Origin of the sequence: Peribacillus saganii, assembly GCF_003429095.1 — a bacterium.
Taxonomy (GTDB): Bacteria; Bacillota; Bacilli; order Bacillales; family DSM-1321; genus Peribacillus; species Peribacillus saganii.
This window is the reverse complement of the sequence record NZ_QVTE01000043.1, coordinates 1-57,671: the sequence shown is the minus strand read 5'-3', so window position 1 is coordinate 57,671 and position 57,671 is coordinate 1. Positions and strand designations below refer to the sequence as shown.

The 57,671-nt window shown below is 34.3% G+C and carries 44 protein-coding genes and 1 pseudogene (1 of these 45 running past the window's edge); 26 read left to right on the top strand and 19 right to left on the bottom strand.

What is annotated here, in order from left to right; translation table 11 throughout:
• Window positions 1-734, top strand: partial view of an AAA family ATPase gene (locus D0469_RS14610; RefSeq protein WP_158553502.1) — the 3' portion only. It extends 964 nt beyond the left edge of the window; only the last 734 of its 1,698 coding nucleotides appear in the window; the start codon falls outside the window, past its left edge; it ends in the stop codon at window positions 732-734.
• Window positions 735-1,263: 529 nt separating this feature from the next.
• Here the strand turns inward: D0469_RS14610 and D0469_RS14605 are convergent.
• The gene (locus D0469_RS14605) at window positions 1,264-1,926 is read right to left on the bottom strand and encodes a tyrosine-type recombinase/integrase (protein ID WP_233523070.1); all 663 of its coding nucleotides are present in this window, start codon (window positions 1,924-1,926) and stop codon (window positions 1,264-1,266) included.
• Window positions 1,923-2,117: a site-specific integrase gene (locus D0469_RS21720; protein ID WP_233523069.1), complete on the bottom strand. Its 195-nt coding sequence runs from the start codon at window positions 2,115-2,117 to the stop codon at window positions 1,923-1,925. The genes D0469_RS14605 and D0469_RS21720 overlap by 4 nt, the downstream gene beginning before the upstream one ends.
• Before the next feature lie 707 nt (window positions 2,118-2,824).
• On the opposite strand from D0469_RS21720, the gene D0469_RS14600 reads away from it, so the two are divergent.
• The 3 genes from D0469_RS14600 (at window position 2,825) to D0469_RS14590 (ending at window position 4,314) form a co-directional block, all read left to right on the top strand.
• A complete protein-coding gene (locus tag D0469_RS14600; protein ID WP_117327476.1) occupies window positions 2,825-3,310 on the top strand; it encodes a hypothetical protein in 486 nt (161 codons plus the stop codon).
• Between the two features lie 38 nt (window positions 3,311-3,348).
• Window positions 3,349-3,732: an LAGLIDADG family homing endonuclease gene (locus D0469_RS22165; protein ID WP_117327475.1), complete on the top strand. Its 384-nt coding sequence runs from the start codon at window positions 3,349-3,351 to the stop codon at window positions 3,730-3,732.
• A 369-nt stretch (window positions 3,733-4,101) separates the two neighbouring features.
• Entirely contained in the window at window positions 4,102-4,314 is a 213-nt protein-coding gene (locus D0469_RS14590; protein WP_233523068.1) for a hypothetical protein, read from the top strand.
• Window positions 4,315-4,668: 354 nt separating this feature from the next.
• On the opposite strand, the gene D0469_RS14585 is transcribed toward D0469_RS14590, so the two are convergent.
• Window positions 4,669-5,571 carry a hypothetical protein gene (locus tag D0469_RS14585; RefSeq protein ID WP_117327473.1) on the bottom strand — a complete coding sequence of 301 codons (903 nt, stop codon included), beginning with the start codon at window positions 5,569-5,571 and terminating at the stop codon, window positions 4,669-4,671.
• Window positions 5,549-7,429: an AAA family ATPase gene (locus D0469_RS14580; RefSeq protein ID WP_117327472.1), complete on the bottom strand. Its 1,881-nt coding sequence runs from the start codon at window positions 7,427-7,429 to the stop codon at window positions 5,549-5,551. The genes D0469_RS14585 and D0469_RS14580 overlap by 23 nt, the downstream gene beginning before the upstream one ends.
• 631 nt (window positions 7,430-8,060) lie before the next feature.
• Between D0469_RS14580 and D0469_RS21400 the strand changes: the two genes are divergently transcribed.
• The 14 genes from D0469_RS21400 (at window position 8,061) to D0469_RS14505 (ending at window position 32,796) form a co-directional block, all read left to right on the top strand.
• Window positions 8,061-9,227 (top strand): hypothetical protein, encoded by a 1,167-nt coding sequence (locus tag D0469_RS21400; RefSeq protein ID WP_199478534.1) that lies wholly within the window; start codon window positions 8,061-8,063, stop codon window positions 9,225-9,227.
• Complete coding sequence (locus D0469_RS14570) at window positions 9,208-9,645, top strand: hypothetical protein (protein ID WP_117327471.1); 438 nt, start codon at window positions 9,208-9,210, stop codon at window positions 9,643-9,645. Before D0469_RS21400 ends, D0469_RS14570 begins: the two co-directional genes overlap by 20 nt.
• Window positions 9,638-11,413, top strand: a complete 1,776-nt coding sequence (locus D0469_RS21395; RefSeq protein WP_199478532.1) for an AAA family ATPase — start codon at window positions 9,638-9,640, stop codon at window positions 11,411-11,413. Before D0469_RS14570 ends, D0469_RS21395 begins: the two co-directional genes overlap by 8 nt.
• A 562-nt stretch (window positions 11,414-11,975) precedes the next feature.
• Complete coding sequence (locus tag D0469_RS14555; protein ID WP_117327470.1) at window positions 11,976-12,803, top strand: nuclease-related domain-containing protein; 828 nt, start codon at window positions 11,976-11,978, stop codon at window positions 12,801-12,803.
• A gap of 240 nt (window positions 12,804-13,043) precedes the next feature.
• Window positions 13,044-14,540, top strand: a complete 1,497-nt coding sequence (locus D0469_RS14550; RefSeq protein ID WP_117327469.1) for a tyrosine-type recombinase/integrase — start codon at window positions 13,044-13,046, stop codon at window positions 14,538-14,540.
• Entirely contained in the window at window positions 14,537-15,676 is a 1,140-nt protein-coding gene (locus tag D0469_RS14545) for a tyrosine-type recombinase/integrase (protein WP_117327468.1), read from the top strand. Before D0469_RS14550 ends, D0469_RS14545 begins: the two co-directional genes overlap by 4 nt.
• Window positions 15,673-16,611 carry a tyrosine-type recombinase/integrase gene (locus D0469_RS14540; RefSeq protein WP_117327467.1) on the top strand — a complete coding sequence of 313 codons (939 nt, stop codon included), beginning with the start codon at window positions 15,673-15,675 and terminating at the stop codon, window positions 16,609-16,611. Before D0469_RS14545 ends, D0469_RS14540 begins: the two co-directional genes overlap by 4 nt.
• Before the next feature lie 1,216 nt (window positions 16,612-17,827).
• Window positions 17,828-18,409 (top strand): recombinase family protein, encoded by a 582-nt coding sequence (locus tag D0469_RS14535; protein ID WP_117327466.1) that lies wholly within the window; start codon window positions 17,828-17,830, stop codon window positions 18,407-18,409.
• Window positions 18,410-18,563: 154 nt separating this feature from the next.
• The gene (locus tag D0469_RS14530; protein WP_117327465.1) at window positions 18,564-19,160 is read left to right on the top strand and encodes a BrxA family protein; all 597 of its coding nucleotides are present in this window, start codon (window positions 18,564-18,566) and stop codon (window positions 19,158-19,160) included.
• A 2-nt stretch (window positions 19,161-19,162) separates the two neighbouring features.
• Complete coding sequence (locus D0469_RS14525; RefSeq protein WP_117327464.1) at window positions 19,163-19,705, top strand: BREX protein BrxB domain-containing protein; 543 nt, start codon at window positions 19,163-19,165, stop codon at window positions 19,703-19,705.
• 12 nt (window positions 19,706-19,717) lie between these two features.
• On the top strand, window positions 19,718-23,305 hold the full coding sequence (gene brxC, locus D0469_RS14520) for a BREX system P-loop protein BrxC (RefSeq protein WP_117327463.1): 3,588 nt from the start codon (window positions 19,718-19,720) through the stop codon (window positions 23,303-23,305).
• A gap of 46 nt (window positions 23,306-23,351) precedes the next feature.
• Window positions 23,352-26,891 (top strand): BREX-1 system adenine-specific DNA-methyltransferase PglX, encoded by a 3,540-nt coding sequence (gene pglX / locus D0469_RS14515; RefSeq protein WP_117327462.1) that lies wholly within the window; start codon window positions 23,352-23,354, stop codon window positions 26,889-26,891.
• A gap of 91 nt (window positions 26,892-26,982) precedes the next feature.
• Complete coding sequence (gene pglZ, locus D0469_RS14510) at window positions 26,983-29,493, top strand: BREX-1 system phosphatase PglZ type A (protein ID WP_117327461.1); 2,511 nt, start codon at window positions 26,983-26,985, stop codon at window positions 29,491-29,493.
• Between the two features lie 129 nt (window positions 29,494-29,622).
• Window positions 29,623-32,796, top strand: coding sequence for a helicase-related protein (locus D0469_RS14505; protein WP_117327460.1), 3,174 nt, complete (start codon window positions 29,623-29,625; stop codon window positions 32,794-32,796).
• A 991-nt stretch (window positions 32,797-33,787) separates the two neighbouring features.
• Here D0469_RS14505 and D0469_RS21165 read toward each other — a convergent pair.
• Window positions 33,788-33,949, bottom strand: a complete 162-nt coding sequence (locus D0469_RS21165) for a hypothetical protein (protein ID WP_158553498.1) — start codon at window positions 33,947-33,949, stop codon at window positions 33,788-33,790.
• A 1,072-nt stretch (window positions 33,950-35,021) separates the two neighbouring features.
• Between D0469_RS21165 and D0469_RS22015 the strand changes: the two genes are divergently transcribed.
• Together D0469_RS22015 and D0469_RS14495 are read left to right on the top strand one after the other, a co-directional pair.
• Window positions 35,022-35,282, top strand: coding sequence for a cyclic-phosphate processing receiver domain-containing protein (locus D0469_RS22015; protein WP_325048962.1), 261 nt, complete (start codon window positions 35,022-35,024; stop codon window positions 35,280-35,282).
• A 605-nt stretch (window positions 35,283-35,887) separates the two neighbouring features.
• The gene (locus D0469_RS14495) at window positions 35,888-37,351 is read left to right on the top strand and encodes a tyrosine-type recombinase/integrase (protein WP_117327459.1); all 1,464 of its coding nucleotides are present in this window, start codon (window positions 35,888-35,890) and stop codon (window positions 37,349-37,351) included.
• 27 nt (window positions 37,352-37,378) lie between these two features.
• Here D0469_RS14495 and D0469_RS14490 read toward each other — a convergent pair whose 3' ends face one another.
• Complete coding sequence (locus D0469_RS14490; RefSeq protein ID WP_117327458.1) at window positions 37,379-38,284, bottom strand: tyrosine-type recombinase/integrase; 906 nt, start codon at window positions 38,282-38,284, stop codon at window positions 37,379-37,381.
• A gap of 1,288 nt (window positions 38,285-39,572) precedes the next feature.
• Here D0469_RS14490 and D0469_RS14485 point away from each other — a divergent pair.
• Window positions 39,573-40,304, top strand: coding sequence for a hypothetical protein (locus tag D0469_RS14485; protein ID WP_117327457.1), 732 nt, complete (start codon window positions 39,573-39,575; stop codon window positions 40,302-40,304).
• 10 nt (window positions 40,305-40,314) lie between these two features.
• Here the strand turns inward: D0469_RS14485 and D0469_RS14480 are convergent, their stop codons facing one another.
• Window positions 40,315-41,112, bottom strand: coding sequence for an ABC transporter ATP-binding protein (locus D0469_RS14480; RefSeq protein ID WP_117327456.1), 798 nt, complete (start codon window positions 41,110-41,112; stop codon window positions 40,315-40,317).
• Window positions 41,113-41,364: 252 nt separating this feature from the next.
• On the opposite strand from D0469_RS14480, the gene D0469_RS14475 reads away from it, so the two are divergent.
• Complete coding sequence (locus D0469_RS14475) at window positions 41,365-42,036, top strand: lysozyme family protein (RefSeq protein ID WP_233523067.1); 672 nt, start codon at window positions 41,365-41,367, stop codon at window positions 42,034-42,036.
• Between the two features lie 42 nt (window positions 42,037-42,078).
• On the opposite strand, the gene D0469_RS14470 is transcribed toward D0469_RS14475, so the two are convergent.
• The 8 genes from D0469_RS14470 to D0469_RS14435 form a co-directional block, all read right to left on the bottom strand.
• On the bottom strand, window positions 42,079-43,221 hold the full coding sequence (locus D0469_RS14470) for an acyl-CoA dehydrogenase family protein (RefSeq protein ID WP_117327455.1): 1,143 nt from the start codon (window positions 43,219-43,221) through the stop codon (window positions 42,079-42,081).
• A gap of 239 nt (window positions 43,222-43,460) precedes the next feature.
• Entirely contained in the window at window positions 43,461-44,066 is a 606-nt protein-coding gene (locus tag D0469_RS14465) for an alpha/beta hydrolase (protein ID WP_117327454.1), read from the bottom strand.
• Window positions 44,067-44,363: 297 nt separating this feature from the next.
• On the bottom strand, window positions 44,364-45,128 hold the full coding sequence (locus tag D0469_RS14460; protein WP_117327453.1) for a helix-turn-helix transcriptional regulator: 765 nt from the start codon (window positions 45,126-45,128) through the stop codon (window positions 44,364-44,366).
• Window positions 45,129-45,985: 857 nt separating this feature from the next.
• Window positions 45,986-46,396, bottom strand: a complete 411-nt coding sequence (locus tag D0469_RS14455; RefSeq protein ID WP_117327452.1) for a DUF4395 domain-containing protein — start codon at window positions 46,394-46,396, stop codon at window positions 45,986-45,988.
• 529 nt (window positions 46,397-46,925) lie between these two features.
• Window positions 46,926-47,672, bottom strand: coding sequence for a type I methionyl aminopeptidase (gene map, locus D0469_RS14450; RefSeq protein WP_117327451.1), 747 nt, complete (start codon window positions 47,670-47,672; stop codon window positions 46,926-46,928).
• Window positions 47,673-47,969: 297 nt separating this feature from the next.
• Window positions 47,970-48,791, bottom strand: coding sequence for a methyl-accepting chemotaxis protein (locus tag D0469_RS14445; RefSeq protein ID WP_117327450.1), 822 nt, complete (start codon window positions 48,789-48,791; stop codon window positions 47,970-47,972).
• A gap of 385 nt (window positions 48,792-49,176) precedes the next feature.
• On the bottom strand, window positions 49,177-49,395 hold the full coding sequence (locus D0469_RS14440; protein WP_142919194.1) for a hypothetical protein: 219 nt from the start codon (window positions 49,393-49,395) through the stop codon (window positions 49,177-49,179).
• 286 nt (window positions 49,396-49,681) lie between these two features.
• Window positions 49,682-50,488 (bottom strand): STAS domain-containing protein, encoded by an 807-nt coding sequence (locus D0469_RS14435; protein WP_233523076.1) that lies wholly within the window; start codon window positions 50,486-50,488, stop codon window positions 49,682-49,684.
• 403 nt (window positions 50,489-50,891) lie between these two features.
• Between D0469_RS14435 and D0469_RS14430 the strand changes: the two genes are divergently transcribed.
• Window positions 50,892-52,931: a molybdopterin oxidoreductase family protein gene (locus D0469_RS14430; RefSeq protein WP_117327447.1), complete on the top strand. Its 2,040-nt coding sequence runs from the start codon at window positions 50,892-50,894 to the stop codon at window positions 52,929-52,931.
• A gap of 105 nt (window positions 52,932-53,036) precedes the next feature.
• Here the strand turns inward: D0469_RS14430 and D0469_RS14425 are convergent, their stop codons facing one another.
• From D0469_RS14425 to D0469_RS14415, 3 genes are all read right to left on the bottom strand, one after another.
• Window positions 53,037-53,462 (bottom strand): general stress protein, encoded by a 426-nt coding sequence (locus tag D0469_RS14425; RefSeq protein ID WP_117327446.1) that lies wholly within the window; start codon window positions 53,460-53,462, stop codon window positions 53,037-53,039.
• 203 nt (window positions 53,463-53,665) lie between these two features.
• Window positions 53,666-53,920, bottom strand: coding sequence for a response regulator (locus D0469_RS14420; RefSeq protein WP_117327445.1), 255 nt, complete (start codon window positions 53,918-53,920; stop codon window positions 53,666-53,668).
• Window positions 53,921-54,331: 411 nt separating this feature from the next.
• On the bottom strand, window positions 54,332-54,586 hold the full coding sequence (locus D0469_RS14415) for a DUF2188 domain-containing protein (RefSeq protein WP_117327444.1): 255 nt from the start codon (window positions 54,584-54,586) through the stop codon (window positions 54,332-54,334).
• Between the two features lie 283 nt (window positions 54,587-54,869).
• Here D0469_RS14415 and D0469_RS14410 point away from each other — a divergent pair, with 283 nt between their 5' ends.
• Entirely contained in the window at window positions 54,870-55,412 is a 543-nt protein-coding gene (locus tag D0469_RS14410) for a peroxiredoxin (protein ID WP_117327443.1), read from the top strand.
• Between the two features lie 171 nt (window positions 55,413-55,583).
• Here D0469_RS14410 and D0469_RS22160 read toward each other — a convergent pair whose 3' ends face one another.
• Window positions 55,584-55,943 (bottom strand): HPP family protein, encoded by a 360-nt coding sequence (locus D0469_RS22160; protein ID WP_158553496.1) that lies wholly within the window; start codon window positions 55,941-55,943, stop codon window positions 55,584-55,586.
• A 329-nt stretch (window positions 55,944-56,272) separates the two neighbouring features.
• Between D0469_RS22160 and D0469_RS14400 the strand changes: the two genes are divergently transcribed.
• Together D0469_RS14400 and D0469_RS14395 are read left to right on the top strand one after the other, a co-directional pair.
• Window positions 56,273-57,223 (top strand): GntR family transcriptional regulator, encoded by a 951-nt coding sequence (locus tag D0469_RS14400; RefSeq protein ID WP_117327442.1) that lies wholly within the window; start codon window positions 56,273-56,275, stop codon window positions 57,221-57,223.
• A gap of 198 nt (window positions 57,224-57,421) precedes the next feature.
• Window positions 57,422-57,671: pseudogene (locus D0469_RS14395) on the top strand (IS21 family transposase); the annotation flags it as partial.

Here is a 57,671-nt window from a genome sequence, read left to right as displayed (position 1 = left end):
ATAGAGTTAAAGTTGTCTATATAGATGAAAACGGTCATACCGTATCGTCGGGTAACCTCCGAGCAGCTGACTCAACTTCAAATAAAAATACTTCTGTTTACGCAGTCCATGCAGCATTAGGATTAAGCATATCTGATGTCTTATTACAAGGATGTAAAACAGTTATTGTAGAGGGACCTTCCGATCAATTCTATTTAAATGGAATTAAGAATTATTTGATAAATCGTGGGTTAATTAATCCTAAAGAAGAAATTTTATTTGTACCTTCAGGTGGTGTTAAAGGAATACGAGCTTTATCAAGTCTCCTATCAGGTAAAGACAAAGAGCTTCCTGTAATTCTTTTAGACTCTGATAAATCAGGGAATGGTGCTAAAGAAAGCCTGCTAAAAGATTTATACAAAGATTCTCGCGAAAAAATAATATCAGTTTCTGATTTAGTCAGCATTGAAAATGCTGAAGTAGAAGATTTAATTCCATTCGATTTAATTGAACGTTATATATACCGCCTTTCAAAAGGAACGGATGAAGATTTCGCAGATATTTATGATGAATCCAAACCTATTCTAACTCAAATTGAAAAGTTCTTCCTTGAAAACGGAATTGATTTAGAAAAAGGTTGGAAAGTAGATTTAGCACGTCAAACTAAAATGATTATGCTTAACGAAAAGAAAGCCAAATTAATCGATGAACAGTACCAACAAATATGGAAAAAAATGTTTGATATGTTCATTTAACGTATCTCGCCAAATCTGTCGATTACTAATAAAACACAAAAATACAGTTATAAAAGTTTTAAAGCTGTCACCATGTAGCTATCTTCTATCCTTCCTTTCATCGTTTTGTCCTAGCCATGCCAATGGTGCTCGTAAAGGCTCATCAAAGGTTACCTTTTCGCTTTGATAAGCGCCTTTCTGACGCGCTGTTCTTTCATCGTCGACGAAAGAAAGGTGACACGATCTGATCTTTCAGGCAATCACAATGACTACCTGCTGCATTAGCGCGGTTTACGCGCAACTTTAACCGGACGCACAACAAGCCGAAGAGCAAGCATCTCAAGTAGAGGAACACGAGATGGAGGGTAAAACCTTCATCTGGGCTTCTTGTACGTTTTCTCAAACAATGATATTGGTAAGTTACAGAATAGTTGTTACGCTTGAATTTCTTAGTATATTTTAATTTCACTTTAAGAATTGAGGAGATTGGGTGAAAAATAAAAGACAACCATTAAGTACTTATGTAATTAAGAATCTTATGCTTACGGCTTTAGCCCACACAGGAAGCAAGGTTGATCCAGAAGGTCACTTCCGTTGAAGTGATGCTTTCATGGCCTAATAATTCTTGAAGTGTTCGCAAATTCACATTTTCTTTGTTCTCTTGCAGCATAAGCGTCGCAAATGTATGGCGCAAATGGTGTAACGAAAAGCGGGAGGGAGGCAGACCGGCTTTTCGTAAGGTCTTTTTAAATATGGAGTGTAATCCACGTGGATTCAATGGTTTACCATCTTTATTCAAAATCACAGGCTCCGTAGCATAACTCTGATACGAATCCAGAGAATCCTTATAAGTACTAAGAAGAGGAATAAGGAGGGGATGAAGGGGCAACAATCGTTCCTTTTTACCTTTTCCATATATCCGGATTGTTTGATTGGAAAAATCCAATTGCGACCATGTAAGCGAGACAAGTTCGGATCGTCTCATACCGGTTACCGCCAATAACTTGAACATGATTTCATTTCGTTTTGATAAAGTCGAATCATCCTGTTCAAGCGAGCGGAATAATTGCTGAAGATCACTTAACGTCATATATACTGGCAATTTGTCATCGGTTTTGGGTGTTTCAATGCCACTCATAAAGTCATGGATAAGGTATTTTTCCTGTATGCAGTTTTTAGTGAATGACTTAAAACTGGAAATCTTCCGGTTCATGGAACGCGGTTTTTGCTTGTGGGTTCCCGGGTCTTGCTGATTGAAGCCAAATCAGTTGAACAGTCATAATCGAGTAAAAAAGTTAAAAATTGAAGTAAATCGTATTCATAACTGACAACTGTATGTGTGGAGTAATTTTTTTCAACTTGAATGTACAGTATGAATTCGTCAATTGCAGCTTTTAATTGCAAACCAAAAACCTCCAATAAAAGTTGTTTAGACGATAACTCATTATCCATACAAATACACAACATTATCGTTCAAAAGGAGAATTATCGTTCACATGAAAAACGTGAAAAATTATAAGGAATGTGCGTATGGAAGGTTCCAAAGTATAGATATTATAGGAACTTCAGGGGATAACCTCAATCATGGCGAAGAATTATCCTAGTTTACATAATATATATACCTTGGTTGCACTTTTTCAATTATCGAATGTTCTCATAAATTATAGTAGAAAAGTTGATTATTCGTACAAAATAGGTGTATTATCGTCTAATATATCTTTTACAGTAATCAAAAAAATATTCAGTTAGAATTTTGTTATTAACGAAATATTGTTACTAGGATTGTACAGATATGGGAACCGGAGGAAACACATGCCACTGACCTCTACGCTGCCAGCTTTATCAGTTTAGTTAAATACGTAAATAGCGTTCGGAAATGTTGATTTAACACGGTTTTAAGGAATCGGTTTTCAAATAAAAAAATGCTGTTTGTGAACTTTTGTGAATCAGTGTGAATTACGTGAACGATTTGGTGAGCATGTGGTCAACTCATTAAACGTTCAGAGGTGAATTAATTCATGATCCAAAAAGGTCAATTAGTTTATGTGAAAGATAAGGGAATCATCCCTGTTGAAGATGTACTTGTAGGAGACCAAGTATAAACAGTTGAAATGGACTTTTATCCGATTGAAAGTATAAAGAAAAAGGAACATCGTAGAGTAACCGTCCAATTAGAATATCATCGTTATAACATTCCATTAATCTATGGTGCTGAACAAGAGATTTCAGCTTACCGATATAACGAATCTGCATCAAAATGGATACCGATAAAATCGTTGCTTCCTCGTGACATGATTTTAATGCCTATCCCTAAATTTTATACCGACACTAAGATGTTGACTATACATAAACATAACAGTCCCAATCCTCGCTATAAAGATGTCCCTGAACAAAATCAGTTAAGTACTAAGTTACTTGAATTATTCGGAAGGTATTTGGCTGAAGGGTGCTATTCTTTAAAAACTGGAAAAGGAAGGTTTATTAGCCTTGCTGGTAATATAAATGAGTGGGATGTTTTCGAGTATTTCGGTTCATATATTAAAGAAGAGAATTTGGTGTTAATACATCTATCTTTGAATCAGCTGGTTGTGAATTAGGAATCGAATTTCGAGCTTACTCAATTGATTTAGCACTTATGTTTGCCTCACTATTTGGAACTGGGGCCTCGAATAAGCATATACCAGATGAAATAATGAATCTGTCTGAAAATAAACTTGAATCTGTTTTAGATCAATACTTGAGTGGAGACGGGTATAAGAGAAACAAACAGACCGAATACACTACAGCAAGTAGTAACATTGCATACCAAGTATTACTACTGCTTTTAAAATGCGGGAAGATTCCAAGTTTAAGAAAAAACAAAAAGTGTAATCCTAACCATTGGGTGGGTGGCTATACGGAGAATGGTAAACCGGACAATAAGAGGTTAATTCTTAGGGATGATAACTATGTTCATCATCCAGTTAGGCGAGTAACCATCTATCTTGATAAAAAAGTATCTTATAATTTTGCCGTTTAGGATAGTGAAGGTTACGTAGTAGGTCAAACTGTATTAAAGTCGAATTAGTAAATAAGGAATGCTGCGATTAATATTAAAAAGTCAATATGACTTATATAAAACGATTAAAATTTGAATAAACATATAAACTATCATTTTGACATTTTAATCATCAAAGGATGACACCATTGGTAAACTTAGCTGAGAAACTAAAGAGGCTTCAAGATCTGTTGAATCATCTTTCGAAATCGAAAGAATGCTGAAAAGTTTATTTGCACCATCTATCATCTATGTTAAATTGAAAACTTTTTTAACTTCCTAACGGAGCGACTACCAGAAGAAATATGACTGCCTTTGAAGAGTAATTTTTCAAGTGAAAAAGGGGTTAAAATGATGAAGTTTGTTTATTATAACGATACAAATAGGGATGTTAAAATCCATCCGGCCACAAAAGTGCATGGTACTGAATGTGATATGTCAGTCATAATGCCACAAGAAGAGAGAACTTTTTATCTTCCTGCTGATACTTATGCTTGGGTGAAAATGTGGGATTACGGTGAAAAAGTCGGATTGAAAATACTTGTTTCGCCTCAAAGAGACTAATTACTACAGGCCTCTTTTAGTCTACGAGATGTGTTCCCTCACTTCACTCATACACATAATTTTGGAGTGTAAAAGAAAACAGAGAGTATATATGCTCTCTGTTTTTCTATACCAACTTTTTAGTATCTATAACTGTCCCCGACAGAATTGTGTCAAAAAATTGTTACTGCTATTCGATTTTTAACATTTTACCTTTTTTTGTATGTATTCTTTAATAAGATAAAAATTAAAATCAACTTGCATTCCAAGGGTAGTTGCCGCAAAAAAGATCAGCTTTTCTCTCTCTTGATAAAAATCGAATCTGTCTTCCATTTCTTTATGATTTATCGCAATCTAATTATTTATCACCTCTTACTAATCTATTGTGTTGTAAATATCACTTATTAGTTTAGAAAGTGGTCGTTTGTGTAAATCATTTTCACTTAAATAATTTCCAAAAAGGGTTCTTTTCATGTCTTCTTCATTAGTAAAAAGTCCATTAAAGTCTCTATGTATCTCCTTTAACTTTGTCTCCGTATAAATAATCTTATTTTTAAAAAGTTCTTGAACTATATCTTTGTGTATTTTATATTGTGAATTGAGCCTTAAAGTGTTGATATTACTGTTTATTCTTTTGTTCAAGGCTGTTAATGTAATTTCTAACTGGCTAGCATCATGAATAAAATCAATTGATTTTATTTTAAAATTAAAATGTAGCAATTCCCTTGATTTAAAGCGTGTATCATAAGGAGAAAAATAAATACGTTTGTTACTTTTAATATGATTACAGCTAGGACAAGATGGGACAAGGTTATAAAAAGACATTGCTAAGAAAGGGTACTTCTCTTTACTATAATAATGATCCATCTGACTTGTTCTTTTAAGTCCACGATTTGAATAAGTAACATTATTTATATAATTCCTATTGCAATAAGGGCAGACCATTATTCCAAGTTTTTGTACTAATTTAGCAGCATTATACTCCGTATCAATTAAGTATTTTGAAGAATTTGCAAAATAATCACTATAAAGGTTATCCCTAATATATTTAATTTCGTCACTAATAGGAATACCATGATAGGCATTTTTAATGCGAGGCAGTTCCTTCATATCTGCTAAAATAACTTCCTTAAAGGATAAATTTGGACCATTTGCTCTAAACCAGTTATTAATATCATTATAAGTATATTTTGTGCGTAAGTTTTTTAAATGAATTTTTATTGCTTCAAAATGTTCATTAGCAAGAACAGGTAAATTACTGTTTGTTATTGGTATCATCGTTTTCTAACTCCATAATTCGGTCCTTTAGTTTCTGGATTGTTTCTTCTTTATGAAATACATTTTCAGACATTAACTTTAATTTGTGTTTTATAAGAGGTTCTCCAATAATGCTAATGATATAGTCTATTTCTTCTTTTTCATTTAACGAGAGATCATTAGGATTCTTTAGTAAACTAATAGTTCTATTAATTTTATATTTCGCAAACTCACCAATAGTACTTTTCATAAAAAAATCTTCAGCAAGTAGGGTATGTATATTAGCTGCAAAAGACTCTACAATAGGTACTTGAATACATTTACCGGTAGAAAGATCCTTTTCAAGTGCTATTACATTCTCTTTGGGTAAATCAGATATAATAAATGGGGAGTGTGTAGTTACAATTACTTGATAAGTTTGGTATCCATTATCTAATCTGTTTAAAAATGAACATAATTCATTTATTAATAATCTACTCCATTCTGGATGCATAAAGTTGTCTGGTTCGTCTAATAGGATAATGGCTTTATCCTTTGTTTCATTGTATTCCAGACTTAAAGCATAATGTAGAGCGGAAAAAAGAGATAAAAGGGCTTCTTCTCCCGCACTGAATGGATGAAATTTTAGAGAAAATATTTTTATCAGTGATTGTATTTCTTCATCGATAAAGTTTAGACTGTCAAATAGTTTAAGGAAATTATTAAGGGATACATTGTGGCTAACATTATTTAGAGGAATAGTTATATTCTCCTTGTGAAACCACGCAGGATCAAACCCTGAAAGATCTTGAATAAATCCTTCTAAAATATCAATAATTTGGTGATGCCTGTTTTTAAAATACTTGTCGTTTTGTTCATGATATCTTAACAATGTAGTTATAATTTTTATGTAATAATCATAAAAGTTATCTTCGTGTACTTTGAAATCTTTAATGGTACTAATTATGTTTGATAATTCATTTTTCATCTTGGGTAACAAAAAGAATTGTGATGCTAAGGAATGACAAAATTCGTATAAAAAATGATTTATAGAATCTTGTTTTTGATTAAATTTAAAACGACGCTTATTTGGGTTACGAACTAAAAAATTAAATTTTTCTTCAAATCCTTTTTCTATTTCTAAATCTATATCGTCATTTATGTGCATACTTGGTGTTATTGTTAGATACATATTATTTTTAAAATCGAACATAAAATTGTTTTGATTTTCAGTACTGGCATCTTTATTTAGGTCAATGATCATCTGATATATAGCTAAGTAACCAGTGTTTTGTTGACTTAAATTTATTCTGTTAAACAAATGTGAAGGTTCATTCTCAATTGTCATGCTTTGTTGATGGCGGTATGCATTTCCAGAATAATGGTGTCGAAAACTGAAATAATTTATATTATCCTTATAGTCCATCCCTTGAGCAAATTGTAAAAATCCTCTATATATAAACTTTTGGTCCACTTGTTCAACAATAATGCTATATGGTTCGGAGATATGATTCCGGTTTCCACTAGTTGAATACTCTTCAATGTTGTCTTTAATAAAATCAAAATTGCTCCCTTCAATAGCAAATATATTAGCTTCTAAGTGATAAATAAGAAAATACTTTAGATTTTTATAGTTACCAAGATTTGAACGATCATAGCGTTTTGCTCCAAGAATGTCTAATATGTTAGTCTTTCCGCTTCCGTTCTTCCCAATGATTGCAGTGATGTTATCTATTTTTTGTTCAAATAACTGAGGTTTTCTAACAGTTTTTTCAATTGTCAGTATTGGCTGAGCAGATATTAATTGTTTATTAAAATCCACATTAAATCTTGGTGATAAATTAAAACCCATATTATGAATATTACGGTATTCATCAACCCATACATAAATAAGCTCCATACATGCCTCCAATAATTTCTTTAAGTACAATTATTTATTATATTTGATTTCTTGCGATCAGGGCTAATTATTCTCTGAAAGATCTCAACAGGTAGATATTTTTCCAAAGTTATAAATAATAAATAAATTAATTTCTAGTACTAAAAACATAATCTGTACTTGATTATAATCGGAAAATCCCCATAAAACGTTTTTTAATAAGGTTTTGTACATAGTGAATGTATTTTAAGTTAGAAATTGTAACTTTAATTGAATATACGGAAAATTATATCTATAATAGAAACAACAGGAAATCATATTTTATAATAACCCATATATTATAACAATCCAGAGGTTTGTAGGAAATAATTCCCCTGTACAGATTGGACTTTCAAGAGGCGACTAAAACCCATTGTCCGTAATAGTTTTTTCTAAGGCTCTTGCGTAGAATTTCTACGGAGAGCTTTAACTGTTTATTGGAATTTTTTGAAAAAACTGCTTGGCTGTGTATAAAAGTGTACTTTTTGCAGGATATCGGTGGAACATTATGAAAAGAAATTAGTTAGAAATACATTAGTGTGTGAGTATCAACTTATTGTGCTAGAGATATAGCAATCCTAATAATGTTTCATAAGAGAGATGAGGTGTGAAAATGGGGACATATATACAAGATAGTAGCGGAATCCATAGTTTAAATGGTTTTTCTTATCAAATAAAAGTATTCGTATACTATATGCTAACCCTTAAAGAAGGTATGCAAATTGAGTTTGAGACCATTGATGATGTGAATATAAAAAAAATTAATGCAAATGAAATTGATAATTATGAAGATAATTTTGTTAACAAAATAGTAGTGGAAAATGTAAATACTGCAATCCAAGTGAAAAGAACTAGCATCACAGAAGAGGTCGCTTCTAAGGTTCTTTTGAATTGGATTTTGCTAGAATCATCAAACAATATAGTATCCAAGTATATCCTTTTTACTGATGCTGATTATGGCAATGAAGATCTCATGTTCAGCAAAACGGCAATCGAACAATTTACTAGAATAAATGAATCAACTAAGAATACTAGGGCTACTATCTCAAAGGTTAAAAGCATATACAAGGATAAATATGAAGAGTTCGAAAAGATATACCTGTCTATAAAAAATAAATATGAATTTGTTTCATTGAAAGATATAGATCAAAGAATAGTTGATAGATGTTCTCTGCTTTTTAGAAAAGCTGGAGTAAATGAAGTAGTTTATTATTTACGTATAAAGGAATTATTGCAACATGTTACTGTACAAGTGATGGAAAGTATCAATGATAAAAAGCCAAATATATGTTGCTATGATGAATTCATTACGTTGGTAGAGGACATTTCTATTAGAATAACAGAAACAATTACTCAGCCGCTATACGCGGATTTCAAAAAGCTGCATACCGTAGATTTTAATGATTTAGAGGTTGCTAATTCTAGAGAGTATAAGCAATTACTTGCTTGTAAGCTTCCGCCAGTTTTGGTAAAGCAACATCTTGGTTTTGGAGCATATTATGAAAGTCTGCGATTTATGTTCTTGGAATCTAATAAATTAGGAAAGATACAAAATATCGAAGAAACTACATATGAAAATTTTGAGAGTGCCAAATTTAGTTTAAAAGTAAAAGGTATAGATCAACCATATAATCGCTTAGTAGAAACTAAAAAACTAAGTAATGGGTATGCGGAAAACGAGCAAATTCGTTATGGGTCTGGAATATATCTAACGAAGGATGGGGTTGAAGATATTCAAATTTCATGGGAGGACGAAGAAAATGAAAAATCTGAAACTTGAAGCAGAAACAATTCAAATTAGTATATATTGCGAAATTATCTTGCGAATTTTAAGTAACCATAAACATTTGAGTGTAAATAAGATGCTTGTTTTCGCGTATCTTATTAAAAAAGATCGCTTTATCCCTAGAAAGATTTACAACGGAAATAATACCCAAGATATAATTTATAAGTGTATTTCCATGCTTTCTGGGGATTATAGGGAATATTGTAATAATATAGAGTTTATTCTTAAAGCTATTCACCTCTTGAATAAAAACAAATTAGTGCTTATAGAAAATAATATTTTACAAAGTTGTACAGAATCGATTATTGATTTACCTATATATGAGGAAAGTATGTTTCTGGAAAAAGCTATTAAGGCAAGTCAAAAAATGACTGAAAAGCAATTTATGAAGGAGGTAACTCATATTGTTTAAAATATGTAAGTTGATTCTATTTGGAACCGACGAATCTCAATATACATATAAATTTGAGCATGGATTAAATTATTTTAAAGGTAAGAATAGCTCAGGTAAAACGGAATTTTATAGATTTATAGATTTTATGTTTGGCTCCTCAGAGGATATAAGAAAAAAGCCTTGGTATGCTGATTCATTAGAAAAGGCTACTATGATGTTTCAACTTGATGGTATCCAATATAGCATAACTAGAACAAGGAATCCCAACCACAATTATTTGCATTATTCAGATGAGAAAAAATCGGATAGTATTGATTTAAGAGAATATAAGGATAAACTAAATTCAATTTTTGCGCGAGACATAGAACTTTTGAGAAATATAAGAAATTTTACTGATGAAGATCTAACTTATCGAACTTTTACAATGTTTAATTTTCTTGGTGAGAAAAGACAAGGTGCAATACAAGACTTTTTTGACAAATGTAGTGATATAAAATATTCAACAAAACTATCACCTATTTTAAATTTTATATTTAATAAAAATCTTGAAAGAATCTATGAACTACAAAATGAATTGAAGATACTATTAGAGGATGTCAAAAGCTTAGAAGTCGAATCCGCGAAATTTGATTTTATATGCCATCAGGTAAATAGTAATCTGCAGAAACTTGGTAGTAATTCTTGGTACACGGGTAATAATTCAAAAGAGGTGCGGCAACAGCTTAATCAGATAAAAGATATGCAAGTAGTTGTGAGAAAGAAAAATGATAAGAATATAGCTGAATTGGAAGTAATGTATAATAACATTGTTGAGCAAATAAAAGTATATGAAAATAGTATTGCAGATTCTAAGCAACTTGAACAATCCAATAAAAATAGAAGGCTACTATTAGAAAAATTAAACACATTACTTGAAAAAAATGAGGATTTTGATTATTTGGTTTCTCCATTAAAACAAATAATTTCAGGTCTTGATACAACTATTTCTTTCAATAAATATATGATAAGTGACAACACCATAAAGGAGCTAAAAAAACAGAGAGATCTTTTAAAAACTGACATAAGAAGAAACAATTCAAGATTTACGTTGTATACATTAGAAGATAAAGCTAAAGCAATTGCGTTAATTGAAGAATATTTATCGGAAGATATAAAGTCTAGTGATTATGAGCTAAAAGAAAAGAGAAAAAGAATTAAAGAGGTAAGATCTGAATTGAAAATATTACAAAATTCAGATGATTATAAAAAAATAAAAGAACTATCTCAGTTTATTACAGAGCTTTATGAATCAGCGAGTGAAATTTCTTCTGTTGTAAATGATGACATCAAGCAAGAGGGATTCCAAATTCAGTATTTGAAAAAAGGAAATATTCTTCAGCCAATGATAATTAAAAATGTCCTAGATGAAAATGAGTTAGAAAAAAAGGAAAGAGCAAATTATTACATAGGAAGCATGGCAAGACATACTCTTATACAATTATGTGGATACTTAGGATTTTTAATAATGCTTTTAAAAGAAGATAAGTATCCATTAATTCCTATGCTGGTTATTGACCACATATCTAAGCCGTTTGATCATAATAATTCTAAAGCAATAGGAAAAGTACTAACTAGCGCATTCAACACAATTGGTAAAGAAAACTTTCAAGTGTTTATGTTTGATGATGAAACATACGAAACACTTGATTTAAAACCTGACTACTCTGAAAACTTGGTAACTGAAAGTAAAACTGGTTTTAATCCCTTTTATTTCTCTTCAGAAAAGCAAGTAGACATAAAAGAATAGCTAGGACGGAAAACGAAGTCCGAGAATATGTGGAACATGGACTACTGTTATGTATTCCCTCCCCAAGAGGAAATGGAAGTTGCATTAAAACATGTACTTGAAGAAATGTCAGATAATTTAGCCTCGTAGTTTTTGGCTAGTTAGTCTCTTATAACCTTATAAATAGATAATACGAGATAATTGAAAGAAAGAGTGCGAAAAATTCCCATTATCGCACTCTAAAGCATTTAATGAGTGGATGTCTTATGTTTCCTAAATAGTTAAGAAAAAGAAGAGATTATTTATGACAAGGTACAGTGGGGTTTATTGTATTGTAAGAAACGATATATCTGAAATATACTAAATCGCCCATTTTTTCGAATAATTTTAACCGTTTAATCGTTTTCTTGTTATAAGAATATGTAGTCCCTAAAGTTAAGGTTAAATTGTAAAAGGTTTAGTTAACTGATGGGGTTTCGTAGCTTAACTGATGAGTTACATGGTTAATGGTTAATGGTTAACTTTCTGTCTTTTAGTTAGGTTAAGCAGCTGCTGTTTCATATGGGAGAAGGAGATAAAGGTCATGTTCTTTGAATTATTCAAAAAGAAAAAGACATCAACTAATGAAGGCACTAAAGATGTGATAACACCAGTTTCAAATAAACGTCAAAATGACCGGGTTGCGGTAAGAAAAGGGGAATTAGGAGAATATAAGATACATATTCAATTGAATCAATTGCCAAAAGAGTTCAGGCACTTATCGGATATAATGGTGCCTAACCGGAAATCCATATCAGGATATTCTCAGATTGATCATATCGTTATCACTCCATATGGCATATTTGTTATTGAAACTAAAAATTATCAGGGTACTATCTACGGATCAAAGAATCGGAAAGAGTGGTCAGTGAACGGTAAGTTTAAAATGATGAATCCATTTATGCAAAATCATGGCCATATCAAAGCGTTGTTGAGTTTGGTGGATGGTAAATTTAGCGACCATTTCATATCAATCGTATCCTTTACGAAAAGATGTACCTTTAAAGTGGATTTAGAAATGAGAAAGATTTCTTCCAAAGAGTTGATTGTTTACGATGTGGAGTTATCCGATTTCCTTCACAGAAAGGTTTCTGTTCTTAAATTACAAAATAATACTCCACTCATTACTGAACAAGAAATTGAAAGTATCTTTGCGATAATCCAAAAGGCTAACATAACAGATGCTGAACTAAGAGAAACACATAATGTAGCCATTCAAAACAATAAAGAACAGAAGCAAAACAGTAACCAAAGCAGCCACAAGTGTACTACCTGTAATGAACCTGTGTCTGAGAAGGTTGCTGCTTTTTGTCTTTCTAATAAGAAGTTTCAAGGAAAGGTCTATTGCTTTAATCACCAAAAGGCAATTTAGTTGACGTGAAGTGATCGGACAGGTCAGATATTTTGGTAATACATACTTATATACAGAAATTCAGGAGTCTGAAAAAGCATAAACAAAATTAATATACAAAAATTATAATTAAACCTTTAAATATCTCTTAAAATATATGAAATTAGAATATACAATATTATAAATACAAAGGGAAAACCCCAAGGTCAAATTGTTCTCAATAACAATTTGCCTTGGGGTTTTTTTTGGAGGTTAGGAACAATGAAAGATGATGAAGTATTCAGTAACATTAGTGACTTATGGAGTGAATCAGATAAGGAACGTTTCGGAAAAGAACGGAAGAGTTCTTCTCAGTATGGTATTTATGAGAAACACTCTTCCTATTTTGGAATAAATGTTAAAAACTTGGAAATGATTAATATTAATTATGCTGATACAAGGAAGATGATGGATATGTTAGCTAGTAAATACCCTTTAAGCAAAGAGGAAAACCATATAAATTACGGAAGTACACAAATTAATCCGTGGATAATGAATAACCTTATACGAGAAGAATTTCAATTGCGTTCTATTATTGTGTATTTTGAAAGTAAAATGCATCTTGATCCAACAACGTATTTATTTATATTTAATGTATTTAAAAAGCTGATAAAAATTACGATGAAAATAGCGAATAAAAATGAAAAGGAAATTACTGAAAATGATTTGATAAATGAAACCGTCATTGAACGAATTTCAAGCGAGCTAGGATCTGAAAATGAAGAGTTATATATTAATCAATATTTAATGAAGATAGCTCCATTCAAAAATCTAAAGGTAAGGTATTTTGAGGCAAGCAAAGCAGAAGATTTCAACCATCCATTAGTACAATTTTGTGCTAGGGAATTAAGGTTGAAAGGGACAAAGGATGAAAGTGTATATGCAAATTTAATACAACAAGTTCGAGGGCTGTTTAGATGGTTAACTCAAAATATAGAAAGTTACAAGCATAAAAATATCAATAACATTATAGTGAATGAGATAAAAGCGGAACACGTAAATGATTATAGATCATTCTTATTGAGGATGGTTAATGAAGGGGAAATGTCTGAACGATCCGCGAAGAAATGGATTGATTGTATATATACATTTTTTTCAATACTTTACCAAAAGAAAAGAATTTCAAAAGATATTGCAAGCGATATAACAAAAATAAAAATAGATGACTACAAATATAGACCTATTCCTAAAGAATCTGAAGTCAGGGAGTTTTTAGATGTAATTTTTTTGTACTCTGATGAGCCTGAAAAAGAACTATTAGCTTTTTTATTAATGCTATTTATGGGGTTCAGAGGAATAGAGGTTGCTAATTTAAAATGGGATGATATTAACTTAGGGACTAAAACTGTAGTTATCAATGAATCGAAAAGAAACTCATCAATCCTGCCAATTCCCGATTTGATTTATAATCATTTATTAAAAATTAACAATAAGGAATCAGGTTATGTATTTGAGAAAAACCCCAAAAGTTTCAAAAGGAAGTTGTATCGTAATTATAAAATATATACCTTAATTGCAGGCTGGGATTATGATGGCGGATTACATTTATTAAGACATACCTTTATCACTAATGTAACAAAATATAGTTCACTTCCTCTAATTAAGGAATTAGCCCGTCATAAATCAGGACATATGCCTTCAAGGTACATTCACTTAGAACGTCAATACGTTAAAGATGAGCTAGCAAAGCTAGATTTGATAGAAGGTGATTTAAAGTGAGCATTATTAAAAAAAAATCAAAACAATCTGAGGTGGAGAGTCAGCTACAAGAACTCTTAAAAGTAAATGACTTAGAAACTATTTTGAAAGCAGCAAGGTCTGTATTTAACCTAACAACGAATCCAGAGGGTGTGAAGGAAACAAGGGTTAACAATCTAACTTTAGAAGATGCGGTTAATAAATTCTACTCCAGTGCCAAATTTATGAATTATACCGTGTCTACTCAAGAATCGTATAAATATGAAATTAAACAACTGCTCTCTTTTCTCAGTAGTAAAGGCCTAAATAGAAGCTTGCTGTTTGAAAATATAATATATCCAACACAAACACTAGTGGAATATATTAATTCCTATTGTAAAAAAAGTACTAGAAATAAAAAGGCAGCTTTTTTACGTGCCTTCATAAAAACAACTACAAGTGAGTTTTATGACAATAACAAAGAGGATTTCCAAACTTCTTTGAAAATTGATTGGGACAGTAATGATTTGCCTAAATTTTATACTAAAGAACAAATAAAAGAGCTGCTAGTCCTAAGTAAATATACGAGTAATGGTTTAAGAAATTATACAATTCTATGCGTATTCATTGGGACAGCCCTAAGAATTAGTGAACTTGTTGGAATACAAATAGCAGATATAGATATCGAAAATGAAATGGTTATGGTAAGAAGGAAACGCAATAAAGGTGTTAAGAAACCAGCCTACATCCAAAGAGATTCATTTGAAATTTTATTAAGATATATCAACTTTATATACGGTCACTTAGATGAAGACTGGAAAAGATTAAAAGAAAAACATGGGGACTTATTTGTTTTTAGTGGGTTAAACCAAGGTACCCATATTACTGAAAGAGCAGTAAGGGATATGATTAAAAGTCTTGTTAAACAAGCGTCATCTATTTCAGAAGAGGAGGCTGAGAGGCTAAGTGTTCATAATTTTCGTCATTCATTCGCAGTTCATGGTATTAGATCCGGAATTAACATCTTTGCAATGATGGATTTAATGGGACATAAAACTATAAATGCTTTACAACAGTACACAAAACAAACAAACGACCAACTAAAAGAAGATATTGAAAGGCACCCTTTAAGTAAAGTTGTAATTGATATAAAACAAAAAGGGGAATATAAAAAATGAATGTTTTATTAGATTCAAATTATTTCAAGTTTTGGAGTGAAAACGCTAATTTAGCAAAAAGTACAAAAATAGGTTATAAATCTAAATTAAAGTGTTTCGGTATCTTTTTAATGAACAAAGGTGCTGTTCATAAAATTGACTTTGATAACTTCTATTATATAGAAGAAGATGGATCATATGATCCAATCGATGAAGACTTTATGGATGAATATGTTGAAAGCCTAATCGAAGAAGGACTTTCAGATCAGTTGCTTTACCAAAATATCTCAATCATAAAAAGTTTTCTCCACTATTTGAAATCAGTGGGCATGATCAAGACAAATCCACTGAAATATTATAAAAACCCATATTATCGGTTAGTCCATAGAGATAGAACAATGAGTAAACAAGAGTGTGTAGCTGTATTAAATGCAGCATATAAATTGGACCCTTTTACTAAAAAGTATTATGTTTTAGTGCTTTTACTCCTTACCTGCGGGCTTCGGAAACAAGAATTACTGAAAATGAAAAAGTCTCAAATTTCTTTTGAATTTAGCCAAATCGAGATAACACGAGGGCAAAAAACCACAGCAGGTGTGGTAAGGATGACTGAATTGTTGAAAAAAGAATTAAAATCATATATTGAACATCCTGCTTGGATTGAGTGGAGTGAGGGTCATGATAAAGAGGTTTTCTTTGAAATTGGCAAACCTTTAAGTGAAAAGAAAATATATAGGGTAATGAAAAAAATATATAAAATAGCTGGAATAACACGTAGAATAAGACTTCATGATTACCGTCATACATGTGCTTTTCTAATGTATTCTGAGGGAATTAATGTTATGACGATTAAAGAACAACTAAGACACGCAAAACTTGCCACGACTCTTCATTACTTACCACCAGGTAATGATTTGGCAAAGATTTTAGAATTGAATTCAACTAATAGGGTTTAATAAAAGGTGAATTACATACTAGGTATTTCTAAAGCTAGTGTGTTTTTCACCTTTTTTGTGGAAAATTTGTTAATTAACTTTAGAAAAAAAGATACATATTGGCCCTTCTTATACAGACAAATCGCGGTTAATGTCTTTTTAACTGAATGTTGTTACTACTAAGTTCTTTTGTCCAAATGATGACGATACTAGGTGTCCTCTTTTTGACGGTATTCATGTCCAAAAGCTGTTTTTATATCATTTTGGATAATATTTTTGACGTATTAGAACGTCCAATTTTTCAGCATTTTAATCCCAAAAATAGCATTGACATTTAAGTTGTCAAAATTGAGGCGTTTCAACACACGATTTGGACATTAATAACGACTTTCCCCATGTTGCTCCGTCCTCTAAATAGCACATAAAAAACAAAGTTTTGCAGGATCGAGAATTATATTGGCAACTTGACACGCATCCTCTGCGGGCATGATTCCTAAACCAGAAAGCCATCATCTTGTAGTAAGATTAGATGACTTCACAGATTGCCGCAATTATTGAACTGATTAAAAAATCGATGTAGTTAAAAGGAGGTAACCATGGATAATAGACAGGAAACGAATTTAATTATAATGATGCGTTCACGGATAAATTTATTCCCGCAGGATAAAAATTAGACTCACAGATTCGTGAGGCTTCTGGAAGAGTGGTTTATTCTCTAACATCTCATGATAAACTTATTGGAAGATTATTAAAGAGGAATGAATCATTTATATTACTTAAACTAAGCTACTTATGAAAAAAATGTAAATTTAGTCTAAATTGCAGAAGAACATAAGTTTCCTACCAGATTTATAGTTACTATAAATGCGGTAGGGGGTTGCAATATATTCATTGTTACAAACATAGAAATATATTTATCCAAAATAAATTCAATAAAGATGCCCATTTTTTACCGGTGGAATATGTAATCATAAATTAAAGAAACCAAAAAAATATTAGTTTTATTTAAATATAGAGAGAGAAAATAACCATTTTCTCACTCTTTTTTTATGTAATCAAAATGATTGGTTTTATCCATAACCTAACATAATTTTTAACGATTGAAATATAGGAGATTGCCAATACTTCAAAGTATTGAACATGCACTTCTGGTACTGTAAAATAGGGGGGATTAACCTTAATCAATACTTATGTTCAAAAATACGTGCTTAAAACTGGTGTGTTAGAGGTGATTTTTATGAAATATGGTTACGCTAGAGTGAGTACATTTCATCAGGATTTAGAAGTACAGTTGCAACAATTAGAGAAGGAAAACTGTCATAAAATATTTTCTGAAAAATATACCGGCACAAGTAAGAAGCGAGTGGAATTTCAAAAATTAATCAATCTCTTGCAAGAAGGAGATACATTGGTGGTCACAAAACTTGACCGCTTTGCTCGGAGTACACAAGATGCTTTAGGAATAATTAAAGATTTATTTGATCGAAATATTAAAGTCCATGTATTAAATATGGGTGTTATTGAACATACACCCACTGGTAGGTTAATATTTACGATTTTCTCTTCATTTGCTGAGTTTGAGAGAGATATGATTGTAGAACGAACTCAAGAAGGGAAAATCTTAGCCAAGCAGAAACCTGATTTTCGAGAGGGAAGACCAAAAAAGTTTTCAAGGCAGCAAATTAATCTTGCCATATCATTACTAGAAAATCATTCGTATAAACAAGTTCAAGAAATGACTGGGATTTCAGTATCTACGCTTGTACGGGCTAACAAGATAAAACGGGCAGAGAAAATTATAGAAAAGGAATTTATATAAAAAGTACCCTTGTACAGGTGTAAACAACATTAATATAAACAAGTTAAGAAGTGAGAACTTCCGCTTAATTTGCTTATTAAATAAAAAGTCAATTCATGTAAAATGGAAATTATAGATACGATTTTCCTAGTGATTTTGAAACGAGGGATTTTTAATGGAATATTCAGCTGGTTTTACGAGCGAAGGATGGTTCCAACAGGAAATTGAATATGTTTTAGAACAACTTCACCAAGGTTTTAGCCGCAAAGAAATTAAAAGTAAAGTAATTGAGGATAATGTTTTCTTGTTAAGAAGTGAGTCGGCTATTAGTAAAAGGTTTCAAATGGTTTATCGCAGAGCAAAGACATTATATCCAACATTATCTGAATACTATTTCAATGGCACCAATTCTGACCAAAAAATACTGTTATTATATAGCTTCCTTAAATGTTATCGATATGCCTACGAAAATTTCTATGAATTGATTGTTTATCGATATCAACATAAGAATGGAACTTTACAGGTTTCAGATATGAGTTTTTACATGGAAGAAAAGGAACAACAATCAGAGAAAATCGCAAATTGGCATATAGCTACAAAAAAGAAAATCAATAGTACTCTTCTATTATTTTACAGAGAAAGTAGTATGGTTGAATTAGTAGAAGATGAGTACAAAGTCTCTCCTTTATATGTGAGTCAAGCTCTTAAACAGTATGCTGAAGAACAGGACGTTTTGTTAAAAGCATTAATAACATTAAAGGCAGGTGGTTAAGAGTGACCATATATAAACGATTAGAACAATTGGAAGAACGTATAAATGAAGAAGGGTTTACGACACCAAAAGGGATTGGCAGTGAAATTCCGCATTTTGTTCTTGATTATCCAGTAGAAGATGAATTAACAGTACGTACATATGTTGAAGGATTATTAAAGCGGTCAACATTAAATATAAAAGAAATTAATCTTTTTGAATTCCTGATTAGTTTATTCGAAGAAGATCTAGAAGAATTAATCACTATTGCTGAAGAAGAAGGCTATTTGGAACTTTCTCAAGCTATTCAAACTGTTTTAGAAGATCAAGATTTGTTGGTAAACGCGTTCATTAAAGAGGCGGATAACGTGGAATTGATTTTTATAACAGGTGTAGGAACAGTACATCCATTTATTCGCTCCAGTCATTTACTTAAAAAACTATCTAACCATGCATTTAGAACACCGCTGATATTATTTTATCCGGGTTATTTTTCAGGAGTAGATTTACGTCTTTTTAACAAATTTCGACATGAAGATGAATACCAAATCACTAGAATTTCATAAGGAGTGAGAACAATGATTATTCAAGAGATTTTTGAAAAAAGAATTGACCGTCCGATCAATGGTGTTGTACAAGCGGGTCAAATTGATGAAGATACAATTCAAACCGAGTTAGAAGAATATGTTGTGACAGCAGAAATTTTAGATAGTTTAAAAGGATTTTATAAAAATTATGAGAAGGCGTATTCAACACCAACGAAAAATGTGGGTGTGTGGATTTCTGGTTTCTTCGGTTCCGGTAAATCACATTTCCTTAAAATTTTATCTTACTTATTGGACGGTAAGAAAGTCGGGGGGGAAATGCCATTTGAATACTTTAAAGATAAAATTTATGATACTGCACTTTTAGATGCAATGTCTCGGATAGAATCAAAACCTTCAGATGCATTGTTATTTAATGTAGGTTCTGAAGCTGGTGCCAGTGCAGCACGTGGAACGAAAGAAAGTATTATCGAAATTATCTTACGTATTTTTAATGAACACTTAGGGTATTCCAATACTCTATGGGTAGCAGATTTTGAACGACAATTAGCAAGTGACCATAAATACGATGCTTTTTGTTCGAAAATTGAAGAATTGTATAACGAAAAATGGCAAGATTTCCGTACTAAATTCCGCTTGAGATATGCAAAAATTATTGTTGCTCTTTGTGAAATTGGCTATGAACAAGAAACAGCGGATTTCCTAGTAAAATCAGCACAAAAGGAATTTTCCATTTCAGCGGTTCAGTTAGGTGAGCTTGTTGCACAATATTGTAAATCTAAAGGCTCCGATTATCGCTTAATCTTTTTAATTGATGAAGTTGGTCAATATATCGGTACAGATAATAACCTTATGCTTGATTTACAAAACGCTGTAGAAGAAATTGGTGCTGCTGCAATGGGACAAGCGTGGATTGCTGTTACTTCTCAGGAAAAGATTAAAGATGTTTCTAATATGAATGCAGCCAATACAAAAGATTTTTCGAAAATTCAAGGAAGATTTGAAACACGGATTAATTTATCGAGTTCAGATACGGATGAAGTTTTAAAACGCCGATTATTAGAAAAGACAGAAACGGCTTCGAAAACATTAGAGTCCATTTTTGAACCGAATGAGCAATTAATTCGAAATCGCCTTTCTTTTGATAAAGATCGAACGCAATATCGCTCTGGCTATCGTTCTACAAATGAGTTTGTTGAAACATATCCATTTATACCTTATCAAGTGGATTTATTGCAAGCTGTTTTAGAGAAAATTGGTATACATGGTGAAGGAAGTTCTTATGCTTCAAGAGGGGAACGTTCCTTATTAAAAGCTTTCCAAGAAGCAGCGATTTATAATGGGCAAGAAGAGTTAGGCAATTTAGTAACAATGGCGGAGTTTTATCCAACTATTCGTCAACATTTAGAATCAGCTATCGTACAGACGATTTCGAGAGCTGAAAACCGAGCAAAAAATTCGGAAGGTCTTGTTGAAAATGATGTTGATGTATTAAAGGTATTGTATTTGATTAAAGGATTAGATCATATTAAAGCAACACCAAACAATATTTCAACACTATTATTAGAAAGTATTCAGTCTGAAAAAAACGAACTTGTGATTAAAGAATCGTTAAACCGTCTAGAGCAAATGATGTTTATTGAAAAGCACGCGGATGGAACTTACTCATTTTTATCAGATGAAGAGCAAGAAATAAATAAAGAAATTCGTAACGTTGATGTTAATGCTATCAAAATTCAAGAAAGATTAGGCGATACATTTTTTGAGAAACTGTATCCAAACGCTAAATATAACTATCAAAAGGGAATGCTATTTGATTACAATAAACGCTTCGATAATTATGCAAAAACAAATATGAAGTACCCATTGACGATGCAAGTAATTACGGGTGGATTAACACCTACAGAAGCTGCTTTACAGGCAATAGAAGGGCAAATGGTTATTTATCTAAATGAGGAATTAATTGCCGAGGCAGAAGAAGCCATTCGTATTTCTGAACAGATTCGCCGTTATGTGAATTTAAAACGTAATCCAAGTACAACACAGGCGCAACATCGTATTTATGATGCAAAAATGGAAAGTATTGGTGACTACGAGGTAAAGGGAGAAGAATTATTACGAAGAGCTTGTGAAGAAGCAAAAATCTTCATTCAAATGCAGGAGCGTACATTCCGAGGGAGTTTTGAAAAGCAAGTATCAGACGCTTTTGATATGTTAATCCAAAACACATACAAGTATTTAGAATACATTGATGAGCCAATTCAAATGAAAACATTCAAAGAACAATGGAGAAAACTAGCTGAGGAAGGTATTTCAAATGATTTACTAGGTGAAACAGGTAATGTAAAAGCTTATAACGAAGTATTACGCTATTTAGATGAACTCATTAGAATGCATCAGAAACCAGCGTTAAAGGATTTTATTGATAAATATAATCAGGTCCCTTATGGCTGGAGTGACTATGATACAATTGGCATTGTCCTAGCTTTAATGCAGTCCGGTAAAGTAAAGTTAATGATTGCAGATGAACACTTCACACCAACGACTTTACCTCAATTTTATGATAAACTTGCTCGATCAACAGAGCGAGATAAAATCCGTGTGATTCCTGAAATTGAAGTAGATCCAAAAGTGCGTCGTGAATTCACTGGATTATATAAGGATTTATTCGGACGAATGGATATTGGAGATTCTTATCAAGAGTTTGCGAATGCGATTAAATCGGCATTACAGAAGTATTTTATCGAACCATTAGATGAGATGGATGAACGTCGAAAGAAAACACTATCTCCTGAGTTTACTTATCCTGAAGGAACAAAGATTAGTTCTTTAAAAATTGATATTCTTCGATCCACACAAATTAGAGAACCGGAACAGCTTGTTAAGGCATTTATTGATGCCGAAGATGATTTATACATTTGGGAAAAAGCTATCGAACAGTTATCTGGTTTCTATCTAAAATCACCAATTGAACGATTTGATGAGGCCGTAGCTTTTTTAAATCAAGTTCAAAATGATTTACGTTATACTCAATCAAAGAAAGTAAACGTGCTAAAAAAACAGATAACAGATATCTTAACAAAATCATTGCCTTATCTTGAAATTCCACAATTACCACGTTTAATTGAAAAGCTAGAACAAGCAATTCAAGAAGAAGTAACAGAACAAAAACAAGGACTTGTAGGTCAAATTAATCAACTAGAGAAAAAACTAGATGATTTGAAAGATTATTATTCAAATAACGGTATTGTTTTAGGTTTAATTAATGATAAGATGCAGCAATTCAAGGCGTTACAGCAAGAAATTCTAGGCAGTAATAGTTTGATTACTATTCAGATGAATTTATCAAAATTACGTTCGGTTACCGAATCAATTCAAGTAGAGGCGAAACAGAAAGAGGAAGAGTTAAATCTACAAGCTAAAGTAACTCCACCCAATCCGGATGCACCTACTATTATTGTACGTGAAAAAGGAACAAAAATTATTTCTTCAAGAGAATTAAAAAGCATGATTTCAAATACAAGCATCGAAACACAATCTGACTTAGATGCTGTATTAGTAGAGTTACGAACACAGTTATTAAAAGAACTAAAAGAAAATACATTAAAAATTGAATTATAGGTATTGGAAGGAGCTTCCCTTCCTTTGTTGTAATGAGGTGGAAAAAGTGAACAAAACGGAATTGAAATACTTTGCCATTCAAGCACGTCGTCAATTAATCGATAAAGTAAAAACAAAGGCACTAATGTATGGTATTGATGAAAAGAATGATTTAGAAATTCAAGAACAATTTGGGCAATTAATGATTAATGATAAGCAATATCCCCTTTATATGAAACCAGCATTCAACTCATTAAAGAATCAGCTTAAACAAAAAGGTTATAAGCAGTTAGTTGAAGAGGTTGCCTATACATGGTTTAACCGTATTATTGCCATTCGTTATATGGAAGTACATGATTACTTACCTGAAAAAGTAAATGTGTTGTCAAGTAGTGTAGGACGTGTAGATCCTGATATTTTATTTGAATATGAAACGATGGATTTACCTGTAAAACAAGAAGAGATTCGTGAATTATTACATGCAGGGGATACAGAAGGAGCATATCGTCAATTATTTATCGCACAATGTAATGCATTAAGCAGTATTTTATCTTTCTTATTTGAAAAAATTCAAGATTACTCAGAACTTTTACTTCCTGACTTTTTACTAGATGCAGAATCAGTCATAAAGAAACTTGTTCGAAATGATGAATTAAACAATAGTTTTGAAGAAATTGAAGTGATTGGCTGGCTGTATCAATATTACATTGCAGAAGAAAAGGACCGAGTATTTGCGCAAAAAAGCAAATATAAAAAAGAGGAAATTCCTTTTGCAACACAACTCTTTACACCAAAGTGGATAGTACAGTATATGGTACAGAACTCACTAGGACGCTACTGGACCGAATCGCATCGAGAAGATGAAGATTTAATCAGTAATTGGGGATACTTCATTAAGCATGAGGAAGAAGATTTCCATGAAAAAATTGCTCCATATGTGAATAAAGAGTTAAGAGTAGAGGATATTAAGTTACTTGACCCTGCAATGGGAAGTGGACATATTTTAGTCTATGCGTTTGAGGTATTCCATCAGATTTATGAAAAGTGTGGGTATCCAGAACGTGATATTCCACGATTAATCATAGAAAACAACTTATATGGATTAGATATTGATGACCGCGCATATCAATTAGCAGCATTTGCAGTAGTAATGAAGGCATCTTCATACTCTCGTCGTTTTTTGAGGAATGTTGAACGAGAAGGTATTCAGCTAAATCTAGCATCTATTGAGGAAACGAATCATATCTCTAATGATGTGATTGCATACATCGCTCAGGAGGAAAAGGGAAATCAATATAATCAAGTAAAAAACTTCTTTAATCAATATTACAATGCAAAAACATACGGTTCGTTAATTAATGTCACAGAACGAGATCTTACGTTCATCGAAGAGCGATTTGAACATATTCAAAATAACCCTGTAGAAGATTTATTTTTTGCAGAACAGCATAATACTGCAAAAGAAGTATTGCCAGCATTAGTTAAACAAACAAAAATAATGCGTAATGAATATGATGTTGTTGTGATGAATCCGCCTTATATGGGCAAAGGTAGTATGAATGAAGAAATTTCTACTTTTTTAAAAAATAGTTATCCCGATTCAAAAACAGATTTATTTACAGCCTTCATGGAAATTAATCATTATTTAAAAAAGGAATCTTTGTATGCTGCTATTAACCAACATTCTTGGATGTTTTCAAGTAGTTATCAAAAATTACGATTAAAGATTATCAATAACAAAAACATTGATAGTATGTTACATATAGGTCCTAGAGCGTTTGAAGAAATAGGAGGGGAAGTCGTACAATCCACCACATTTGTATTAAGGAACTTTTTCTTGAATTCTAAGGGCTTATATTTTAGGTTGGTAGACATATCTAATAAAAACTCTAAAGAGAAAACTTTTTTAAATATAAAAGAAAACAAGGAAAAAAATTTTTATTTATCCAGTCAAACGAATTTTTTAGATTTACCTAATAACCCGATAGCATATTGGTGTACAGAAAAGGTATATTCGATATTTTTGAATGAAAAAGAATTATCAAAATACGCTATTCCGAGAGTTGGCTTACAAACAGGCGATAATGAAAGATTTCTAAGGTTATGGCATGAAGTAGAGCTTCCGAAACTTGGTTTTGGGAGTTCAAATGCTGAAGATGCAGTTAGTAGTAATAAGAAATGGTTCCCCTATCATAAAGGTGGAGAATTTAAAAAATGGTTTGGAAATAATTATTATATAGTTAATTGGGAGAATAATGGGGAAGAAATTAAAGAATTCGGTCATTATTTAAATTCTATTAAAAAACCTTCCTCTAGAATGGGGATAGCAAATAGTGAAGAATTCTATTTTATGGAAGGACTTACTTGGTCTTCTTTAACAACAGGAAGTATTTCTTTCAGATATTCATATCCCGGCTTTTTATTTGATACAAAAGGTCCAATATGTATAATTAAAGAAAAAGTTAATCTTTATTATTTATTAGGATTACTTAATTCTAAAGTGTCTCAATTGTTTTTAAATTTCTTATCACCTACTTTAGATTATAATCCCGGAGCAGTAAGTAAATTACCGATTATTGTAGAGAAAAGTGATGAAATTGAAATCGCTGTAATAGAAAATGTGAAGATTACAAAAGAAAATTGGGACTCTTATGAGATATCTTGGGGTTTTTCAAAACATCCTTTACTTACGAGTGATGAGAGCTACTTATCGGAAAGTTTTAATCAATGGTCAAATAAGACTAAAGAAGATTTAAATAAATTACAAAGTAATGAAGAAAATATTAATGAATTCTTTATTAGAATTTATGGGTTATACGATGAATTAGATTCAGTTATTGAAGAAAAAAATACAAGTATTAAACTTGCTAATTTAGAAACAGATATACGTGCATTTCTTTCTTATTTTATTGGTTGTCTAACAGGTAGGTACTCTTTAGATAGCGAAGGATTATCATATGCAGGTGGGGAATGGGATGATAGTAAGTATTCATCTTTTAGACCTACGCCAAATGGTATTATTCATTTTACTGAATCGACATATTTTGGGGATGATATTATTCTCCGATTACGTGAGTTCCTAAAACTAGCCTTTTCTCCCGATACAGTCAATGAGAATCTACAGTGGCTAGCAGAAGCACTTGAAATGAAAAAAGGTGAAGATGCAGAAGCTCGTATACGTCGGTACTTTTTAGATGAATTTTTTACAGACCATTGTAAATTATATCAAAAACGTCCAATTTATTGGTTGGTGGATTCCGGAAAGCAAAAAGGTTTGCGTACTCTTATTTATATGCAGCGTTATCAACCAGAAACAATGGCAACGATTCGTTTCGAGCATTTGCAAGAGATTCAAGCTAAGTATCAAAATGAAATTACAGATTTAGAAAACAGATTAGTGAATCCAAACTTATCAGCAAGTGAGAAGAAAAAACTAACAGCAGAAAAAACTTCATTTGAAAAGAAGATGGATGAACTACGAGAGTTTGATAAACGTTTAGCTGAGATAGCTAACGAAGAGATTGAAATTGATCTCGACGATGGTGTGAAAGTGAACCATGAGAAGTTATATCGTGGTGGTAAAGGTGTATTAGCTAAAATTAAATAAATAATCATGCCTTCTTACTTTCGTAAGGAGGCTTGTTTCATAGTAGGGTATAATTAAAATTATTAGTAAATATTCATAATGAGGTGACACAATGAATGTCATTGAACTGTTAAAAGATAGAATAGAGGACGAGCTATTTAAAAAAAATAAGCCGCGCACGGTTATTTTTTGGTATGACGAGCAAGGAGAATATACTGTTTCTGATTTAGAAGAAACATTAGCAGAGCAACCGATTCATATCCGTCAATTAACGCGCAATAATTTCTTTAAGCTTAAATTAGAAATCGAGTTAGAAAAGAAAAAGGATTCTTTTTTATTATATGCTGATTTTGCAAAACCAGCGATAGAAGACAACTTTTTACTGGATATGGAGCTTTACGGTACAGAGTTTAAAGCTGATACGAATGCTTTACTTGCAGAACAGTTACAAGTAAGTGATGCCATTTTAAGAACTTTGATTAAGGAATATGGAGAGTTTTTTAAAAGTGCAGAGCGTAAAAATAAATTAAAGAAAGTGGTACCCCCTAATGCTAGCGAACGTGATATAGAGTATGCTATGTTAGCGGTACTAACAGGCGCACCCATTGCAAATATGGAAGAGATTACTCGCCATTTATTGTTGCGTGGCTTACAAGAAGAAACAAATGAAGTATATAAAGCCATATCAAAACGATTTAGCTCAATTCGTATGTGGGAGCTTATTTCGGAATACTTTGGTTTACATTCAAATGATTTGACATTGCAGTATTTAATGGAACATGTATTGTATGCGCATTTCAAACGTCATGCGCAATTTGAAGAACAGTCGTTACATAAGAAATATGAAACAACACGCGGAAATGTATGTGCTTTATTTATTGATGACTGGCTACATACAAAAGAAAGCGAAGTAGAAGTCTTAGAAACGTATATGAAGGAAATCGAACAAAAATTTTCTATTATTGATATCTTACACGAACGTCCAATCGAGCAATTTGCTGAAATTTCAACTTTACCAATAATCGATCATTTATTGATAAATAGGTTAACAGTCGAACTTCTTCATCAAACATCCAATTTGGATCCTTGGAAAGAAATTTTGAATAAACGTTCAAAAATGCATTGGGCGAAACGAAATGAACGAATCCGAAGCTTGTTAAATGTAATGATAGATGCAGTTGATTTATCAAAGTATAAAATATTTTTAAAGCAATATGATACTCGTGAGCCTTTATACGTCCAATATACAAGTGAACTTTACTTAATTGATCAAGCATATAGACGCTTTATGAAGGGGTTTTTGCAATTAGAAAATAAAGAAATGCTAGAAGAACTAGCTGAGCAATTAACAAATTGGTATGAAAATAAATATTTATTGAAAATTGCTCAAGAGACTAATTATCTTTTAGAAACTGCAGAAGTAGGAAAATTACCTAAACAGACTAAGTTTTATAAAGAAGTTTTACAGCCGATTCTTGAGAAAGAATCAACACGCGTATTTGTGATAATTTCGGATGCAGTACGATATGAGGTAGGAGCAGAATTAGTTTCTCGGTTAAATTTACGTTCGAATGGAGTTGCCTCTATCAGTCCGTTAGTTGCGAATATGCCAACGTATACACAATTAGGTATGGCATCTTTATTACCCCATAAAGTGTTATCGATCAATGAAAATGGAACAGTATTAGCAGATGATCAACCTACAAATGGATTAGCAAATCGTACTAAAATTCTACAAGCAGCTCATCCAGAAGCAATTGCCTATCGTTTAACAGATTTATTTGAGTGGTCAAGAGTAACAGCAGATGAAAATTTAAAAGGAAAGCGTCTCGTTTATTTATATCATGATGTAATTGATGCGGCAGGAGATTCTGCAAAATCCGAGCGTGCTACTTATATAGCTGCGGAACGAGCAATAAAAGAATTATCAATTGCTGTTGATCGATTATCTAAATGGCAAGCAAAACGAATTTTTATAACAGCAGATCACGGATTTCTTTATCAGTATCCAAGAATTGAAAATGATATTAAAGTAATGAGTATTAAAGGTGAAATTATTGATTCGAATCGTCGCTTTGCTGTTGGTCACCATCTACTAGTAGATAATGGAGCTATTAATGTGCCAGATGATTTTTCAACGTTAGAAGGCGTTGAAAAAGTGATTGCTAAAGGCGTAAACCGATTTATTGGCGGTGGAGGATTACAGTTTGTACATGGCGGTGCAACACCTCAAGAAGTAATTGTGCCACTAATAGATTATCGTCGTACTTCACAAGCGATTCCTGTTGAAATCAGTGTGGCCATGCCAAAACGTGTAATCACAGGTTTCCGTATCCAAGTGCCAATATATCAAGAACAAAGTATTACACAAGAATGTAAGGCACGTACAATTCGGGCTGCATTTTACCTGAATAATGAGCGAATTTCAAATGAAATCGAATGGACATTTGATATGGTGGGCGAAAACCATGAACGCACGGAGCAACTAACATTTAATCTTGTAGAAAACTATTATCCAACAGGGAAAACTTGTGAGCTGAGAATGGTAACCGTGGAAGATGACAAAGCCACACCTTATCGCGAGACAGAATTTACGATTCATATGTATAATGCGCTTTACTAATGAAGCTAGGGAACTATTTTACATAGTTCTCTATTGTTTTGTTTTTTATTTCTTCTAACAGTAGCTGAGTGATTGCTATATAATTTAAATTAAGTTGTTTGATCGTAATTATTCGAGGGGGCTGCTGGATTGTTAAAAGTAGGAGAGATTATTAAAGGCTCTTTCTGGCCGGAAATTGTTGAAATAAAGCATTTTGAAGAAATTGACGATGATCTATTTTTAGTTGAATCAATTGGGCGTAAAACAAATAAATATTATGAACAGTATTTAGAGAGGGCGCAACTAGCACATTTAGAAAACATTCAAGTTGAGGAAAGTTCATTTAATTCTGAAAGACTGCAACACTATCTACAATACTACATCTTAAAGACAGAGGATAAATTTTCGAAGTCTCGTGCGCGAGGAAATGGAAAGATTATTCCCCTCCCACACCAAATTGAAGCAGTGTATAGCCGCATGTTGCAGTCACCTCAAGTACGCTATTTATTAGCTGATGATCCGGGAGCAGGGAAAACGATTATGTCAGGAATGTTAATACGTGAGTTAATTGCAAGACAAGCAGCAGAGCGTATTTTAATTTTAGTTCCCCCTCTAGTATTGAAACAATGGCAGGAAGAGCTAAAAGATAAGTTTGGTGAAGAGTTTACCATTATAAATCGAAGTTTATTAAAAAGCTCAAGTGAAGTAAATCCATTTGAATCACATGACAAAATAATTGCATCAATTTATTGGGCTTCACGTGAAGAAATTAAAGCATTTATTTTAAAAGCACAATTTGATTTAGTAATCGTTGATGAAGCTCATAAAATGGCTGCCTATACACATGGCGTTAAGAAACGTAAAGTGAATCGTACGAAATTTTACCAGCTTGGTGAGAGTTTACTACGTCACACAGAGCATTGCTTATTACTAACGGCTACACCCCATAAAGGAGATAAAGAAAATTTCCGACATTTAATGAGTTTGGTAGACCATGATATTTTTTCACGTATAAATACTGGTGATTCTATATATGAAAAGAGTAATCCTTTCGTTATTCGTCGATTAAAGGAGACAATGAAAAATTTTGATGGTACTCCGTTATTCCCGAAAAGAACGACAACGACAATTACATTTGATTTAAGCTATGGGGAACGAGAGCTTTACGAAGATGTAACTGCTTATGCACGAGAGCATTTTAATCGAGCAAAACAAAATAATAAACCAAATGTAGCATTTGCGATGATGATTTTACAACGTCGCCTAAGTTCGTCTCTAGATGCTATTTATTTATCCCTAAAACGACGTAAAGAAAAGTTAAAAGAATTATTAGAATCTGAGTTAACGGACAATAAATCAATTGAGCCATTTGAATACGACGAAATTTCAACAGAAGAGCAGGAAGAAATAGAGACTTTAGTTGAAGGCGAAACCGATGTAATTGATATAGAGGAACTAAAGTTAGAAATAGAGATTCTAGATGGATTAGTTCGTAAAGTAGAGATGCTTGTAAATCAAGATATTGAGCGGAAATATATAGAGCTTGAAAACACGTTATTCGGTCAGGATGGATTGCTTTCCAAAGGAGAAAAGATTCTTATTTTTACGGAATCAAAAGATACTTTATATTACCTTGAACGAAAGCTCCTACAGCATGTCCCTGAAGTCACAAAAATTGTTGGGAATTTCTCGATGGACAAACGTCGTGAACAAGTGGAGCGATTCCGAAATGATGTACAAATTATGCTTGCTACAGATGCCGGGGGAGAATCTATCAACCTTCAATTCTGTAATCAAATGATTAACTATGATATTCCGTGGAATCCCAATCGTTTGGAACAGCGGATGGGGCGTATACATCGTATTGGACAAAAAAATGAAGTGTTCATCTTTAATCTTGTTGCAAAAAATACACGAGAAGGAGACGTACTGATACGTCTACTCAATAAGATGGAACAAATGCGCACAGATTTAGGACAAGATCAAGTCTATGATTTTATTGGTGAGGTGCTAGAAGAAAATAATATCGATTTATCTCACATAATGGAGGAAGCGATTTGCGGACGAGAAAATTTAGATGAGCTGATTGCACAAATGGAAAAAACATTATCTGAAGAACATGAAAGATTATTAGAATTAGCAAAACATGAACGCTTAGATGATTCCAGTTTTGATTTACCGGGTGCAAGACGTGCATATCATGAAATTTCAATTAGTAGTATGCCATCGCGAGTCTATGGTGAGTTTGTTGTAAAACAGTTTGAAGAAACCCGTATTAAAGTAAATATCTCAAATGATGGAAATGCAGTTCGAATTGATCGTTTCCCTAAAAATATTCGTGAACTAATTAAGAAGCGAAAATATTCTTTAAGAACTGATGAATCATTACGGTTTACATTAAGACCAAATAAACAAACAGAACAGTTATCTATATTACCGAATGACCATCCATTAAAAAAAATAGCGATGGAATTAGCAAGTCAAGAGTTGCAACAAGTGGCTTTACCAATTTGTACAGTAAAAACATATGTTAGTGAACCTTTAACATTAGAAATTAGCCGTATCAGTGTAGTTGATGGTACAGGCCGAGAGTTAGAACAAGAATTAATGTTAATAGCTAAAAGGAAAACTGGGGAGTACATTCAATTAGATCCGTATTTACTATTCCAAAAGCAATTTGAATTAATCAATACAGTAGATACAGAGGATAAATCATTTAAAAAAGAATCTATTCTTCAAGCGAAAAAAATACTTCAATCTGTTCAAATAAAACGCGATGATTATTTAAACCGAAAAAGTACTTATTTACGTCGTTCATTTGATGAACAAATGCAAACTCTACAGGAAAAATTAACTAATTATTTAAGTGACAACTTAAATAATAAAAATAGCGCATTAATTAACCAAACCTATACTCTAATTGAAGACTTAGAGGAACGTAGTAAAGATCGACTTGAAAATATTGAAAGGGAAAGAAGTATTCAGTTACAGTCGATTAAGCCGATTACACAACTACATATCCAACCAATTGTAAGTGCAGCACGTGTTATTCCAAAAGATTTCATAGAAGTTGTAAAAGAGTATGAATATCAAAATGGGCGATTAAACATCCGGGTTAAGAATGCATTTAGTTTAGTGGATTTCACAAGTGAAGAAGCAGAGGGTAATACTCGATTTATTTTATTAACACCGTCTTTAGAGTTGCTTTCACAGCAATTGGAATTAAATGATTACCAAGAATTAAATGGATCGGTATATGTTTATGTGGTAAAACAACATAATATCGTAGAAGAAGTGAAAATGGAACAAATCATTGGAATATAGTTAGGGAAAATCAGGGCCTGACGCTCAGTCGAGTAAAGCGTTAATTCGGTTACTATCTTGATTCTATTCTTGTGGAGAACTAATACAACTCCCACCTGTCTAACAAATTTGCGTCTAACCATACTTGGATTTTGTCTTTGAAAATGCAGAGAAAAGGTTATTTATTCAAGTATGAAAAGGGAACATTTTCATTATGAACGAGCGATAGAAAGAGTGCGAAAATAGTCATTATCGCACTCTTTTTTCAATCTAATTGCAATCAATTGCTAATACCAAATTTTGAGGACTATCATGGTAAATAAGGTATTCGTTACTGTTATTTTTGACATACAAATTGTACTAATAATATTTAATTAATATCCAATTTAGAATGGATGCATACTTTTACTCAGAAATCTTTATAAGCACTTTCTCCCGCATTCTATTTATCATTGCCAAATTTTCGAACTAAGAGGAATATGCTCTTTTGGCATGATGATCCTTACCGGTTTGATCAATGTAATTTTGGATAAGCTCTTCGTAGTTGTCACTGTTCTTGACTTTAATAAGGTCCTCATACTCCTGCTTGTATCGAAGCAATACCTTGAGTATGATATTGATTCGCTGCTGTTCTTTGAGTGGGTTAATTAGTTCATCTATATTATTTGAATGGTGAATCTCCCGAAGGAGTTGCTCAAATTCCTCCGCTTCATCTTCATTTGAGTGATGCTTGTAATTTCAAGAATTTCTTTCGAAAGTCCATGCTTAAATAGTTTTCTAACAGTCAATTCTAAGTTAATTACATAGGCATCCTTTTCAGATATTGTCCATTCATTTCCTGAAGAAGCTTTTCTTGTTTCTTCATAAGATAATGAATGTCTTCAAACTGCCTCTTTAATTTGTTATTTATATAATGAAGTGAAGCCATTTTCCAACGCTTCCAAGCACAATCTAATAAGTTTTGACTGTTATAATTTCAGTATTGTATTATTTATCGCCCTTTTGTAGGAAATTATAGTTCATTAATAACAAAATCAATCAAATCCATATCTTCATTTGATAAATTCATCCTTTTTTGTACATCTTCTTCTGAGTTGCCTTTTTTAATTAGTTCAATTGCTTTTATTAGGGTTTCATTATCACTATAATCACATTTTTCCACTTTTCCCTTCATATCTCTCACCTCAATCCATTTATACAAAAAAGCATAATTACTTACATTAAAAGCCGGTAGTAATTAATACAACGCAAAATTTGCTAACATTTTGCTAAACCAATTCCATAGAAAACGGTAAATCACCATTAAAGATATTACATCTAAAATTATCCAAGACGTTAATTCACTGCGCTTTTTGCACCCCACGTTAACGATATTACTCTCTCACAGCCTACGGGCGGCATGATGTAAGTCGGTACCGTTAACCTTCTTTTATAAACTAGTTTTAAGTAAAAATGGAAATAATGATTTAAAGAAATCATACTTAATGCTCTAGGATTTCAAATGTACCACTATATCTCATCATTTATTATTGTCTACCATCAGCAAATACAACATATAGAGAGTATCTCGCACCTCATTTTAAAAATAAGGCAGTCAGCCCTCTAATGATGGGGGTGGGCTGCCTTTTTAATTAGAATCGAAAGGTTACCAATCTATGAGGATATCTCTATATGAAGATCAGAGAATACAGTATTAGGAAGAGAAAAATACATCAGGTAAGCAAATCAGCCCTTCCAATTATAAACTTTTTTTCAAATTATTTTCGGTAGCTAACCAGAACAGGTTAGTCCACCTGACGGGCATTCTATCTGCTTTGGATGTGTACAAGATTTATGCATACCCATACGATAGAAGTAAGAAAGAGTTTAAAAAATAACGTCAAAGTCATTTTCAGTTTTAACTTTTGGAGCTACTGAATATTATAAAATGCATAAACCCTTTTACATTATTTCAACACTCACTTAGTTAAAAAGAGAGTGTAATTTAATTAAGTGGGGAATGGCCTAAAATGCATATATTTAGGTTTTATCCTTGTTTATGGGATCAGTTATATAAACTATTGCAATAAGCGCTTTGTGCATTTCCGTTGTTAATAGTGTTTTATAAATTTCAGTATAATAAAAGAACATGTCTTTGCATACGTTTAGTTGATTATCAACCGAAATGTAGCTAACAGGTGCTTCAGCAAGGCTGCTTCGGCAACCTTTTTCTTATTGGACAAAAGAGGCAGATTAGTTGAAGAAGAATTCTGCTATATAACATAAAAAAAGGATACATAGGGCTAGTACTTCTAACAAGTGAAAAAATAAATCTTTATGTTGATGATTTAAGGGATTGTCCGAACGGATTTATAATCGCAAGGAACACTGAACAAGCAATTCATTATATAGAGACCTACAGGATAAACATACTTTCTCTTGATCACGATTTAGGAGAAGATAAAGATGGAAATATATTACCGACAGGGTATGACCTAGTAAAATACTTCTGTGAACAGGGAGAATGAGCGGATAAAATCACGGATAATGGTCTTGGACGTGAAAATATGTTTCATACCCTCAAAGCTGCTTAAAGAAGAGGATTTATAGATAGTGACATAAAGATGTATCATTACTCTATTAATTCAAATAAATAATCTGGATAATTTAATTGTGTTATTAATCTAACGAGGGATTATTTCTATAATAAAGGAAAACGGAGGGTTGATACCCTTCGACGATTACACGATTATTTCTAGCTCATTCGAACGACCCCTTGTCATTGGAAGTAAGTTTTTATATGAGGAGATTAGGAAAGACCCAATTTAGTGACACACATACCAGAAACCACCATCATGATAGATCAGAGATTATTTAGATAAGAGTGAAAACAAGTTATCATACATTCTCTATCTATAGGTCGTTGATTTCTGAGTAAAGTTTTCGATATACTAGTATAAAATGAAATTTTCTTATTGACATATAATTTATTCATGCTAATATATTAATAAATTAATATTTAACAAGGGAGAACCCCAAGCTATACAATGGTAATCGTATTTAGATATGATTATCATTTGTATTAAGCTTGGGGTTTTTTGCTTGTAATAGGAAAAAGAGGGAGTAAATAAGTATGCGGAAAATTACGATTACACCACAAAGTACATTAGAGGAAGCCTATTTAGACCAAGAGCAAATAAGCAACTGGTCTCCAAACTCAAAAAGGGCGTATAGAAAAAATATTAAAGATATTACTAACCATATGATTAGTAATGGATTACAGCCAATTCTTGAAAATGTTACGTATGAATATTGTCAAGTATGGAAAAACGATCAAGCTGAAAAGGTGAAGTCCGCTACATTAAAACAACAAAAAAGCACACTATCCTCTTTATTTAGACATTTAAATCATGCAAAAATCATAGATGGTAATCCATTTTTAACGGTTAAAATTACAGACTATACCGAGCAGCAGTATTTATCTAAGGATTTGGACATCAACGAACTTTATCAAGTGTATAAGGCAGCTCATGAATTACAAGTTCAAGGAATTAATGTCTTAGCTCCTATTCTTTTAGATATCTTTACCGGCTTTCGTTCAACAAATCTGATTAGTTTACAAGCTCAGTCTATAGATAAGGAGGCGGGTGGAATAAGAATTATGTTTTCTAGGTCAGATAAAAGTGAGGAGGATGAAAGAAAAAGGGAAGTAAAGACCCCTAACACGAAAAATAGAGAAACTTTTATTCCTTTACCTCCAAGAGTATTAGCTTATTTTTTGGAATATACAAAAGGAATGCACCCAGAAGATCCACTTCTATATGGATTACGCGGAAAGGCATTTGCTAACAAGCAAATGAATTATATAGTGCATAAAATTTGTGAACATCTAGGATGGATCACAGAGACTCCTGATTCCGAACCAAGTGACAGATTGAGCAAGAAAGTAGTAGTTGGTAAAAAAACACGTAAACAAAAAACGAGTAAATATTTTACTCCACATGGGTTACGTTATAGTGTGGCTACAATGTTCCATGAAATGGGTGTATCAGATAATGCGAAACGGTTGCTATTACTGCATTCTAAGAAAGCGCAACAAGGTGCCTTAGAGCGTTATCTTCGTAGAGATACGAAAGAAGTAAAAGAATTACGTATGGCCCAAATTTTATTGGAAACGGTGCTTCAAACAGCTTTGGATATGGAAGATCAATTAGGCGTTCAAATGAATCTGAATGTAATCTATGAGAATTTGCCAGCAGCATTCCAAGGCCAAATGAACAACATGTATCATGTACATTCATTTAAACAAAATATGATCCGTTTTACGATGTCAGTAGTAGAACAAAAGCTTGCTCAAACAGTTATGCCGAATCAGCAAATCATGTTTCCGGAAGTTAGCCCATATCCAAACCAAACAAATCATTCAAGTCAATATCCAAATCCATCTAGCCATCCTTTTCCTAGTCATTATCAAGGGGGTTTTCAAGCAAGTGCATCAGCACCTATAAACACGAATTTTTATGCTAACCAACAGGATGTAATGGGGTTATATCATTCAAGTATTGCGCCAGAGTTCTTTGCAGAAGGAAAAAGATAACTACCCATAAAGGGTAGTTTCTTCCTTTTAAAATATGTTAAACGAATCAATGGCTTTCTTTTTCTGTTCAAATTCTACATGCGTATACACTTCCGTTGAAGTGATGCTTTCATGGCCTAATAATTCTTGAAGTGTTCGCAAATCCACATTATTTTTGTTCTCTTGCAGCATAAGCGTAGCAAATGTATGGCGCAAATGGTGTAACGAAAAGCGGGAGGGAGGCAGACCGGCTTTTCGTAAGGTCTTTTTAAAGATAGAGTGTAATCCACGTGGATTCAATGGTTTACCATCTTTATTCAAAAACACAGGCTCCGTAGGATAACTCTGATATGGACCCAAAGAATCCTTATAAGTACTAAGAAGAGGGATAAGGAGGGGATGAAGGGGCAACAATCGTTCCTTTTTACCTTTTCCATATATCCGGATTGTTTGATTGGAAAAATCCATTTGCGACCATGTAAGTGAGACAAGTTCGGATCGTCTCATACCGGTTACCGCCATTAGCTTGAACATGATTTCATTTCGCTTGGATAAAGTCGAATCATCCTGTTCAAGCGAGCGGAATAATTGCTGAAGATCCCTTAACGTCATATATACTGGCAATTTGTCATCGGTTTTCGGTGTTTCAATGCCACTCATAAAGTCATGGATCAGGTGTTTTTCCTGTATGCAGTATTTAGTGAATGACTTAAAACTGGAAATCTTCCGGTTCATGGAACGCGGTTTTTGCTTGTGGGTTCCCAGTTGATGCTGGATAAAGCGACGGACATGGGTCTTGGTGATGGAAGCCAAATCAGTTGAACAGTCATGATCACGTAAAAAAGTTAAAAATTGAAGTAAATCGTATTCATAACTGACAACTGTATGTGTGGAATAATTTTTTTCAACTTGAATGTACAGTATGAATTCGTCAATTGCAGCTTTTAATTGCAAACCAAAAACCTCCAATAAAAGTTGTTTAGACGATAATTCATTATCCGTACAAATACACAACATTATCGTTCAAAAGGAGGATTATCGTTCATATGAAAAACGTGAAAAATTATAAGGAATGTGCGGATGGAAGGTTCCAAAGTACAGATATTATAGGAACGTCAGCGGATAACCCCAATCACGGCGTAAAATTATCCTAGTTTACATAATATATATTCTCGGAAGTTAATGAAATAAACACAAAATAGTCTCATATCCTAAGATTACTTTTAATATTGAGACAAAAGATAAAAATTTTATATCAGATCCTCCTTATTATTTCATTGTGCATAATTGCTATTGGTTTGTATTTAAGTATGTATAATTTAAGATACCTAAATCTGATGATAAAATTACTCTCTAGGATATCCGCTTAAGCGTTTCGAATGTTAATATTGTTTAATTTTATGTAATGAAACTATCATAAGAATTCTTTTCTTTAGAGCCTCTTCCATTACGCTCCATATATCTCAATTTCGAGATATTTCTAGAAGGAATTATCTTTATTCTTCCAAATTCACAATTAATGATACAAATAATCCGTTCATATATGATGTTTTTTGGGTAATAAGTAATCCGTGTTTCTTTGAGATTTCTTCTGTGTCCCTGTTGAGATGACAGTTATCACGAACATGCTTCCAGACTGGATTAAGGTATGCTGCAGGTTTCGGGTATTGGATGCTTCATCTCACATGTTCCAATAGTAAGCCATTTCCCATCATTTTTGCTGACTCATTTTAATTCATCAATAACATGTGGATTTTTCGCTGAACAGAGTATTAATGTCACAACGACGATATCGAAAAAGTTATCTTAAAATATAAGGCTTTCGGCATATCCTATAGTTATGTCAACAAGGATAACTGCAAACTCGACGCTTTGCTGTGCTTTTGTATCATATGTGAGTTTGGTTCGATTGTAAAAACATTACCTCCAGGCAGATATAACGGGAAAATCCCCCCCTGTTCCTGCACCAATCAGCTAAATGTTTCCTGAGGCTTGCTGGAATAATTGGAATTGCCAATTTCTTAGAAACCTTTTTCCAGAGGAGCCATAATATGATCATAAATTCGTGCAATAGTTTGCTTCATTTACACTTATTTTTAAAAAAAGTTTCCTTAAAACCTACTCCTATGTCATTATATATATAGTATCTGGTACTAATATCTGCTGATATTTTTGAATGCAGCTATAACCGCTTATGCTGTAATCTTCCGTTGATAGTTCAATTGGAAAGCGAGGCTAAACAATGAATAACCAAACAATTAACTCCATTAATGAAACATTACAAGCCTACGGTTTTGAACAATACCAATTATCCGATTTAAGTCAGGACAATGAATTACTTCTTAAGCATGAATCCGGCACCATTGCCCTTAACGGTAAAAACCTTTTACACGATCTCCACCTTGGTAAATCAAAAAACTTATCTTCACTAATAAATGCCATAGATCTGTATGATTTAACATACTCGCTAGCTGAAATTTGCGCCAAAGGATTTTCCAAATTTACGTGCATCAAAGAAATTGCCATTGGTTACTATTCCTTTTGTAAGGGTACCTGTTATCATTACGGCGACAAGAAGATTTACGTAAACCCGTCGTACGTTTTCAAACGCTGGAAAACTACCTTCAGTAAATCAATAACACTGAAGGATTTTATTACCGTGCTTCTATTGCATGAGCTGGGCCACGCGTTTCAAGACAATGAAAAGCCATTACTGCAAAGAAAAACTGAATTTTTCTCAGAAAATATTCATTCAGAGTTTATATCTGAGGCTATTCAAAAGTATAAACATTTTCTCATAAAAACAGAAATAGATGCCTGGGATAGAACCAAGCATCTGCTGAAGGAGTTTTCCCTGGATTCCGTTTCATTCACACAGGTAAAATCAGATTGCTTGAATTCCTATGCCAGCCTTAATGACCTCGAAATCGAGAAACGTTTAAAGCGGGTATATAAACATTTAGTTTGTAAATGAAAACTTCAGTTTATTTAACTGAACTGCAAGCAGCCCTTTTTGACAAGGCCGGCCTTTCATTATGCCAGTTTACTTCTACTTCAAGACCAAAAAAATCTGATAGCGTGTTATCTTTTAATATGTGCTTTGTTTTTCCAGAAGCGAATACTTGTCCTCCTTTTAAAAGCAGTGCATGATCAAAAATCGGCAATATTTCTTCCACATGGTGAGTGACATACAGCAGTGTTGGTGCAACTTCGTCTTGCGCAATCAGCTGAATGAACTCCAAGAGATCCTCTCTTGCAATAAAATCGAGTCCTGCGGCTGGTTCATCCAATATTAATAGTTCCGGCTTTGCCATCAAAGCCCTTGCAATGAGCACACGCTGCTTTTCACCCTGTGATAATGTCTGATAGTTGCGGTCAGCATATTCAGTACTGCCTAATTGTTCTAAAAGGGAAATCGCCCTTTCCCTTATTTCAGCTGTTGGTTTTTCGTATAGCCCTATTGAAGCATAAGCACCACTAAGCACAATTTCAAATGCACTGTCTGATGGGCTAAATTTTTGCTGAAGGGCTGAAGACACCAGCCCAATTCTTTTTCGAAGTGTTCCTCCCAGCTCCGCTTTTCCAAATTTGCTTCCTAAGACCTCAACACTTCCTGATGTCGGAAAGTAATAGGCACAAATCATATTCAAAAGCGCTGTTTTTCCTGCTCCATTTAAACCGTAAATAACCCAATGTTCTCCTTTGCTGACATTCCAGTTAATATTCTTTAAAATCCATTCCCCGTTTCTATTCAGAGAAACATCTTCTAATGTTACCACCATAACATGACTCCCTTTCCCATTCTAAGTAAAGACTCCTATGTTATTAAAAACTGATTTAAAACACCATTCCTAAGTAAGTACGATGTGCTATTTTAGTTTGATTACATATATATTCATCAATAAGACAATCAAAACCTCTTAGACGTCGTATAAATTGTGCAATCCAGCCCTAAAAAGTAATTATTAAAAGATTATATATTCATATTTTGATAAACTATTACTACATACAAACAAGAAACACGGAGAGCAATAATGCAACGAAAAAAGAAGAAAATAAACGGAATTATATTATTGATGACATTGCTATTTCTATTCTTATTGATTGACCATGTCGTCCATTTGCAAAAAACAGAAAAAGTAACAACACCACCACCAGTCGTAAAACCGCTGGATCCGTTTGCTGCTTCCACGCAATACAGTACCGCTCTTCAAACTGAGCTGGCAAAGTATAACCTGGAACAATACACTGCCGTTCTTATTGCGATCATGCAGCAGGAAAGCCATGGCAAAGGCGGCGACCCGATGCAGTCATCTGAATCAGCCGGTCTTCCCCCAAATACAATCAATAACCCAGCAGAAAGCATTAAACAAGGTGTCAAGCATTTTAATAAGGTTGTAAACTATGGTACAAAGAAAAACGTTGATTTCGAGACAATTATTCAATCTTATAATATGGGCATGGGCTATATTAATTATGTTGCAGATTCAGGCAATCAGCATTCTGAAGAACTAGCCAAGCAATTTTCGAAGATCCAGGTCCAAAAGAATCCTGCGGTTTATAACTGCGGCGGCGATAAATCTAATTTTCGCTATCCTTATTGCTATGGAGATTTCTCATATACAACAAAAGTAACGAAAAATATCGAAATGCTTTCTGACAGTATGCCAGCCCTTGTCAGTGCATTACCGGCTGATATATTTTGACAAAGAGCACTTATGAAAGACACCCAGGCATAGGCCGGGGTGTTATTTTTCGTCATATAATACTGATTTTGCTGCCAATGTGATAACTGCATCATCCATTGGAGGATTGTGCAGCCCTGCACGCACATCTCGATAATAACGCTGCATTGGATTGTTCCGCTGAAGGCTTTTAGCTCCGACAACACGCATGGCTTTATCTACGATGGTAATGGCAGCATTGGTGACCGAGAATTTTACAGCTGCTAGATCCGTCTTCAAAAAGTCTCGCTTATCAGGATTTTCCCATTTTTCTGCTACAGAGTATAGAAAATGTCTCGCCTGTTTTAACTGAATTTCTATTTCGCCAATTGTTCTTTGCACATTTGGCAAATCTCTGATTGGCCCAGGAAGACTGTTAGGGGAATGTGTCTTGGCGAAATCTATCGCATAATCCCTTGCAGCAGCGGCTATTCCAATGTAGCACGCGGGAATATGCAACAGCCACCCCTCTCCTTTTTTGATACCAGTTTGTTTTTCGACAAAATGTTTATCCTCAACAGCAACATTTTCTAATACAAGGTCATGGCTTCCGGTGCCTTGCATAGAAATCATATCCCATGTTTCATCTATTGATACCCCGGGAACGTCACGGTGGATGAGGAACCAACCGATCGTTTCTTCCTCAGGCACCCATGCACTTACTAGAAAATAATCCAATACAGGCGCCATACTCGTATAATTTTTCCGGCCGTTTATGATCCATTCCTTACCATGCTTCACTGCAGTTGTAGCTGGCCTGCCTCCTCTTGTCGGACTTCCGGTTTGTGGTTCGGAGGCTGCACTGTTAATGAGAGCTCCTTTGGAGACTTCCTGAAATAACTCTCTTAATGGTTCGGGCTTCCAGGTGTTTTTTTCAGATAAATTGAGGACAATTCCCAAATGCCAGCCGATCGATAACGCAGTTGGTCCGCACTCGCGGGCAATTCGCTCCTGTGACAGCAAATAATCATAAAGACTTCCGCCCCTGCCTCCATATTCTCTTGGCAGCGTTAATTTGGAGTAACCTGCCTGCTTCAGCTCTTCAATATTTTTAAAAGGAAAAGCACCGGTTTCATCAAGCTCCTGTGATCTTTTTGAAAAGTTCTTGATGACAGAATCCAGCTGCTTAATCATTTCTTCTTGTTCTTTCGTTTGGAAAAATGGCATGTTTGTCTTCCTTTCGTTAACCAATCATGTGATGGACATTTCCTCATTATCTTTTATACAGTACTATCATAACACCTGTTATAAAACGAGACTAAGTAAACGCTCCTGTTCATTAGTATGCATAGTGTTCATTGGTCACATTACAAAAGGACCTGCTTAGAACAGAAAGATAATATTTTTTTAAAACAAAAATGGGTTAACACTTGTTCCGTCAGGAAGAGTGAAACCCATTTAAGGAGTTATTTAATGTTGGAATACCAGCTCGCCGCAGCCTCTACCTCTGAGCGGGTTAATTGATGGCCAAAATTTTCCCAATGAACAGATACGGAGGCACCGGCGTCCTCTAATAGCTGCTGTAAATCGATCGTTTCCTGCGCAGGACATATCGGGTCATTTTTACCCGCTGCCATAAAGACATTTATCCCAGATAGTCCGGGAAGCTCAATCCCCCGTCTTGGTACCATTGGATGATGGAGAATTGCACCCTTTAACGGATCACGATAATGGAACAAAAGGCTTGCTGCAATGTTTGCGCCATTGGAATATCCCACAGCAATAATATTGCGCCTGTCAAAGTTGTACTGTTCTGCCGCTTCATCCAAAAACTCATTTAATTCCTTAGTGCGGAAAATGAGATCCTCGATATCAAAAACTCCTTCTGCCAGCCGCTTAAAAAAGCGAGGCATTCCGTTTTCGGAAACATTTCCACGTACACTCAATACATTGGCGTCTTTATCAATCATATCGGCAAGGGGCAATAAATCATTTTCCGTGCCTCCGGTCCCATGAAGCAGCAACAGTGTATTTGATGCCCCTTCTGCTCCTTTTTGGTAAATATGTTTCATGACGTTCCCTCCATACTAATCTAATTCACGTAATTAAAAAGTCAGCAACAACCTCTTCTATCTTACCTTTTCACAAAACGCAGACGTAATACTCCTGGATAGAAATCTACATTTTCATTGGGATTGCCAACTCTCGCCGTAATATAATGAATATCCAATGTTCTCCTTTCTTTCATTTGTTTTAGTTTAAAATATCTTGAATTCGAGGTAATTATATTGTTTTTTAATTCAGACGTCAAGCAATCGCTATTTGTTTTTACACATACAAAGACAGAAGCCTGTATTTGGCTTCTGCATCTATGAAACTTCTTGTGATTCATCAAGAAAATGAAGAACACAGCTTAAGTATTTTTGTACTTCCTGGACACGTTCCGCTGCTGAGTCTGCAATTTGCTTATAATGATGCTGACCTTCGTCTGTCAGCCTAAGAAAGCGTTTCGTTCTTTTTTCGCTTTCCCAGCGGCCAGTCAGCAGACCATTTTCCTCCATTTCGTGTGCGAGGTCATACAGGTATCCATTGCTGGCAATCCAGCCAAATTTAGCTTTCAGCAGATCCCCCACTTCCCCCATATAAATGCTCTTCCTTACGTCAGCCGTTTTAAGAGTAATATATCTGACCAAATCTTTTACAGAAACGATTTTTGAAAAATAAGAACGGTACTCTTCAGGCAAATTTTCCGTGACAGGCGAATAATCTCCGTAACCGGTAAGGTCATGGGCAAATCGGTCAATGACCTTCTTGACTTCAAACATCCTCGGCTGAAAATTGGAACGATACCACACTAGCAATTCTCTTCCTTTATCCGTAATGTGATAAAAATTACGGCCTTTTTCCGTTTTTAAAGTCACATGGCCTGATCCAGCCAGCTGGTTAGCAATCTTACAAAGATAATCATAGCTGTGGACTTTCCCGGTAAATTGATTTTTCAGGTCTTGATGGATGGCTCGCGGATAATTTGGTCGATTGGCTAACGTATTCAACAAAAACAAAGTCAAAAATTCCCTTTGGCTTAGTCCGACAGTTTCAACTGTAACGCTCTGGCTTTTCTTTTCTGCTGCCATCTTTTGCTCCTTTCATACGATGAATTGTTACCGGATCGATAGTATATATTTCTATTTTACCCTTTAAAATCCTGCAAAAACAGCATAATATAAGGGTTTCTCAGCGAACGTTACCAATAAAATCATGGATTTTGATTTTTAAATGGTGACGACAAACTAGATTTATTCTAGCGAGGTTTATAATGAAATATTTCTTTCGTTGATTTTTTCCAAGTGTGATATGAAATTAATTTCTAAAATAAGGATGAGAGTTTAACATGTTAAACTCGAAGACAAAACAGCGGCTGAGGAAGCCGCTGCACTAGAGGAATCATATACGAAGCGTTTATCTTAACATAAAAAACACGCCCTTGGTGACGTGCCTTTTTATGCATGATCTTACTAGCAAGTACCTGGACACTTTCTTTAAAAGGTTTTAGGCACTAAACGATTAAGATTAAGTATTGATTTTTCGGCTAAGGATAATGAAAAAATACGATTGACCATAACAGCATATACTTATTTAAAGAACACTTTATCCTGATCATCAAATAAAGTGTTCTTTTATTATTACTGAGTTTATATTATTATTCTATATACCCGCTTAATTATTTCTGGACCGAGTTAAGTGAATGATTGCCTGTTGAATTTTATTTTTATTTTCAGGTTTTTCTGCAGAACTCATTATAAGAAAAATTTACTTTTAGTATCTGCCCTTTTTTACATTAATATTATTATCCCACTTACTTACAGGTTGTTCTAATCGTAAGCAGCAGCAAAGTACACTGAACAATCTTCAATTCAACTATATAAAAAGACCTTGTTGTTCACCAGTAAACAATAAAGGTCTTTATTGGTCTATTTTCAGTATAATAGCCTCATTTTGTCAGGCTTCTTCTATGTTTCCACATCATGTAACGATATCTAATAAAACAGCCAATGCAAAAACCCATCAATGCAATCCCAGCAGCTAAAAGGACCATAATACTAAAAGTATATGCCAGCGTGTTCCAACCAAGCTGGAAGAAAACTAGTGACAATCCTATGCATACTGTTGCTATCCATTGGTTAAACAGCTGCTGGTCTTTGTCCTCCATTACATATTGGGAAAAAGGTTTCTTTAGGAACTTCTTTCCTATTAATATAATTGGGTTTGTCTTTGTTATTAACGTATAAACCCCTATAGCAAATGGAAGGAAAAGTATTAGTTTGTAAAATACCAATGCGGCAATAACACTCAACACGATAAAAGATTGATTTAGTTGAACCAATGGTTTTGGTATACCCATGTACATACCTCCGGATGAAAAGATCTGACCTGAATTTAAATCTCCATATTTTATTTATCATAGTAATTTACTATGAATTATTAGTTGACTATATCACAATTTAAAAATGCTGTATATTTTTTGAACTTACTAATGCCAAAACTATTAAGTAGTTTTCATTCTTTTCGCCTTCTTCAGGATTTGTGTTTCCATCATCTATTTCGTTTTTCTGTTTACCATTATTAACCCCATCATCAAGATCAACTCTTTCATTACAGATGCAAGTCTTCCCATAACTACTTCAAATGCCATTTGACTAGCCAGAACTTGCGCTATTCAATCAGCCATGAATAAATAAAAAACCGCACGGTGACAAAAATCACTGTACGGTTAAATATAGAATAATGTTTGCGAGTTTTCGTAGAAACAAACCACAACTCACCTTACAAATGGTTCACAAGTGGCCTGATTCACTCTGCATGCCACACCGTATTCAAGATTTCCTCCGAATAAAACATGAACTTCACTATAGTAAAAACGCAACGTGAAATCATTGTTCTGTCAAGATCAGCGGGCCATCCTGCGTAATGGCTACCGTATGCTCGAACTGTGCGGACAGCTTGCCGTCCGCTGTTCTGGCAGTCCAGCCGTTTTCGTCCATTTTCATACGCCATGTTCCGATGTTGACCATAGGTTCTATCGTGATGACCATACCTTCCTTCAGGCGCATTCCCTTTCCAGGTTTACCGTAATGAAGGACCTGAGGATCTTCATGCATCGTTTTCCCGATTCCATGACCAGTAAAATCACGGACAACAGAGAATTTTTCTCCCTCCACATACGATTGGATCGCATGGCCAATATCACCTAGTCTGTTCCCTATAACTGCCTGTTCAATGCCAAGGTACATGGCACGTTTCGTGACGTCAACGAGTCTTTGTGTTTCTTCGGAAAGTGTTCCTACTGGATGGGTCCATGCTGAATCTGCCAGATAGCCATTTAGATTTACCACCATGTCAATTGTTGCGATATCGCCTTCTTTTAACGGCTTGTTAGTTGGAAAACCGTGGCAGATTTCATCATTTATTGAAGCACATGTTGCATATTTGTATCCTTCGTAACCTTTTTGCTCAGGTGTAGCCCCATGCTTTGCCAAAAATTCTTCTGTAAAACGTTCAATTTCCATTGGAGTAATGCCAGGCTTAATCAGTTTTGCAATTTCTTTATGACAGGAAGCCAGAAGTTTTCCCGCTTCATTCATCGCCTGGATTTCACGCTCGCTTTTTATCGTTATCATTAAACCGCTCCTTGTAAATGGTTGTGAAATTGCCAGTTATCACATTTCTATCTCAGCTCAGTAATTTATTCGCTTTTACATGATAGCCCTTTTTTGATTGGAAAATCAAATAGTAAAATCTTTTTGGAATTTCTAAGGTCACAAATTACTTATCCAAATTAATTTCCTTCTCGCTCGGAGGATAGCCCATAAGCAACAGAGAGTGAAAGTTTCCCTTTAGCCGTCTCTTTTTTTTAGAACAAAATAAAAACACCCTGCATGGATGTTTTTATCACTGTTTACCACTCCTGATAAGAACTATAATTTCTCGGCAAACTTATTTAATTTTTCGGACATTTGACGTAACTCTTCTATAAAGGCCGATATATTTTGAATGGATGAAGCTTGATCCATTCCAATAGTATTCATTTTTTGGATAGACAACACAATTTCAGCGGTAGCTTCCTGAGATTGAAGCATTGTCTCCCGGATTTTATTGGTAGAAGTAACAGTTTCACTGGAAAGTTTTCGAATTTCGTTGGCTACAATGCCAAATCCTTTTCCTTTTTCTCCGGCATGTGCAGCTTCGATAGCTGCATTTATGCCTAATAGATTCGTTCGTTCGGCAATTTTCTTAATGATTTGTAATACTTCGTCGGATTTTTTTACATCCTCGGTTACATGCTGTGATTCAACAATAAGCTGCTGTGAGAAGTCAGCTAATGATACTGCTCCTGCCGACACTTGATTCATACCTTCATTTACTTGTGTAAGCGAATGTAACATTTGGTCTGCCATGACCCTCAATTCGGTTTGCCTTTTCATAGCAATCCCCATACCGCCGATCATTTTACCGGCTAAGTCATAAATAGGCATGGCCCTTGCTGTAAATTCAAACCCATAGACATGCTCTGGAACATTGACATGAACTGATGTTTTGTTTGTAATGGCCTGGGCGATCGGAGTTTGTGGATGTAACACATCCCCTGCGTTTATACCAAGATTTATACTCTCACCCGGAAAAACAGCGACTACCTTATCCAAATCTGAGATTGTAATAGATGAATCCACGGGAAAACAGCTTTTTATCACTGGTACGGCTGCTATTAAAGTATCTAAAGAAGCAATATTTCCAATCATTCGAGAACCTCCAAATTACAAAACTGTCAGTATAATATCCATATCAAGCAGTGAACGAAACTAAATAAATATACTTTATCAATTAGTTTATTAGAATAATATTAAGTTGTTCCGGACAAATATTTTGCTATGGTGACTACTGCAGTTCCATTTTATAGTCCTATTTTACTGCAAGTTTCCGGTAAATTACAACATGGTAACTGTTCATCAATGAGAATGTCGTTCAGCCGCTTTATATTCAAAAAATTTATCCACTGTCTCAAAATAGAATACCGTGTTCAAACCTTCCATATTCAAGTATGGACTCATAAAAGACAAACGTATAAGTAAAAAGACACCATCATTGTATATGGTGTCTTAAATGGTTATCTAAATAAGTATGAACTTATTGAGTTGCTTGAATTTTACTAATAGCTAATTCACAAGATTTCACATCAGAATAATGAGCTAATTCTCCTGTTTCATTGCATCGAATTTGGAAGCATTTTAAGTCTTTGGAATAGGTAAGCGTATAGCCGTTAATTGTATGGCTAATTTGAACGTCCTTGTAAAATATTAAATTTTCTAGCATTTTGGTTGTTTCATTATTTTTGGTAAACGACATTTCCATTTGTCCCCCTTTAATTAAGGTGACTTCGGAAATAGATATAATAGTCATCAATAATTAGAATTTCACTTATTATATCATAAATATGTTCCATATACCAAACATTCATTTGTAATATTTGGTAACCAAGTAATAAAGCAAAGGCATTTACTCCCATGCCTTTATTGTATTTTTCGCAAGTTTCTCGGCAGCTTCAGCTGTTCTTCTTTAATTGTTCAAAGCCTTGAAAAGGCAACTAAGCAATAAAATCACAACTTCAGTGTTGCCTTTCTTAACGTCCAAATTAAGCCATACTAAGTATGGCCTGTTGAACCGTTGCATACGTACGCAGCGAGGAAAAATCAATACCCGCGATAACAACTCTTGCTGCCAGATCTGGCCTGATACCAGTGAACATGGCATCAATTCCTAATAAACGAAGCACATCATAAATGCCCAATATTCGACTGGCAATTTCGGTATCAATAGTGACTATACCTGAGAAGTCAATAATAAGGCACTCTATTTTCATCTCACCTATCTTTGGTATAACATTTGTCATTATATGCTCCGTTCTATCCAAATCTATTTCCCCGATTAGCGGGAGAATAGCGATACCGTTCTGGATGGGTACGATTGGAGATGATATTTCAGTTATCAGTTTTTGATTCTCTATATTCATTTTTTCAGTAATACGTTCGCGTAAAAGGATGGTTTCCGTCATGCTTATATCCAATAAATAACTGATACGATTATTGATCCTGACCACTTCTTCGGTAGTTAGTCTATGTTCCATTGAAATCGCAGTTACAATATTTATCAATCTTTGTCTAGTATCCGCATAAGGCTTTATTATGCTTGAAATATTAACCTTGTAATTTTCTTCTTTTTCCTCATACTTTTTAAACCATTCAACAAAGTCCGCTGCCACTTCTTCATCGGAAAAATAGAGAGTTTCCCCTAAAAACTTTATAAACTCTCGATGAGTAATTATTGCCTTTTTAATTAACTCTTCGGGTAATTCTATTTCCAATTTATCTATATTATATTGAACTATTTCTCTGCTTACTGTTTCAGCCTTTTTAATAAGATATTCAGCAACAGCATCCATCGAACTCACTTTGTTCACTCCTCATGACCTAACCTGTAAGAACTTTTCATAAATCAAATTAATTATATACTGGCTGCTGTTACTTCATCAATACAGAACAATTCAATGCTTATTGGACTCAGTTTAGAGAAGGTAATGGATATTTATGAAAAAAACATTGAGGCTGCTTTTTTTAGCCACGCCTTATGTTCATGGTTAGGTTTTAGGAGAATATACTATATAATATTTTTATAACTAAAAATTCAGGCTGCTTCAAATGTTATTCAGTGGCACAATGTTTGCGTCTCGGACTAATTCATAAATAAAAACAATTTAACATATCAAAATTTTATTCCCATAATGTTCTCATGCATAATTTTGTAACAATAGGAAATTCTCACTCTATAAATAAAGGAGTCTGCGAATGAACTCATATTTAAATAAACCCAATGGTGTGTTCCCTTCCGTTTGTTCTCTTGATTGTCCGGATCAATGCGGCTTACTTCTTCATAAAGAACAAGGGAAAATCGTTAAAATAGACGGAGATCCCAATCATCCTGTGACAAAGGGAAATATATGCAACAAAGTTCGAAATATGGCAGCCCGATTATATGATGATCAGCGGTTGAAATATCCAATGAAGCGAATTGGGGTAAAGGGCGAAGCAAAATTTGAGCGTATCAGCTGGGAGGAAGCGATTGAGATTATAACATCCCGCTGGGAAGAGCTAATTCGGGCAAATGGACCTGAAAGTATTCTCCCTTATAGCTTTTATGGCAACATGGGAAGGCTGAATGCAGAAGGTATGGACCGCCGCTTTTTTCACCGCTTAGGAGCATCCCAATTAGCCCGAACGATTTGTTCATCCGCTGGCTCAGAAGGATATAAGTATACAATGGGAGCCAGTTTAGGAACGGATCCGGAAGAAACGATACATTCAAAACTTATCATATTTTGGGGCATAAATGCTGCCAGTACGAACATGCATCAAGTTGCTCTTGCACAAAAGGCTCGTAAAAATGGAGCTGTGATTATTGTTATTGATGTACACAAAAATCAGACTGGCCGTTTGGCGGATTGGTTCATTCCAATTTTACCGGGTACCGATAGTGCCCTCGCTCTCGGCATCATGCATATATTGTTTGCTGAAGGTTTAGTAAACCCCTCCTTTTTACAAGAGTATACTGTTGGACACGAAGAACTGCGGAAGCATGTTGTTCAATACGATCCCGTTACGGTTTCTGGAATCACTGGTGTTCCTGTGCGTGACATTTATCGATTAGCTCGTATGTATGGAACAACATCTCCATCCTTTATTCGAATCGGCAATGGGCCCCAGCATCACGATAATGGGGGTATGTGCATTCGGACCATTACCTGTCTCCCTGCCCTTACTGGACAATGGCTGAGAAAAGGAGGAGGAGCCATCAAAGGAAATTCCTCTTATTTAGCCCATGATGCATCCCGTTTGCAACGTCCTGATTTACTTAAAAACAAACAGACACGCGTCATCAATATGAATTTACTTGGTAAAGCTTTACTTGAATTGGACCCGCCTGTAAAATCCATGTACGTGTATGGCACAAACCCTGCCGTTGTTGCACCAGATGTCAATAAAATTAGAAAAGGTCTGGCAAGAAATGATTTATTTTTGGTTGTACATGACTTATTTATGACCGAAACGGCTTCATATGCAGATCTAGTTCTTCCAGCTACATCGTCCTTTGAAAATACGGATTTCTATTCATCCTACTGGCATCATTACATACAGATTCAGCAGCCAGTAATTGAACGTTATGGAGAATCTAAATCAAATGTGGAAGTGTTCAAGCTGCTTGCACAAAAAATGGGTTTTGATGAACCGATTTTTCAACAAACTGAGGCAGAAATGATTGCACAGGCCCTCGATTTTCCAATGAATCCCTACTTGGATGGAATCAATTATGAAACATTGGTTGAAAAGCAGTTTGTTAAAGCAGCCATGAAACCTCTTTTCCCTGGGAAGCTTCCTACACCCAGCGGGAAAATAGAATTTTATTCTAAGAAAATGGAAGAAGACGGCTATCCTCCATTGCCAACGTACATACCATTGGTGGAGGACGAAAACTTTCGGTATTTATTTATACCAGCTCCAAACCATAATTTTTTAAACTCAACCTTTTCAAACAATCAAAAACACATCTCGTTAGAAAAAGAACCACGAGTACACATTAATATCCAGGATGCCACTGCGGCAGGTATCCAAGATGGAGATATTGTTAGAATTTGGAACCATCGAGGCGAATGCAAGTTAAAAGCTTCTGTCGGAGAAAATGTGTTACCCGGAGTCATCGTCACTCAAGGACTTTGGAGAGAGGAACCAGGAACAAAACAGCTGGTCAACTCACTCACACCAGATCGTATAGCTGATATGGGCGGCGGTGCTACATTCTTTTCAGGGCGGGTGAATGTGGAAAAGATTTAATTTTTTTTAACCGAATTATGAAAATTGATTACTTTAAAAAGCCAGCATTGTTGGCTTTTTAAAGTAATTATTTTTATCTTACCAAATTCATAGTTTTAAGGACTATTACGATACGAATATAAGAATCCGTCCTTTTTTAACATCCTCTTCATATTGGCGGGCTTCTGTTTCATTCAACCCCTGCTGCTGCAGCGCTTTTCTCAAGCCTTCATTAGTAGTCAGGCCTGCTACAGCTCCGCTTATTGTGGTAAAGATAGGGCCTGCAGCTAGAATTGGACCTAATCCCGGGATTGCCAATGCACTCATTCCTACAAGAAAACCGGCTAAGCCTACTGCTCCGCCTACAGCTGCCCCTGCTATAACTCCATCCGTTTCTTTAGACTCAACTTGGTCAGCCGCCGATCCTAATCCATCAATATTTTTTGCAATTATTGAAATGTCCTCAAGTTTGTATCCTTTTCTCTGTAAATCCTCTACAGCTGTTTTTGCTTGTTCATTGTTTTCAAAAACACCGATTACTCGTTTTTCCATGATGAATAACTCCTTTTATATGTTGTACTAATTCAATACCCTTATTAAAGGCATTCAATCATGGAAAACAGTTTGAAAGATCTCATTATATCGGTGTCGTTGCAGCTAATACTCTACAAATTTTAGGTCTAGGGCTCTTTCAGCATAAAAAAACCAGCTGCCAGAGCAAGTGCTTCAGTGAACTAGGGATGATAAGCCGATAGCTATAGCTGATCCTGCTCGCCTTCTTTTTGCGGAATAAGGATTTGGCCTTTTTTCCCGTTGCTGATTAGTGTCTGCATGATCACTTTTGACAGCTTTGTGGGGTTATAAGGCTTGATAAGATGGTCTTTTGCTCCAAGGGAAAATCCTTTTTCTCTTTCATCCAGGCCGTTGAGACAAAGAATAGAAGGGACTATAAGGGTTGTAAGTGAACAAAGGAAAGGGACTAGGCTTACTTTTGAATTTCCTAAAGCCACTACTGATAAAAGCTAGATTTTTGGTACTACTCTTTATGTCTGGTCGTTTAATAATTTTACATAATGAGGTTCCCTTCCTTGCTTCATTCGTTTCGCCTTATATACTGAAATGGTACAGGCAGCAATCCATACACAGTGTTATCATTTATAAGAAAAGCGCAAGCGCACTGCCAGAAGGAAGATCAACTATGATCTGACGGCAAGTGCCAGGGTCGCCGCCAGCATAAACCTTACAGAGGCTAAAAGCGACACACCCTCACAAAGCCGTCATTTTTTTTTTGTGGAATGTATCGCTGCCGAAGCATTCCTTGTCCTATGACTATTTCCGGCACTAGCACGTCTATCCAGCAAAAAAAGTGGTCCTTAAAGACGGAAGATTCCGCACTTTCAGGACCACTTCTTTGAAATTTTTTACTGATAATTATGCTGCTCTTCAATTTTTCCGTCTTCATCATGAATGATAGCCATTGTACCTGCCTCTTCCGCCATTCGTTTGGCTTCTTTCACTGCTTCAGATTTTGAGCCTGAAGTATAGTCAGGGTTGTCTTCACCCTCTGTTTTGACGGCCCAGCCTTCCTCGTCATGGGGCACAACATGAAATCTTGCCTCATCAGTACCGGCTCGGTCTTTAAAATATTGATCGCGCTCACTATTGTTATTCGGCATGGTAAAACCTCCTGTTAGAGTGAATTATATTCATCTCATTGATGAGCACTATTACATTACCCGTTCAAATGGTCCGAAAACATAATTCAGATACACCGATTGACAGAACACCCAACATTAAATGACAGACCCCCATTAATTCTTCAAATGTGTTACTGCAATTTTTATCGGTTTTTTTATGAAGAAATTTTTTATGAAGAAAAAAATTTAAATTTTGATATCTTGCAAACTATTAGGTATAATAACCTAGTTCTTATTTACCAACAAAGGAGAAAAAACACAAATGTTAAACATCGGAACTATTGCACCGGATTTTAAAGTAGATACTGTGTCCTCATACTCAAGCTTGCCTATACCATCAACACTGGATAATTATAAAGGCAAATGGTTAATTCTTTTCTTTTATCCTTTTGACTTTTCAATTGTTTGTCCCACTGAAATTAGAGTTATGAATACTTACTTGCCTGAATTTGAAAAACTGAATACAGATGTACTGGCAATCAGTACAGACAGTATATACACACATCGCGCCTGGCTAAAGGCAGACCATCCAAATGCCATAGGTGCAATCGACCTTACCCTGGCATCTGACTATACAAAGGAAGTAGCACAAGCATATGATGTATTAGACCAAAATACAGGTGCTTCCCACCGTGCTTTATACATAATTAATCCAGACGGAGTAATACAATACGCTACAATGACCAATGGAAATGTCGGAAGAAGTGCTGCAGAAACTGTTCGGGTCCTTCAAGCTCTACAATCAGGCGGCATGTGCCCAATGGATTGGACATTGGGTGAAAAAACAATAGAGGAAGAGTTTTAGAATTACAAAAGAAAGAAGAATGGAAGCCAACTTTCATTCTTCTTTTTTATGTGCCAATTTTGGGTTAAAAGCATAGAAAAACAGACAATTTCTGAGTGTCATTCAGACTTTTACCAATAACATAGATAACTATATTTATTCTTTTTTTATATACACAATGCACTATTAATATCAGAATTTCTGATACCGCCTTGCAGGATGCAAATTATTAATCACCAGTGCAACAAGCACAATAAGAAGTGCGCCAAAAAAAGCAGGAATAAACAAAAAGCTCCAATGACTTCCCGAGAGGATAACTACTATAGGATCAGCTCCTTCCGAAGGATGTGTCGTTTTTGTCAGAACCATGCAAGAAATCGCCCATCCCACCCAAAGCGCTACTGCCCAAACAGAATTCTCTAATACATGAAAGACCAGTAGCCCCCTATTCAAGTAGAGAAAAAATGACCGCCTATGATATTTCTCGGCTGTGATAACGGTGCATCCCAAAGACTGAAAGCAAAGTACACAACTGGCGCCGAATGGAGCCATTATCCAAGTATTTACGTGAATTCTGAAAGCGTCATAAGAATAAGGATAGCAGCAAACCCACCTGCGAACCCCACCGAGGCATTGTTGGGCATCACCCGCAAAGGGGTTCTGGCATTCGTATTCATCTTTGCGAAACTTCCAATCCTAGCCAACACAGGCTACCCTGAATGATTTAAAATATTTTTTCCCACTGTTCTAACATAATTAACATAGTTTGCTAGTAATATATGTTAATATTTTAATGATGTTAAATAGTAAATGGATATTTTTACATTTTTCTTTTGTAATAATTAAATTCATATTACAATAGGTATATAAGGAGGATCATTATGAGAAAATATGAAACCTTATCTTTAACGGTAAATTCCGCTTTGCCAATCCCTATAAATATTCAGCTGAAAGAACAAATTAAGCTGTTAATCAGCAAACAAATATTAGCTCCTGGAGATTATCTTCCTACAGTTAGTACGCTAGCTGATCAACTCAGCATTAACCGTAACACAATTAATTGGGTTTATTCGCAGCTTAAGGAAGACGGCTTGCTTATTATGCATAAAGGCAGAAGAACACAGGTGGCAAATAATGAAAGCGTAGAATCCCTTATTTCAAAGAAAGAATTAGATGAAATCGTTGAATTTTCACTAATAAAAGCTATTGAAAAAGGATTCAATTTTGATGAATACTTAGCCTCCATCATAATGCACCACTATCTATTTCTGGAACATGCTGAAGCGAAGAAATTTTTATTTATCGAATGCATGGAGCATGACCACCTCTTTTACTATACGCAAATAAAAAAGCATACGGGCGCCCACATAAAAAAAGCTTTCCTCGAGGATATCAAAAAAGGACAAGAAATAGAGAATTTCGACGAAATAGACAGTATCATAACAACCTTGAACCATACCAATGAAGTAAGAAATTTATTTAAGAACAGCAGCAAACCGATCTTTACGATTGGCGCAACCATTTCGACTCTTGATTTGATGAACCTTGCGCAGTTGAAATCAGGAACAAAGGTTGCGTTTATCTGTCTTGGAGTAAAAGGCGGACAATGGATGGCGAATAGAGCAGCTGAAGCAGGCATTAACCACATCATCAGTATGGCTGGGGGAATCAAAGAAAATAGCAGCCTACAAAAAATTATTGATACCGCTGACAGTATCTATGCATCTGAAGCAGTTTACTATGATTTACTAAAACTCAGCCCTGAGAAAACGAATTTGCTTCCATTTAAGCTTGAAGGAACTAGTGAACAAATTTTGGCAGACCTAAAATAACCTGGCATATTGGGTGCCAGGCTATTTTTTATGATTATTCTTTTAACTGTAAACGATAAACTAGAATCAACAGTTTTCCACAAATAAGGATAAACAGATTTCGACAAATAAGAATCAACAGTTTACCTTAATTAACCCACTTTCATATACTTAAATCAGTCTATGGAAAGTGAGGAATAAACAGGAGTGGAAAAACTGATGATTTACAACGAGATTCATAGGCTTCGCGGTGAGGGTTTTTCAAATAGCGCGATAGCTAGAAAATTAAAGATTTCTAGGAATAGGGTAATAGAATACGGAAGGATGTCTCCAGAAGAGTTTTACTCATTTGCCATCTCATTACAAAGCAGAAGTAAAAAGCTGGATCCCTTTCGGGAGGAAATATTGGAATGGTTAAAGGAACATCCTGACTTATCAGGAGCACAAGTATTGGACTGGTTGGGGGAGA

Coding starts and splice junctions, on each gene's coding strand:
- D0469_RS14605 (WP_233523070.1), bottom strand. CDS start 1,926: ATGAACCGGAAGATTTCCAGTTTTAAGTCATTCACTAAAAACTGCATA.
- D0469_RS14600 (WP_117327476.1), top strand. CDS start 2,825: ATGGACTTTTATCCGATTGAAAGTATAAAGAAAAAGGAACATCGTAGA.
- D0469_RS22165 (WP_117327475.1), top strand. CDS start 3,349: ATGTTTGCCTCACTATTTGGAACTGGGGCCTCGAATAAGCATATACCA.
- D0469_RS14590 (WP_233523068.1), top strand. CDS start 4,102: ATGATGAAGTTTGTTTATTATAACGATACAAATAGGGATGTTAAAATC.
- D0469_RS14585 (WP_117327473.1), bottom strand. CDS start 5,571: ATGATACCAATAACAAACAGTAATTTACCTGTTCTTGCTAATGAACAT.
- D0469_RS14580 (WP_117327472.1), bottom strand. CDS start 7,429: ATGGAGCTTATTTATGTATGGGTTGATGAATACCGTAATATTCATAAT.
- D0469_RS21400 (WP_199478534.1), top strand. CDS start 8,061: ATGGGGACATATATACAAGATAGTAGCGGAATCCATAGTTTAAATGGT.
- D0469_RS14570 (WP_117327471.1), top strand. CDS start 9,208: ATGAAAAATCTGAAACTTGAAGCAGAAACAATTCAAATTAGTATATAT.
- D0469_RS14555 (WP_117327470.1), top strand. CDS start 11,976: ATGTTCTTTGAATTATTCAAAAAGAAAAAGACATCAACTAATGAAGGC.
- D0469_RS14550 (WP_117327469.1), top strand. CDS start 13,044: ATGAAAGATGATGAAGTATTCAGTAACATTAGTGACTTATGGAGTGAA.
- D0469_RS14540 (WP_117327467.1), top strand. CDS start 15,673: ATGAATGTTTTATTAGATTCAAATTATTTCAAGTTTTGGAGTGAAAAC.
- D0469_RS14535 (WP_117327466.1), top strand. CDS start 17,828: ATGAAATATGGTTACGCTAGAGTGAGTACATTTCATCAGGATTTAGAA.
- D0469_RS14530 (WP_117327465.1), top strand. CDS start 18,564: ATGGAATATTCAGCTGGTTTTACGAGCGAAGGATGGTTCCAACAGGAA.
- brxC (WP_117327463.1), top strand. CDS start 19,718: ATGATTATTCAAGAGATTTTTGAAAAAAGAATTGACCGTCCGATCAAT.
- pglZ (WP_117327461.1), top strand. CDS start 26,983: ATGAATGTCATTGAACTGTTAAAAGATAGAATAGAGGACGAGCTATTT.
- D0469_RS21165 (WP_158553498.1), bottom strand. CDS start 33,949: ATGAAGGGAAAAGTGGAAAAATGTGATTATAGTGATAATGAAACCCTA.
- D0469_RS14495 (WP_117327459.1), top strand. CDS start 35,888: ATGCGGAAAATTACGATTACACCACAAAGTACATTAGAGGAAGCCTAT.
- D0469_RS14485 (WP_117327457.1), top strand. CDS start 39,573: ATGAATAACCAAACAATTAACTCCATTAATGAAACATTACAAGCCTAC.
- D0469_RS14480 (WP_117327456.1), bottom strand. CDS start 41,112: ATGGTGGTAACATTAGAAGATGTTTCTCTGAATAGAAACGGGGAATGG.
- D0469_RS14475 (WP_233523067.1), top strand. CDS start 41,365: ATGCAACGAAAAAAGAAGAAAATAAACGGAATTATATTATTGATGACA.
- D0469_RS14470 (WP_117327455.1), bottom strand. CDS start 43,221: ATGCCATTTTTCCAAACGAAAGAACAAGAAGAAATGATTAAGCAGCTG.
- D0469_RS14465 (WP_117327454.1), bottom strand. CDS start 44,066: ATGAAACATATTTACCAAAAAGGAGCAGAAGGGGCATCAAATACACTG.
- D0469_RS14460 (WP_117327453.1), bottom strand. CDS start 45,128: ATGGCAGCAGAAAAGAAAAGCCAGAGCGTTACAGTTGAAACTGTCGGA.
- D0469_RS14455 (WP_117327452.1), bottom strand. CDS start 46,396: ATGGGTATACCAAAACCATTGGTTCAACTAAATCAATCTTTTATCGTG.
- map (WP_117327451.1), bottom strand. CDS start 47,672: ATGATAACGATAAAAAGCGAGCGTGAAATCCAGGCGATGAATGAAGCG.
- D0469_RS14445 (WP_117327450.1), bottom strand. CDS start 48,791: ATGATTGGAAATATTGCTTCTTTAGATACTTTAATAGCAGCCGTACCA.
- D0469_RS14440 (WP_142919194.1), bottom strand. CDS start 49,395: ATGTCGTTTACCAAAAATAATGAAACAACCAAAATGCTAGAAAATTTA.
- D0469_RS14435 (WP_233523076.1), bottom strand. CDS start 50,488: ATGGATGCTGTTGCTGAATATCTTATTAAAAAGGCTGAAACAGTAAGC.
- D0469_RS14430 (WP_117327447.1), top strand. CDS start 50,892: ATGAACTCATATTTAAATAAACCCAATGGTGTGTTCCCTTCCGTTTGT.
- D0469_RS14425 (WP_117327446.1), bottom strand. CDS start 53,462: ATGGAAAAACGAGTAATCGGTGTTTTTGAAAACAATGAACAAGCAAAA.
- D0469_RS14415 (WP_117327444.1), bottom strand. CDS start 54,586: ATGCCGAATAACAATAGTGAGCGCGATCAATATTTTAAAGACCGAGCC.
- D0469_RS14410 (WP_117327443.1), top strand. CDS start 54,870: ATGTTAAACATCGGAACTATTGCACCGGATTTTAAAGTAGATACTGTG.
- D0469_RS22160 (WP_158553496.1), bottom strand. CDS start 55,943: ATGGCTCCATTCGGCGCCAGTTGTGTACTTTGCTTTCAGTCTTTGGGA.
- D0469_RS14400 (WP_117327442.1), top strand. CDS start 56,273: ATGAGAAAATATGAAACCTTATCTTTAACGGTAAATTCCGCTTTGCCA.